General features: G+C 57.1%; 52 protein-coding genes, 2 tRNA genes, 1 other RNA gene and 1 pseudogene (2 of these 56 cut by a window edge). 26 read left to right on the forward strand and 30 right to left on the reverse strand.

Features of this window, described 5'->3' with window-relative positions; all coding sequences use genetic code 11:
- The 5 genes in view from AAC622_RS00915 to AAC622_RS00935 are tightly spaced (at most 10 nt apart) and all read right to left on the reverse strand, a layout consistent with a single transcriptional unit that may run on beyond the window.
- Positions 1-678 carry the 5' portion of a P1 family peptidase gene (locus tag AAC622_RS00915; RefSeq protein ID WP_340259887.1) on the reverse strand. Its footprint begins 309 nt before the window's first position, so the window shows 678 of its 987 coding nt (coding positions 1-678); it begins with the start codon at positions 676-678; its stop codon lies off the left edge, out of view.
- A 10-nt stretch (positions 679-688) separates the two neighbouring features.
- The gene (locus AAC622_RS00920; RefSeq protein ID WP_340259888.1) at positions 689-1,429 is read right to left on the reverse strand and encodes an SDR family oxidoreductase; all 741 of its coding nucleotides are present in this window, start codon (positions 1,427-1,429) and stop codon (positions 689-691) included.
- Entirely contained in the window at positions 1,426-3,024 is a 1,599-nt protein-coding gene (locus AAC622_RS00925; protein WP_340259889.1) for an ABC transporter ATP-binding protein, read from the reverse strand. The genes AAC622_RS00920 and AAC622_RS00925 overlap by 4 nt, the downstream gene beginning before the upstream one ends.
- The gene (locus AAC622_RS00930) at positions 3,021-3,842 is read right to left on the reverse strand and encodes an ABC transporter permease (protein WP_340259890.1); all 822 of its coding nucleotides are present in this window, start codon (positions 3,840-3,842) and stop codon (positions 3,021-3,023) included. Before AAC622_RS00930 ends, AAC622_RS00925 begins: the two co-directional genes overlap by 4 nt.
- The gene (locus AAC622_RS00935; RefSeq protein WP_340259891.1) at positions 3,839-4,777 is read right to left on the reverse strand and encodes an ABC transporter permease; all 939 of its coding nucleotides are present in this window, start codon (positions 4,775-4,777) and stop codon (positions 3,839-3,841) included. The genes AAC622_RS00930 and AAC622_RS00935 overlap by 4 nt, the downstream gene beginning before the upstream one ends.
- A gap of 163 nt (positions 4,778-4,940) precedes the next feature.
- Between AAC622_RS00935 and AAC622_RS00940 the strand changes: the two genes are divergently transcribed.
- The 5 genes and pseudogenes from AAC622_RS00940 to AAC622_RS00960 all read left to right on the forward strand — a co-directional run bounded on the left by AAC622_RS00940 (position 4,941) and on the right by AAC622_RS00960 (position 9,687).
- Positions 4,941-6,146 carry an aminopeptidase P family protein gene (locus tag AAC622_RS00940; protein ID WP_340259892.1) on the forward strand — a complete coding sequence of 402 codons (1,206 nt, stop codon included), beginning with the start codon at positions 4,941-4,943 and terminating at the stop codon, positions 6,144-6,146.
- Between the two features lie 143 nt (positions 6,147-6,289).
- Positions 6,290-6,628, forward strand: a pseudogene (locus AAC622_RS00945) (sugar phosphate nucleotidyltransferase); the annotation flags it as partial.
- Positions 6,629-6,697: 69 nt separating this feature from the next.
- Positions 6,698-9,136: a heavy metal translocating P-type ATPase gene (locus tag AAC622_RS00950; RefSeq protein WP_340259893.1), complete on the forward strand. Its 2,439-nt coding sequence runs from the start codon at positions 6,698-6,700 to the stop codon at positions 9,134-9,136.
- The gene (gene cueR / locus AAC622_RS00955; protein ID WP_340259894.1) at positions 9,136-9,540 is read left to right on the forward strand and encodes a Cu(I)-responsive transcriptional regulator; all 405 of its coding nucleotides are present in this window, start codon (positions 9,136-9,138) and stop codon (positions 9,538-9,540) included. The genes AAC622_RS00950 and cueR overlap by 1 nt, the downstream gene beginning before the upstream one ends.
- Positions 9,541-9,610: 70 nt before the next feature.
- Positions 9,611-9,687 (forward strand) — tRNA-Met (locus tag AAC622_RS00960).
- A 68-nt stretch (positions 9,688-9,755) separates the two neighbouring features.
- Here AAC622_RS00960 and AAC622_RS00965 read toward each other — a convergent pair.
- Positions 9,756-12,659, reverse strand: coding sequence for a valine--tRNA ligase (locus tag AAC622_RS00965; protein ID WP_340259895.1), 2,904 nt, complete (start codon positions 12,657-12,659; stop codon positions 9,756-9,758).
- 210 nt (positions 12,660-12,869) lie between these two features.
- On the opposite strand from AAC622_RS00965, the gene AAC622_RS00970 reads away from it, so the two are divergent.
- Positions 12,870-15,164 carry a xanthine dehydrogenase family protein molybdopterin-binding subunit gene (locus AAC622_RS00970; protein WP_340259896.1) on the forward strand — a complete coding sequence of 765 codons (2,295 nt, stop codon included), beginning with the start codon at positions 12,870-12,872 and terminating at the stop codon, positions 15,162-15,164.
- A gap of 2 nt (positions 15,165-15,166) precedes the next feature.
- Here AAC622_RS00970 and hrpB read toward each other — a convergent pair whose 3' ends face one another.
- Positions 15,167-17,575, reverse strand: coding sequence for an ATP-dependent helicase HrpB (gene hrpB / locus AAC622_RS00975; RefSeq protein ID WP_340259897.1), 2,409 nt, complete (start codon positions 17,573-17,575; stop codon positions 15,167-15,169).
- An 85-nt stretch (positions 17,576-17,660) separates the two neighbouring features.
- Between hrpB and meaB the strand changes: the two genes are divergently transcribed.
- On the forward strand, positions 17,661-18,650 hold the full coding sequence (gene meaB, locus AAC622_RS00980; RefSeq protein ID WP_445322587.1) for a methylmalonyl Co-A mutase-associated GTPase MeaB: 990 nt from the start codon (positions 17,661-17,663) through the stop codon (positions 18,648-18,650).
- Positions 18,651-18,708: 58 nt separating this feature from the next.
- Here meaB and rpoD read toward each other — a convergent pair whose 3' ends face one another.
- From rpoD to AAC622_RS01015, 7 genes are all read right to left on the reverse strand, one after another.
- Complete coding sequence (rpoD, locus tag AAC622_RS00985; RefSeq protein WP_340259898.1) at positions 18,709-20,706, reverse strand: RNA polymerase sigma factor RpoD; 1,998 nt, start codon at positions 20,704-20,706, stop codon at positions 18,709-18,711.
- Between the two features lie 93 nt (positions 20,707-20,799).
- Positions 20,800-22,752, reverse strand: a complete 1,953-nt coding sequence (gene dnaG / locus AAC622_RS00990; protein ID WP_340259899.1) for a DNA primase — start codon at positions 22,750-22,752, stop codon at positions 20,800-20,802.
- A 78-nt stretch (positions 22,753-22,830) separates the two neighbouring features.
- Complete coding sequence (locus tag AAC622_RS00995) at positions 22,831-23,394, reverse strand: sarcosine oxidase subunit gamma (protein ID WP_340259900.1); 564 nt, start codon at positions 23,392-23,394, stop codon at positions 22,831-22,833.
- Positions 23,387-26,326 carry a sarcosine oxidase subunit alpha family protein gene (locus tag AAC622_RS01000; RefSeq protein WP_340259901.1) on the reverse strand — a complete coding sequence of 980 codons (2,940 nt, stop codon included), beginning with the start codon at positions 26,324-26,326 and terminating at the stop codon, positions 23,387-23,389. Before AAC622_RS01000 ends, AAC622_RS00995 begins: the two co-directional genes overlap by 8 nt.
- Positions 26,316-26,591: a sarcosine oxidase subunit delta gene (locus AAC622_RS01005; RefSeq protein ID WP_340254411.1), complete on the reverse strand. Its 276-nt coding sequence runs from the start codon at positions 26,589-26,591 to the stop codon at positions 26,316-26,318. The genes AAC622_RS01000 and AAC622_RS01005 overlap by 11 nt, the downstream gene beginning before the upstream one ends.
- Before the next feature lie 14 nt (positions 26,592-26,605).
- Positions 26,606-27,859 carry a sarcosine oxidase subunit beta family protein gene (locus AAC622_RS01010; protein ID WP_340259902.1) on the reverse strand — a complete coding sequence of 418 codons (1,254 nt, stop codon included), beginning with the start codon at positions 27,857-27,859 and terminating at the stop codon, positions 26,606-26,608.
- 114 nt (positions 27,860-27,973) lie between these two features.
- Positions 27,974-28,483, reverse strand: a complete 510-nt coding sequence (locus AAC622_RS01015; protein WP_340254417.1) for a hypothetical protein — start codon at positions 28,481-28,483, stop codon at positions 27,974-27,976.
- Positions 28,484-28,655: 172 nt separating this feature from the next.
- Here AAC622_RS01015 and AAC622_RS01020 point away from each other — a divergent pair, with 172 nt between their 5' ends.
- Positions 28,656-29,567 (forward strand): pirin family protein, encoded by a 912-nt coding sequence (locus tag AAC622_RS01020; RefSeq protein WP_340254420.1) that lies wholly within the window; start codon positions 28,656-28,658, stop codon positions 29,565-29,567.
- 42 nt (positions 29,568-29,609) lie between these two features.
- Positions 29,610-30,362, forward strand: a complete 753-nt coding sequence (locus AAC622_RS01025; protein WP_340254423.1) for an alpha/beta fold hydrolase — start codon at positions 29,610-29,612, stop codon at positions 30,360-30,362.
- On the opposite strand, the gene AAC622_RS01030 is transcribed toward AAC622_RS01025, so the two are convergent.
- From AAC622_RS01030 to rpmB, 5 genes are all read right to left on the reverse strand, one after another.
- A complete protein-coding gene (locus AAC622_RS01030) occupies positions 30,359-30,847 on the reverse strand; it encodes a cytochrome b (protein WP_340259903.1) in 489 nt (162 codons plus the stop codon). The two genes, AAC622_RS01025 and AAC622_RS01030, sit on opposite strands and share 4 nt — an antisense overlap.
- Before the next feature lie 40 nt (positions 30,848-30,887).
- Positions 30,888-32,687, reverse strand: a complete 1,800-nt coding sequence (gene lepA / locus AAC622_RS01035; protein WP_340259904.1) for a translation elongation factor 4 — start codon at positions 32,685-32,687, stop codon at positions 30,888-30,890.
- A 119-nt stretch (positions 32,688-32,806) separates the two neighbouring features.
- Entirely contained in the window at positions 32,807-33,292 is a 486-nt protein-coding gene (locus AAC622_RS01040) for a copper chaperone PCu(A)C (protein ID WP_340254432.1), read from the reverse strand.
- Positions 33,293-33,325: 33 nt separating this feature from the next.
- Positions 33,326-33,778, reverse strand: coding sequence for a hypothetical protein (locus tag AAC622_RS01045; protein WP_340259905.1), 453 nt, complete (start codon positions 33,776-33,778; stop codon positions 33,326-33,328).
- 85 nt (positions 33,779-33,863) lie between these two features.
- The gene (rpmB, locus tag AAC622_RS01050; protein WP_340254438.1) at positions 33,864-34,154 is read right to left on the reverse strand and encodes a 50S ribosomal protein L28; all 291 of its coding nucleotides are present in this window, start codon (positions 34,152-34,154) and stop codon (positions 33,864-33,866) included.
- 276 nt (positions 34,155-34,430) lie between these two features.
- Here rpmB and nrdR point away from each other — a divergent pair, with 276 nt between their 5' ends.
- The 5 genes from nrdR to AAC622_RS01075 all read left to right on the forward strand — a co-directional run bounded on the left by nrdR (position 34,431) and on the right by AAC622_RS01075 (position 37,807).
- Positions 34,431-34,898 (forward strand): transcriptional regulator NrdR, encoded by a 468-nt coding sequence (gene nrdR, locus AAC622_RS01055; protein WP_317655566.1) that lies wholly within the window; start codon positions 34,431-34,433, stop codon positions 34,896-34,898.
- A gap of 6 nt (positions 34,899-34,904) precedes the next feature.
- Entirely contained in the window at positions 34,905-36,014 is a 1,110-nt protein-coding gene (gene ribD / locus AAC622_RS01060; protein WP_340259906.1) for a bifunctional diaminohydroxyphosphoribosylaminopyrimidine deaminase/5-amino-6-(5-phosphoribosylamino)uracil reductase RibD, read from the forward strand.
- A 175-nt stretch (positions 36,015-36,189) separates the two neighbouring features.
- A complete protein-coding gene (locus AAC622_RS01065; protein WP_340259907.1) occupies positions 36,190-36,780 on the forward strand; it encodes a riboflavin synthase in 591 nt (196 codons plus the stop codon).
- Between the two features lie 106 nt (positions 36,781-36,886).
- Positions 36,887-37,384: a transcription antitermination factor NusB gene (gene nusB / locus AAC622_RS01070; protein WP_317655558.1), complete on the forward strand. Its 498-nt coding sequence runs from the start codon at positions 36,887-36,889 to the stop codon at positions 37,382-37,384.
- Between the two features lie 111 nt (positions 37,385-37,495).
- Positions 37,496-37,807, forward strand: a complete 312-nt coding sequence (locus AAC622_RS01075) for a hypothetical protein (protein WP_340259908.1) — start codon at positions 37,496-37,498, stop codon at positions 37,805-37,807.
- A gap of 15 nt (positions 37,808-37,822) precedes the next feature.
- Here AAC622_RS01075 and ssrS read toward each other — a convergent pair.
- A non-coding RNA gene (gene ssrS, locus AAC622_RS01080) (6S RNA) lies at positions 37,823-37,978 on the reverse strand.
- Between the two features lie 96 nt (positions 37,979-38,074).
- Here ssrS and AAC622_RS01085 point away from each other — a divergent pair.
- Complete coding sequence (locus AAC622_RS01085) at positions 38,075-38,533, forward strand: MmcB family DNA repair protein (RefSeq protein ID WP_340254450.1); 459 nt, start codon at positions 38,075-38,077, stop codon at positions 38,531-38,533.
- On the opposite strand, the gene AAC622_RS01090 is transcribed toward AAC622_RS01085, so the two are convergent.
- Entirely contained in the window at positions 38,534-38,722 is a 189-nt protein-coding gene (locus AAC622_RS01090) for a DUF6324 family protein (protein WP_317655555.1), read from the reverse strand.
- Between the two features lie 140 nt (positions 38,723-38,862).
- On the opposite strand from AAC622_RS01090, the gene AAC622_RS01095 reads away from it, so the two are divergent.
- A tRNA-His gene (locus AAC622_RS01095) sits at positions 38,863-38,939 on the forward strand.
- Positions 38,940-38,960: 21 nt separating this feature from the next.
- On the opposite strand, the gene AAC622_RS01100 is transcribed toward AAC622_RS01095, so the two are convergent.
- Entirely contained in the window at positions 38,961-39,290 is a 330-nt protein-coding gene (locus AAC622_RS01100) for a DUF6476 family protein (RefSeq protein WP_340259909.1), read from the reverse strand.
- On the opposite strand from AAC622_RS01100, the gene AAC622_RS01105 reads away from it, so the two are divergent.
- A complete protein-coding gene (locus AAC622_RS01105; RefSeq protein WP_340254460.1) occupies positions 39,289-40,320 on the forward strand; it encodes an RluA family pseudouridine synthase in 1,032 nt (343 codons plus the stop codon). The genes AAC622_RS01100 and AAC622_RS01105 overlap by 2 nt on opposite strands.
- Here the strand turns inward: AAC622_RS01105 and AAC622_RS01110 are convergent.
- Positions 40,317-41,903 carry a gamma-glutamyltransferase family protein gene (locus AAC622_RS01110; RefSeq protein ID WP_340259910.1) on the reverse strand — a complete coding sequence of 529 codons (1,587 nt, stop codon included), beginning with the start codon at positions 41,901-41,903 and terminating at the stop codon, positions 40,317-40,319. The two genes, AAC622_RS01105 and AAC622_RS01110, sit on opposite strands and share 4 nt — an antisense overlap.
- Before the next feature lie 280 nt (positions 41,904-42,183).
- Here AAC622_RS01110 and rpoH point away from each other — a divergent pair, with 280 nt between their 5' ends.
- Positions 42,184-43,077: an RNA polymerase sigma factor RpoH gene (gene rpoH / locus AAC622_RS01115; protein WP_340259911.1), complete on the forward strand. Its 894-nt coding sequence runs from the start codon at positions 42,184-42,186 to the stop codon at positions 43,075-43,077.
- Between the two features lie 7 nt (positions 43,078-43,084).
- Here the strand turns inward: rpoH and AAC622_RS01120 are convergent, their stop codons facing one another.
- Entirely contained in the window at positions 43,085-43,540 is a 456-nt protein-coding gene (locus tag AAC622_RS01120) for a hypothetical protein (RefSeq protein ID WP_340259912.1), read from the reverse strand.
- A 1-nt stretch (position 43,541) separates the two neighbouring features.
- Here AAC622_RS01120 and AAC622_RS01125 point away from each other — a divergent pair, with 1 nt between their 5' ends.
- Together AAC622_RS01125 and AAC622_RS01130 are read left to right on the forward strand one after the other, a co-directional pair.
- Positions 43,542-44,471, forward strand: coding sequence for a DMT family transporter (locus AAC622_RS01125; protein ID WP_340259913.1), 930 nt, complete (start codon positions 43,542-43,544; stop codon positions 44,469-44,471).
- A gap of 149 nt (positions 44,472-44,620) precedes the next feature.
- Positions 44,621-45,328, forward strand: a complete 708-nt coding sequence (locus AAC622_RS01130; protein ID WP_340259914.1) for an HAD family hydrolase — start codon at positions 44,621-44,623, stop codon at positions 45,326-45,328.
- A 60-nt stretch (positions 45,329-45,388) separates the two neighbouring features.
- On the opposite strand, the gene AAC622_RS01135 is transcribed toward AAC622_RS01130, so the two are convergent.
- The 5 genes from AAC622_RS01135 to AAC622_RS01155 all read right to left on the reverse strand — a co-directional run bounded on the left by AAC622_RS01135 (position 45,389) and on the right by AAC622_RS01155 (position 49,845).
- On the reverse strand, positions 45,389-46,129 hold the full coding sequence (locus AAC622_RS01135; protein ID WP_317655546.1) for a YebC/PmpR family DNA-binding transcriptional regulator: 741 nt from the start codon (positions 46,127-46,129) through the stop codon (positions 45,389-45,391).
- Positions 46,130-46,165: 36 nt separating this feature from the next.
- Positions 46,166-46,396 carry a hypothetical protein gene (locus tag AAC622_RS01140; RefSeq protein ID WP_340259915.1) on the reverse strand — a complete coding sequence of 77 codons (231 nt, stop codon included), beginning with the start codon at positions 46,394-46,396 and terminating at the stop codon, positions 46,166-46,168.
- A 166-nt stretch (positions 46,397-46,562) separates the two neighbouring features.
- A complete protein-coding gene (locus tag AAC622_RS01145) occupies positions 46,563-48,344 on the reverse strand; it encodes an SLC13 family permease (protein WP_340259916.1) in 1,782 nt (593 codons plus the stop codon).
- An 84-nt stretch (positions 48,345-48,428) separates the two neighbouring features.
- The gene (locus AAC622_RS01150; RefSeq protein WP_340259917.1) at positions 48,429-49,241 is read right to left on the reverse strand and encodes a TIGR00282 family metallophosphoesterase; all 813 of its coding nucleotides are present in this window, start codon (positions 49,239-49,241) and stop codon (positions 48,429-48,431) included.
- A gap of 10 nt (positions 49,242-49,251) precedes the next feature.
- Positions 49,252-49,845: a 5-formyltetrahydrofolate cyclo-ligase gene (locus AAC622_RS01155; RefSeq protein WP_340259918.1), complete on the reverse strand. Its 594-nt coding sequence runs from the start codon at positions 49,843-49,845 to the stop codon at positions 49,252-49,254.
- Between the two features lie 111 nt (positions 49,846-49,956).
- Between AAC622_RS01155 and AAC622_RS01160 the strand changes: the two genes are divergently transcribed.
- The 5 genes from AAC622_RS01160 (at position 49,957) to AAC622_RS01180 (ending at position 54,774) form a co-directional block, all read left to right on the forward strand.
- Positions 49,957-50,574, forward strand: a complete 618-nt coding sequence (locus AAC622_RS01160; protein WP_340259919.1) for a VOC family protein — start codon at positions 49,957-49,959, stop codon at positions 50,572-50,574.
- Positions 50,575-50,607: 33 nt separating this feature from the next.
- Complete coding sequence (locus AAC622_RS01165; RefSeq protein ID WP_340259920.1) at positions 50,608-51,087, forward strand: GNAT family N-acetyltransferase; 480 nt, start codon at positions 50,608-50,610, stop codon at positions 51,085-51,087.
- A 60-nt stretch (positions 51,088-51,147) separates the two neighbouring features.
- Positions 51,148-51,840, forward strand: a complete 693-nt coding sequence (locus AAC622_RS01170) for a molecular chaperone DjiA (RefSeq protein WP_340259921.1) — start codon at positions 51,148-51,150, stop codon at positions 51,838-51,840.
- Positions 51,841-52,848 (forward strand): endonuclease/exonuclease/phosphatase family protein, encoded by a 1,008-nt coding sequence (locus tag AAC622_RS01175; protein WP_340259922.1) that lies wholly within the window; start codon positions 51,841-51,843, stop codon positions 52,846-52,848. It abuts the gene before it with no gap.
- Between the two features lie 102 nt (positions 52,849-52,950).
- Entirely contained in the window at positions 52,951-54,774 is a 1,824-nt protein-coding gene (locus AAC622_RS01180) for a M3 family oligoendopeptidase (protein WP_340259923.1), read from the forward strand.
- Positions 54,775-54,832: 58 nt separating this feature from the next.
- On the opposite strand, the gene AAC622_RS01185 is transcribed toward AAC622_RS01180, so the two are convergent.
- Positions 54,833-55,801 (reverse strand): Gfo/Idh/MocA family protein, encoded by a 969-nt coding sequence (locus AAC622_RS01185; protein ID WP_340259924.1) that lies wholly within the window; start codon positions 55,799-55,801, stop codon positions 54,833-54,835.
- A 141-nt stretch (positions 55,802-55,942) separates the two neighbouring features.
- Here AAC622_RS01185 and AAC622_RS01190 point away from each other — a divergent pair, with 141 nt between their 5' ends.
- A protein-coding gene (locus tag AAC622_RS01190; RefSeq protein WP_340259925.1) for a YdcH family protein crosses the window boundary here: on the forward strand, positions 55,943-56,181 show its 5' portion. Its footprint extends 1 nt past the window's final position; 239 of the gene's 240 nt are visible here — the first part of the coding sequence; its start codon is at positions 55,943-55,945; the stop codon is cut by the window's right edge — 2 of its three bases fall inside, at positions 56,180-56,181.

Below are 56,181 nucleotides of genomic sequence, written 5' to 3' on the forward strand. Positions count from 1 at the left end.
CCGATGCCCTTTGACCAAGGGGCGTGCGGATGGATCGAACGCCCCTGTTCCAAGCCCGCCAAATTCTGCACCCATTTCAAATGGGGCTGCCCAGAATTGCGGGCCATCGCCCATAGTCACGCGGCCCAATGCGTTGACAGCGACCAGAGCGCCCACCGTAATCCCGTCAAATGTGACCGAGGCTGAGCCAAGCCCACCCTTGAGGTCAGCGGTCAGCGCCCCAGTTCCTGCGCCCACTGTCCCAAAGTCAAAATCAGCCGATGCCGCCTCAAACGCCGCACGTCCCAAGGCGGCATAGGGGTTCTGACCCCATGCTTTGTCACCGCCATTGATCAGATCAAAGAGAATTGCGGCGGGCACGATTGGCACCTGTTGATCCCCAACGGCGAAGCCGCGCCCTGCGGCCCGCAAGCCATCCATCACACCTGAGGCTGCATCAAGGCCAAAGGCAGACCCGCCCGAAAGAACCAGCGCATCCACCTCCTGCACCAATCGCTCAGGCGACAAGAGCGCTGTTTCTCGCGTGCCCGGCGCACCGCCCATGATATGCACCCCTGCCACAAAGGGGCGCTCGGCTGTTAGAACAGTGACCCCTGTTTTGATCACGTCATCCTGAGCGTGGCCGACATGGAGGCCCGCGACATCGGTGATTAAGTTCTTTGCGCCTTTCTCAAACATCGCAATCCCCCTAGATGCAGCGCCCGCCATCAACCTCCAAGGCGGCACCTGTGATCATTGACGCCTCATCCGAGCACAAGAAGCAGGCAGCATTGCCCATATCCTCGGGCGTGGAAAAGCGGCCCAAAGGGATGGTTGATAGAAATTTTGCCCGCATTTCGGGCGTGTCCTCGCCCATAAAACTGGACAAAAGCGGGGTTTCCCCCGCCACAGGGCATAGCGCGTTGACGCGGATACCTTGCGGGGCCAGTTCCACCGCCATCGCCTTAGTTGCGGTGATCATCCAACCTTTTGAGGCATTATACCAATTCAGCTTTGGTCGTGGGCTGAGGCCCGCGGTTGAGGCGATATTGAGGATGGCGCCCGCTTGTGCAGCTTTCATATGCGGCACGATTTCGCGGGCCATCAGATAAACAGATTTCGCATTCACCGCGAGGACGCGGTCGAACATCTCCTCGGTGACATCTTCCATCATCTGCGGCAGATGGGTGATGCCCGCATTGTTCACAACAATATCAATACGTCCCCATGCGGAGAGGGCAGATTGGGCGAGGGCGGCCACGCTCTCGCCCTTGGCGACATCGGTTTCATGGGCAAGGCTGCCCGTGGCTTGTGCCATGTCATGGGCTGCAGCACCATTGAGATCGGCAATCATCACCTCGGCCCGTTCGGCGCGGAATTTGCGCACGATCCCTGCGCCAAATCCCGATGCGCCGCCCGTTACAATTGCGGTTTTTCCTGCAAGCCTCATGAAACTGTCCCTTTCTGTGGGGCCGCGTCCAAGCGGGGCGCGGTGTTGAGTAAGTTTTGTGTATAAGGATGTCTGGGGGCAGATAGAATTTGGGGCGCTGGCCCCTGTTCGACAATCACCCCATTTTCCATCACCGCAATAGTGTCGGCCATATGGGCCACAACCGCGAGATCGTGGGTGATGAAAATATACGAAAGCTGCAATTCCTGTTGCAGTGATTTTAGCAAATCCAAAACCCGTGCGCGCACTGAGACATCAAGGGCTGAAACCGCCTCATCAAGCACCACGATATCGGGTCGCGTGATCAGCGCGCGGGCAATGGCAATGCGCTGTCTTTGCCCGCCTGAGAATTGGTGCGGGTATTTTTGCGCATCCTGAGGCGAAAGCCCGACCTGCTCAAGTGCAGTCGCAACGCGAGATGTGACCTCATTAGATGGGACATTTTGCAGATCAAGCGGTTCCGCGATCACGCGCCCCACCCGCCAACGGGGGTCAAAGCTGCCATAGGGGTCTTGAAACACAATCGACAGACGCCGCCGATTTTCAAGCGGCATGTTCGGATGCACCTCTGTGCCGTCTAAGACAATCTTCCCTGATTGCGCGGCCTCTAGCCCCAAAATGGCGCGGGCGAGCGTGGATTTTCCGCATCCAGAGCCCCCTACGATCCCCAAACATTTCCCTCGCTTAAGGGTAAGATTTGCATCACGCACCGCAACGAAGGGTTCAGATTTGCGCAAGCCTAGGCGTTTGGGCGGATAGATGCGACTGACCCCTTCCACGGATAAGAGTGTCTCGCCTGCCTCGGGTTGGGGCTCTTTTGGGGTGGGGCGGGCGCCGGATAAGAGCGCCTTGGTGTAAGGGTCGCGCGGGCGGGACAAAAGCCGTTTTGTCTCACCTTTTTCAATGATGCGGCCTTGGTTCATCACCGCCACCTCATCGGCCATCGAGGCCACAACGGCCAGATCATGCGTGATCAGCAAAAGCGCCATGCCATCTTCGGCAACGAGGGTTTTCAAAAGCGCTAAAATCCCCTGTTGTGTGGTGACATCAAGCGCGGTTGTTGCCTCGTCCGCGATTAAAATATCGGGCGCTGCCGCGATTGCGGCGGCAATGGCCACGCGCTGCCTTTGCCCGCCAGACAGCTCATGCGGATAACGATCAAGCGCAATCTGCGCCAAGCCAACCCGATCTAAAACGGCGCGGGCCTGCGCCATTGCGGCCCGCCGATTGGGACTGATGCGATGCACCATAAGGGTTTCGGCAACCTGTGCGCCGATTTGCAGAACGGGGTTCAGCGCGGTCATGGGTTCTTGGAAAATCATCCCAATCCTTCGACCGCGCAACTGGCACATTTTTCGATCTGACAGGCCCAAGAGACTGTCAGTGCCATTGAGAAGAACCGAACCCTGCGCGCTGCATCCTTGGGGCAATAGGCCCATAATCGCCAGCGCCGTCATCGATTTGCCTGATCCAGATTCCCCAACCAAGGCCGTGATCCGATGCGCGGCGAGCGTCAATGACAGATCAGAAACCAATGCACCCCCGTCATGGGTGATTGTCAGGTTCTTCAGTTCAAGGCGGGGCGAAGCGGTCATTTCAGGGCGCGCTCCAGTCTTGGGTCAAGGTGATCGCGCAGCCCATCCCCCGCCAAGTTCAAGCCAAGAACCAAGGCCATGATGCAGGCCCCGGGAAGAATGGCCAGCATCGGATGGGTGTAGATCATGGTTTGCGCCTCGGCCAACATGCGGCCCCAACTGGGGGTTGGCGGTTGTGCCCCAAGCCCGACATAGGAGAGCGCGGCCTCAGCCAGAATCCCTAGGCTGAATTGGATCGTGGCCTGCACGATGATCAGATTCAGAATATTGGGCAAGATATGTTCAAGGCTGATCCGAAACTTGGATTTTCCCGCCACACGCGCGGCAAGGATGTAATCCAATGTCCAAAGTGGCAGCGCCCCTGCACGGGTCACGCGGGCAAAGACGGGGATATTGAAAATACCAATTGCAAGGATCGCGTTAAACGCCGAGGGGCCGTAGGTTGCAGTGATCAGAATGGCGATCACCAGCGCGGGAAAGGCAAAGATCAGATCATTGCCCCGCATAATCAGTTCATCGCCAAAGCGCCCATGCTGTGCTGCCGCCAGCAGACCCAAAGGCACGCCAATGCTTGCCCCAATGCCAATGGCCGCCACCGCCACCGCAATAGAGGTTTGCGCGCCCACCATCAGCAAAGATAGGACATCGCGCCCGAATTGATCCGTGCCAAGCAGATAGGTGGCGCTTGGCCCTTGCAGGCGATTGGCAATCGCAAGGCTTGTGACCTCATGGGGCACCCAGAGGAGGCTAAGGGTGGCGAGGGCAAGGAAAAACAGGCTAATCGCACCGCCAAGGATTAAGGATCGCTGCACCTTCATCTGCGCAGCCTAGGGTCAAGGGCCGCATAGGCCAGATCAACCAAAAAGGTCACGAGGATCACGGCGAACACAAGCAGCATGGTGACCGACTCGACCACGATTAAATCGCGTTGGGTGATGCCCTGAAAGATCAGGCGACCAAGCCCAGGAAGAAAGAAAACATTTTCGATGATAATGGCGCCCGCAAGCAGAAACGAGAATTGAAGGCCTAAAATCGTCATCACGGGAATGCCTGCATTGCGTAAGGCATGACGCCATAGGGTTTGCCTGCGGCTGAGGCCCTTGGCGCGGGCGGTGCGGATATAGTCTTGCTCTAATGTCTCTAAGAGGGCTGAACGCAAAACCCGCGCTAAAATGGCCGCCTGCGGCAGGGCCAAGGCGAAGGCGGGCAGCGTGAGCGAGGCGAGCCCCGCCCCAAAGCTGTCCCATCCCGCAAATCCGCCCGCCGACACCAATTGTAATTGTATCGCGAACAGCAGCACCAACAGCATCGCAAACCAGAAATTGGGAATTGCAATGCCGATTTGCGCGGCCGCCATAACCCCAAGATCGGGCCATGCGCCGCGCTTGGCCGCGGCCAAGACCCCCACGGGGATTGCGAGGGCCGTTGACAGGATCAGCGCGTAAATGGCCAAGGGCAGTGAAACGGCAAGCCTATCTTGGATCAACTCGGCCACGGGCACACGATAGGTGTAGGATAGGCCAAAATCTCCCTGCACCATGCCCCCGACCCATGCCAGATATCGGGGCAGAAGCCCCCCATCGAGGTCCAGTTCCGCCCGTAGGTTTGCAACCGCCTCGTCTGTGGCGTTTAGGCCAAGCATGAAACTGGCAGGATCACCAGGGATCACCTCAATGAGGCAAAAGATAACCACGCTTGCCACGGCAAGGCTAAGGATCATCGCAAGCGCCCGATTGAGAAAATAGCTCAACATGGCAAAACCTTAGACCGAAGGCGTGCTAGGCCGCTAGAGGGGACTTGCGCGACTCAAGGCCTTCGCGGCAGATAGTGCCACGAGGTTGGGGACGATGGCGTCGTCCTATGGCAGACCTTAACCGCCCTGAACGCCGGGGTCTTCTGTCAAAGGAGGGTCGGCGATGCAGCGACCTGAATTCTTCCGTTTCCACAATGGCGAAAAAGCCATTCTTCCGTTTTCTCAAGCTGAGTATGACGCCCGTCTGATGGGGCTGCGCGCAATTATGGATGCGCAAGGCCTAGATGCGGTTGTGCTCAGTTCGATGCATAATATCGCCTATTATTCGGGTTTTCTCTACTGTGCCTTTGGCCGCCCCTATGCGTTGGTTGTGACCGCATCTGAGGCGGTCGTGATCTCTGCGGGTATTGATGCGGGGCAGCCATGGCGGCGCTGTGCCTGTGATGGGATCACCTATACCGATTGGCAGCGCAACAATTACTGGCGCTCCGTGGCCCATGTGGCGGGGCAGGGCAAGGCAGTTGGTTACGAAGCCGATCATCTCGTCTTGAGCCAATTTGCGCTTCTCAATGAGTTCTTGGCGCCAAAATCCACCGCCGATGTCGCGGCCGCCACGATGCGCCAGCGCATGGTGAAATCTGTCGCTGAGCGCGAGTTGATCCGCGCAGGCGCGCAAGTTGCCGATGTGGGCGGTTATGCCATTCGGGACGCCGTGAAGGCGGGGGTGCGTGAGATTGATGTCGCCATGGCGGGGCGTGATGCGATGGAGCTGGAAATCGCCAAACGCTTTCCCGATGCCGAATATCGGGACACTTGGGTATGGTTCCAATCGGGGCTTAACACCGATGGCGCGCATAACCCTGTCACGGGGCGGGTTTTGCAGCGCGGCGATATCCTGAGCCTCAATACCTTCCCAATGATCTCGGGCTATTACACCGCGCTTGAGCGCACGATGTTTGTGGGCGAAGTGGATGCGGCAAGCCTTGGTTATTGGCAGGCGAATATCGAGGCGCACGAATTGGGTATGAGCCGGATGAAGCCCGGTGTCAGCTGTGCTGAGATCACCCATGCGATCAATGATTTCTTCGCGGAACGCGATTTGCTGCAATATCGCAGTTTTGGCTATGGCCATTCATTTGGGGTGTTGAGCCATTATTACGGCCGCGAAGCAGGTCTTGAGCTGCGCGAGGATATCGACACTGTTCTCGAAGAAGGCATGGTGATTTCCATGGAGCCGATGCTGACAATCCCCGAGGGAATGGCAGGCGCGGGGGGCTATCGCGAACATGATATTTTGATCATCACCAAGGATGGGGCCGAGGATATTACGGGCTATCCATACGGCCCTGCCAAAAACGTGGTGGGGTAATTTATCGGAAGGGGCGGTCAAGTGACTGCCCCGTTCCGTTAAAGTTTCTGCTTCAACCTTGCCCCCTGCATAGCATAAGCTGACATCAGGCTTGCGGAACGCACGGGGAATCTATGGCACGCAAAGGCATCATTTTGGCGGGTGGCACGGCGCCTGCGCGCGCCTGATCGGTGACCCCATCGGCGCGGGGAGAGTTGGAGATCACCTCGCTTTTGCAAAGCTATCTTGACGATGGGCAGTTGGATGTTTGCCAAATGGGGCGCGGGTATGCGTGGCTTGACACAGGCACTCATGCCAGTCTGCTCGAGGCTTCGGAATTCGTCTATACATTGCAAAAACGTCAAGGTTTGCAGACAGGCAGCTCCGATGAGATCGCCTATCACAAAGGTTGGATTTCGGCGGCCGATCTTGCCGCGCGGGCCCAGTTGTTTGGCAAGAATGAATATGGGCAATATTTGCAGGCACTCATCAAAGGGGGTTGACCTTCCAGTAACTGGAACCCTTATCTGAAGGGGGAAATACCCCAACTGATTGATAAGTGACCCTTTAGAATGCTAGACCACCAAGCGCAGCGCGTGATCCCTTTGACTGTTGAGAACCTCTCTTGTGGGGGCTGTGCTGCGCGGGCGGAAAAGGCGCTTGCGGCCTTGCCGCATGTTCGTTCTGCTCAGGTCAATTTGACCACCAAAACCGCCCGAGTGACAGCCACGCCAGAGTTTGATCTGTCAGCGATGGATGCAGCGATGCGCAAGGCGGGGTATCCCGTTGCGCTTGACCCTGCGCAGACCAATCACTGGCGTTTTGCCGTGGAAAATCTCAGTTGCGGGGGCTGTGCCTCCCGCGCTGAAAAAGCCTTAAATGCCCATCCCGCCGTGATCAAAGCCGAAGTCAATCTGGCCATGAAAGAGGCCTATGTCACCGCGACCCCCGATTTGGCCCTTTCCGATTTAACCGATGTGATGCTCCAAGCAGGCTATCCAATCCTGTCTGCGCCCGCCGCGGCAGAGGTGCAGCCCGAGCGCGGCGCAGAGGATGAAGGGCACCTGCTGAAGCGACAGTTGATCTTGGCGGCGCTCCTAACCTTGCCTGTCTTTATCATGGAGATGGGCGGGCATCTTATCCCCGCATTTCATCACTGGCAGGTTGCGACCTTTGGGGAATTTACAACCCGTCTGGTGCAATTCGCCCTGACCACCTTGGTCTTATTTGGCCCAGGTGCTGTGTTTTTCCGCCTAGGGGTGCCTGCATTGCTGCGCGGCGCGCCAGAGATGAATTCCTTGGTTGCCTTGGGGGCCACGGCGGCATGGGCCTTTTCCACTGTGGTCACATTTGCACCAGATTTGATCCCAGAAGCCAGCCGCTTCATCTATTTCGAGGCCGCTGCGGTCATCGTCACCTTGATCCTCTTGGGGCGTTTTTTGGAATTTCGCGCGCGTGGTCAGGCGGGCGCAGCCATTCGCAGCCTCATGGAACTGCGCCCTGACACAGCCACCCTCTTGCAAGATGGGGCCGAGCGGCAGGTGGCAGCGTCTGAATTGCGGATCGGGGATCTGATCCGCGTCAAACCAGGTGAGAAAATTGCCACCGATGGCATCGTGACCGAGGGCGAGGCCTTGGTTGAGGAAAGCATGATCACAGGCGAGCATGTTCCAGTTACGAAATCTGCGGGTGATCGTGTTGTGGGCGGCACGATGAACCGCGCGGGTAGCGCCATTTACCGCGTGACTGCAACAGGTGGGCAAACGGTTCTCGCGCAGATCGTGGATATGGTCACAAAGGCGCAGATGACGCGCCTGCCTATCCAATCTTTGATCAATCGCGTTGCGGCGGTTTTTGTGCCTGTCGTGATCGCTGTGGCGTTTGTGACCACGGCGCTTTGGTGGGTCTTTGGCCCATCCCCCGTGCAGGCTATGGTGATTGGCGTGTCTGTTCTCATTATTGCCTGCCCCTGCGCCATGGGTCTGGCGACACCTGTGTCCGTTATGGCGGGAACGGGGCGCGCTGCGGAATTGGGGGTGCATTTCCGCGAGGGGCGCGCATTGCAAGATTTGCGGCAAGCCGACATTGTGGCCTTTGACAAAACAGGCACCCTCAGCACGGGCGCGCCTGCGCTTGTGGCGTGTTACAACGCGCAAGACGAAGATCGCCTGATTGCCTTGGCCGCAAGTGTTGAGCGCGGATCAGAACATCCCTTCGCCCAAGCAATTGTGGCCGAGGCCGAGGCGCGTGGGCTGACCATCGCGGCGATGCAAGGGTTCCAGAACAGCATCGCTGGCGGCGTCCGCGCTACTGTCGGGGGCGCGGAGATCTCCTTAGGCACAGAGGCCTATTTGGCAGAGGTGGGTGTCACTGTCCCAGACATTCCCCCTCAGGGCGCAAGCCCGATCCACTTGGCGCAGGATGGTGCCTATGCCGGCAGTCTGGCCTTTCGTGATCCTGCTAAGAAAGATGCCCGCGACACGATTGACGCGTTGAAAAACATGGGTCTGAAGATCGCGCTTCTTTCAGGTGATGCTGCGCCTGCGGTTGATGCGCTTGCCGCAGAATTGGACATCACAGAAGCCCATGCTCGCCTCAAGCCCGAAGATAAATTGGCACTTGTGGCGGCGTGGCAAAAGGCGGGGCAGCGCGTTGTTTTTGTCGGTGATGGGATCAATGACGCCCCTGTTTTGGCGCAGGCAGATGTGGGCATCGCGCTTGGCAGTGGCACCGATATCGCGATGCAGGCGGCAGATGTGGTTCTGGTGTCTGGCGCGCCATGGGGTGTTGTGGATGCCATGACCCTGTCGCGGGCCACTTTGCGTAATATTTGGCAGAATCTATTTTGGGCTTTTGGCTATAATGTGGCGTTGATCCCTGTCGCAGCAGGGGCATTGGCCCTGATCGGAGGGCCGCTTTTGAACCCGATGTTGGCGGCGGGCGCGATGGCGGCAAGCTCGGTCTTTGTGGTGATGAACGCGCTACGCCTGCGTCATGTGGGGGGGCATTGATGAATATATCGCAAACGGCCATGGCCACGGGCCTGCCCGCCAAAACCATCCGCTATTACGAGGAAATTGGTTTGATTGCGCCTGCGCGCGGTGGAAACGGATACCGCAGTTTTTCGCAACAAGATGTGCATAAGCTGGGCTTTCTTGGGCGCGCTCGTGAATTGGGGTTTTCCATCGAGGAGTGCCGCGCGCTTTTGGCCCTTTACGAGGATCGCGGGCGCGCAAGCGCCGATGTGAAAGAGATCGCGCAACAACATTTGCAGGAAATTGATGCGAAAATGGCCAAATTGGCCGCGATGCGGGCGGCCTTGGCCGATCTTGTGTCGCGCTGTTCGGGGGATCACCGCCCCGATTGTCCAATCTTGGAGGATCTTGCGATTGAGCCAAGCGGGCGGGTGGATTGAAAAACTGCGCGGGCGCTTCGATTTTGAGGTTGACGCTTGCCCCCGCTTGTCCTACTTCCGCGATGCTTCTGGCGGAGTAGCTCAGTTGGTTAGAGCAGCGGAATCATAATCCGCGTGTCGGGGGTTCAAGTCCCTCCTCCGCTACCAAGCCTTTCCTTGCACATTTTGCACCGTGATTGACGCAGCAGCGGCGCTCGTGCGCCGCCGCGTTCATCTTAGCCCAATTCCGCCAAACGCGCGAAGGCGGTTTTAATCTTGGCTTCTTCTTCCTCACGGGCCGCAAGGTTTTCGCGGGCCTCCGCGACCACATCTTCGGGGGCGCTTGCCACGAATTTGGGGTTGTTCACGCGGCCCTTCAGCCCGCCGATTTCTTTGGCTAACTTATCCAGCAGCTTTTGCAAGCGCGCCTTTTCCTCGGCCACATCAATCAGATCAGCCACGGGCAGGCCGAACGTGCCGCCCTCAACCGCAACTGTGACCGCCCCTTTGGGAATGGTCTGGGTAAGGGTCAGCTCCGAGATGCGGGCAAGCCGTTCGATCATCGCTGCGTTATTGTCCCACGCGGCCTGACCGCGCGCATCGAGATCAAGCTGAAGCAATTGCACCTTAAGCCCCACAGGCACATGCATTTGCGCGCGCACGGAGCGGATTTCTTCGATCAGCGAAATCACCCAAGTCATCTCGCGTGCGGCCTCGGCATCGACCAGTTTCGCGCCATAGTCGGGCCAATCTGTATGCACCAGCATCTTGGGGCGATCTGCAATCTCGCCCCACAGGTCTTCGGTGATGAAGGGCATTGTGGGGTGCAAAAGGATCAGACATTGGTCGATCACCCATGCCATGGTCGCGCGGGTTTCGGCGATGACAGCCGCGTCATCAGAGGCAAAAAGCGGCTTGGCGAACTCGACATACCAATCGCATACCTTGCCCCAGACAAAGGCATAAAGCCCGTTTGCCGCATCGTTGAACCGATATTGCGACAGCGCCTCGTCATGGGCCAAACGCGCCTGCGCGGTTTCGCCGATAATCCATTTGTTTACAGTTTGACTGACCGATTTTGGATCAAACCCTGCAAGAGGTTTGCAATCGCTCATTTCCGCAAACCGCGCGGCGTTCCACAGTTTCGTGCCGAAATTGCGATAGCCTGCGATGCGGTCTTTCGACAGTTTCAAATCGCGCCCCATCGCGGCCATGGAGGTCAGCGTAAAGCGCAGCGCATCCGCGCCAAATTCGTCAATCAATTCGAGGGGATCAAGCACGTTGCCGATAGATTTCGACATCTTGCGCCCCTTTTCATCGCGCACCAGCGCGTGGACGTAAACGTCACGGAAGGGGATATCATCGACCACAGCCAATTGCATCATCATCATCCGCGCAACCCAGAAGAAGATGATGTCAAAGCCCGACACAAGCGTTGAGGTCGGGAAATAGCGTTCCAATTCAGGTGTCTTTTCAGGCCAGCCAAGCGTGCCAATGGGCCAAAGGCCAGAGGAGAACCAAGTGTCGAGAACATCGGGGTCGCGGGTCAGGGATTTGTCGCCTGCCATCGCCTGCGCTTCCGCCTCTGTTGGGGCGCAATACATTCCGCCTTCGTCATCATACCACACAGGAATCTGATGCCCCCACCAAAGTTGCCGCGAGATCGTCCATGGCTCGATATTCTCAAGCCAGTGGAAATAAACCTTGCGGTGTTGTTCGGGCATGATCCGCGTGCGGCCCGTGCGAACGGCCTCTAGCGCGGGTTCCACGATTTTGGCGGTGTCAACAAACCATTGGTCGGTCAGCATCGGTTCGATCACGATCTTTGAGCGATCCCCGAAGGGCTGCGTGATGGTCTTTTCTTCGACCAAAGGCACCAAGGCATCAGCGCCCTCTGCATCCGCTTTCAGCGCGGCTTTGCCAAGGCGGGGGTCATCGGCGCGTGTCATCACGGCCAGACCTTCGGCGGTGATTTCGGCCACAACCGCATCACGGGCGGCGTAACGCTCCATCCCGCGCAGATGGTCGGGAACAAGGTTCAGCGCGTCCACTTCGGCCTCGGTTAGGGTCTTGTCCCCATTGGCCACTTCTTGCGCAATCTTCGCGGCCTCGGCATAGGCTACGCCACCGGCGCGCAGATGCGCGCGTGTGTCCATCAGGCGATAGCAGGGGATATTGCCCCGCTTGGCCACGGCGTAATCGTTGAAATCATGCGCGCCCGTGATCTTGACCGCGCCCGAGCCGAAATTGGGGTCCGGATATTCATCCGTGATGATCGGGATCAGGCGGCGATGTTCCTTTGGCCCGACAGGAATTTCGCAGAGCATCCCCACGATGGGCTTGTAGCGTTCGTCATCGGGATGGACGGCCACCGCGCCATCACCAAGCATGGTTTCAGGCCGTGTGGTGGCAATCGAGATATAATCGCGCGTCTCGCGCAAGGTGACGTTTCCGTCCTCATCCTTCTCGACATATTCATAGGTGGCCCCACCCGCGAGCGGATATTTGAAGTGCCACATGTGGCCTGTCTGGTCGATATTCTCGACCTCAAGATCGGAAATCGCAGTCTCGAAATGCGGGTCCCAGTTCACCAACCGCTTGCCGCGATAGATGTAGCCTTTGTTATACATATCGACAAAGACCTTGATCACCGCATCATGGAAATTGCCCTCTTCGCCTGCGGGCGCATTGGGTGCCCCTGACATGGTGAAGGCCTCGCGTGACCAGTCGCAAGAGGCGCCAAGGCGCTTGAGCTGTTCGATGATCGTGCCGCCAGATTTCTTTTTCCACGCCCAAACATGGGAGAGGAATTCCTCGCGGCTCATATCGCGGCGCGCTTTGCCCTCCTTGGCCAATTCGCGCTCGACCACCATTTGCGTGGCGATGCCCGCGTGATCGGTGCCCGGTTGCCACAGCGTGTCAAAGCCGCGCATCCGATGCCACCGCACAAGCACATCTTGCAGCGTGTTGTTGAACGCATGGCCCACATGCAGCACGCCCGTCACATTGGGGGGTGGGATCATGATGCTAAACGCCTCAGAACCTGCTTTGGCATTGGCCCCTGCCTTAAAGCATTCCCCTGCTTCCCATTTCGCGGAAATCCGCGCTTCGGCTGATTTTGCGTCGAATGTCTTTTCCATTTGATCTGCCTTCGGGCTGCATCTGCGTGTGGGTTCTCAGTGCCTCCCTTACCCAATGGGGCGGGTGAGGCCAAGGGGCAAGGGGGCGCTTCTCTACGGGAAATCGTGAGAAAGCGGCGGGCGAGACTGGACAGATCGATCTGGCCCGCTACTGTGCGACATAAGCGAAGGCGCGTTTCGCAGGTCAGCGCCATGCCAGTAGGAGGGATCATGAAAAAGTTTGGATCAAGCCAATCGGTGAAACGCCTTGAAGATGCTCGTCTTTTGACGGGGCAGGGGCGCTATATTGATGATATTGCGCCAAAGGATGCCTTGGTGGGGTTCGTGCTGCGCAGCCCTGTTGCACATGGCACTATCACCACCCTTGTTCTTGATGCCGCGCGTGCCGCGGATGGGGTGCATATGGTCATCACGGGCGCTGATATCGAGGCGGCGGGGTATCTGAATGCGATGCGCTATGTCACCGTGAAAAACGGCGATGGCAGCGATGCGGTTGCCCCGCGCCGCCCCGTCCTGACCACCTCGCGGGTGCGGTTCGTGGGCGAGGCCGTGGCCTTTATCGTGGCAGATAGCCTTGCGCAGGCGCGCGATGCGGCTGAACTGATCGAATTGGATATTGATGATCTGCCCGTGAAATTAGATCTTTCTGCAGGCGGCGCGGCGCTGCATGACGAAGCGCCCGATAACGTGGCCTATAATTGGGAACATGGCGATGAGGCGGTTGTCAAAACTGCGATGGCACAGGCTAAACATCGTGTCAGTCTGCGCATCGAAGACAACCGGATCATCGTTAATTCAATCGAGCCGCGTGGGTGCTTCGCGGAACCGCAGGGTGAGCGTATCCATCTGGGCGTAAATGGTCAGGGGGTCTGGGGCACCAAAGGTGATCTATCCAAATTCTTTGGCATTGATCCTTCGCACGTCCGTGTGACCACGCCCGATGTAGGTGGCGGGTTCGGGATGAAGACCATGGGCTATCCCGAATATTTCCTAACCGCGATGGCCGCCCGCCATCTGGGCCGCCCTGTGCGGTGGATGTCCGATCGCACCGAGGCCATGTTGGCCGATAACGCGGGCCGCGATTTGGTCACAGTGAGTGAGCTTGGCTTTGACGAGAATTATCGCCTCGTGGCCTATCATTTGGACAGTTGGTCAAATCTTGGGGCCTATGTCTCGCAATATGGGCAGCTGATCCAATCAAACCTATTCGCCCGCGTTTTGACGGGCACCTATGACATTCAAAATGTGTTTTTCCGCAACCGTGCGGTATTTACCAACACCGCGCAGGTCGATGCCTATCGTGGGGCGGGGCGCCCTGAGGCGATTTTCTGCCTTGAGCGCAGCATGGATCACGCTGCCCGCGTCTTGGGGGTGGATCCCGCCGAATTGCGCAGGCGCAATTTCATTCGCCCCGATCAGATGCCCTATCGCACTGCAACGGGGGAGCTATACGATGTGGGCGAGTTTGGGGCGCTTTTGGATCGTGCTTTGGAAAAAGCGGATCTGTCGGGCTTTGACGCACGCCGTGCGGCCAGCGCCGCCAAGGGCAAACTGCGCGGCGCGGGGATTTGTTACTATATCGAGTCAATCCTAGGCGACCCCGATGAGCGGGCCAAGATCGAACTCACTGATGCCGGCGCGCGCGTTTATGTCGGGACGCAATCAAACGGGCAAGGCCACGAAACGGTCTATCCGCAGCTTGTCCATGATCAAACGGGCCTTCCGCTTGAGGCGATTGAGATCGTGCAGGGTGATAGTGATTTGATCGAAATGGGTGGCGGCACGGGTGGATCGCGCTCGGTCACTGTGCAGGGCATGGCGCTGCGCGCCGCAGGTGATAGCCTCATCGGTGGCTTGCGCGATTTCATGGCGGATCATCTCGATGCGGATGATGTCAATTTCGATGCCGATGAAGGTGTCTTCCGTGCGCCTGGCTCAAATGTGGTGGTTACGCTCCTAGAGGCTGCAGAGGCCGCGCGCGGTGCGGGCCGTGCTGATCTGTGTGTGGTGCAGGAATATGTCAAACTGCCCGGGCGTTCCTATCCCAATGGGTGCCATATTGCTGAGGTCGAGATTGACCCCGAAACGGGTGTGATGGCCGTGGATCGCTACACTGTGGTAGATGATTTCGGAAATATGATGAACCCAATGCTGGCCGAGGGCCAAGTGCATGGTGGCGTTGCGCAGGGGATTGGTCAGGCGGTTTGCGAGCGCGTGGTTTATGACGCAGATGGTCAGCTGTTGACAGCAACCTTCATGGATTACGCGATGCCGCGTGCCGATAATATACCCTTTATCGGCTTCTCCATTCGCCCTGTTCCTTCAACCGCGAACCCATTGGGGATGAAGGGCTGCGGCGAGGCAGGCACAGTGGGTGCGTTGGCGGCAGTTTCGAATGCGGTCAATGATGCGCTTGCGGATATGGGGGCCAAGGTTGAGATGCCCTTTACCCCCGCCCGCCTGTGGGAGGCCATCGAAGCCACCCGCGCGATTGCGGCGGAATAGGGTTATGTCCCGCGTGGTTTGGCCCGCAGGGTTGGGTCAGCCGCGCGTGGATCTTCGGGCCAAGGGTGGCGGGGATATTGCGCACGCATATCCTTGCGCACATCCGCATAAGAGCCTTCCCAAAATTGCGGCAGATCTTGCGTCACCTGAATAGGGCGCTGCGCAGGAGAGAGCAGCGTGAATTTAATGGGCAAGCGATCTGGCCCTATGCGCGGATGCTCGGTCACGCCAAAGACCTCTTGGATGCGCAGTGCAATGCCGGGTTGGGCATCTCCGTAGTCAATCGCGACTTGCCGCCCCAAGGGGGTTGTCCAATGCGCAGGTGCAAGACGATCAAGCTCGGCCAAGGCCTCATATCCCACCAACAGCTTTAGCCCCTCGCTTGGATCGAACCGCCCCAGATCATCCGCAGTGCGCGCTGTGCCGAGGAAGGGCAAAGCCCAATCTTCAAGCCGTGCCAAAAGCGCCTCATCGCTGACATCGGTCAAGCCCGCGAATGCAATGCGCGCCCGCAGAAATGTTGCGCCGCGTGTCCACCCTAACGCGTTTAGGCCAAGGTCGCGAATACCCGCGCAGAGGGCTTTTGTAACCTCCTCGGGGTTTGGCTTGGGGTCATGCCTCTCGTCTAGGATGAGTGCGCCAAAGCGTTCTTGCAGCTTGGTTTCAACGCGCCGCAGGCGCGGGTTCCAGTCGCAAATCTTCTGCCATGCAATTTGATCGCCATAGATGTCGCGCAACTCGGCTTCGGTCAGGGCAAGCGCGCCCCTGATCCGGGCTCCGCGCGGGTTGCCATCAAGGTCACTGGCAACAATCAAGCGCGCGCCTGCCAATTCATCGCCTGCGTCAAAGATGGCACCTTTTCCACCTGACAGAATGTATCGCGGGGCATCTCCCTTGCGGCGCATCCCGATACGGTCGGGATAGGCCAAAGCCAGATATTGGGCGTCACTTAACGCGCGACCTGTGGCCAAGGGTTTGAGGCGCGCCATTTCCTGACGGATACGCGCAAGGGGAGGGGATTTTCCTGCAGGGCCGTCCAAAAGGCGCAGACGCAGCTTCAGATCACTTTGCGAAGTTTGCCCCTGCAGGGGGTCACGCTCGCCCAAAAGGGCCGCAATTCGGGCGGCGCGCGCATCCCCAGACAACAGCATATGCGCGAGACGCGGGTGCAAGGGCATTGCAGCCATCGCGCGCCCGTGAGCCGTGATCCGCCCTTCGGCGTCCAAACCCCCAAGCCCCTGCAACAAGGCCCGCGCCTCGGCCAGAGCGCCCAGAGGGGGCTGTGTGAGAAAAGCCAAGCCATCCGCGCTGCCCCAAAGGGCCAATTCCAATGCCAAACCTGTCAAATCGGCGGCCTCGATTTCGGCGGGGGGGAAAGCGGGTAGCGCGCCTTCGCTGCCCTTCGTCCAATTTCGATAACAAATGCCTGCCGAGACACGACCCGCGCGGCCACGGCGTTGATTCGCCTCAGCGCGGCTGACGGGTTCGGTTACAAGCCGTGTCATGCCTGAGGCGGGGTCAAACCGCGCGCGCCTTGCGCGGCCACTGTCGATGACCACGGATATATCCGTAATGGTCAGTGAGGTTTCTGCGATGGATGTGGCAAGCACCAATTTTCGCGCACCATCTGCCTCGGGGGTAATGGCCGCGCGTTGCGCGGCTAAGGGCATTGCCCCATAAAGTTGATGAAGGCGAATATCGCGGGGTAAATCAAGCAGGGCTGCGGTGCGTGCAATCTCGCCGTGACCCGGCAAAAAGGCCAAGATGCCCCCCTCCGTTTCGTGCAGGGCCTGCAGGATCAGATCGGCCATCGCGCGCTCAAGCCGCGTCTCCTTGGGCAGAGGGGCGGGCAGATGATGGGTCACCACCTCAAAGGCTTGGCCCGCTGATGTGACAAGGGGCGCGTCATCAAGGAGTGCCGCCACAGGGGTCGCATCCAATGTGGCCGACATGACCAAGATCTTTAGATCTGGCCTAAGTGCGCCGCGTAATTCCCAACTCAAGGCAAGCCCAAGATCAGCATTGAGCGACCGCTCGTGGAATTCATCAAAGATGATCGCACCAATTTCAGGCAGGTCAGGCGCGTCTTGGATCATGCGGGTGAGAATGCCTTCGGTCACAACCTCAATCCGCGTGGAAGGGCCTGTTTTGCTGTCGCCGCGCATGCGGTAGCCGATGGTCTGCCCCACCCCCTCGCCCAAGGTTTGCGCCATGCGTTCGGCAGCGGCACGCGCGGCCAAACGGCGGGGTTCAAGCATGAGGATACGACCCTGCACCGCCCCCGCCTGAAGCAGGGCAAGGGGCACACGGGTGGTTTTGCCCGCGCCAGGCGGGGCCTGCAAAACGGTGCGGCCTGCGCGCGCAAGGGCGGCGATCAACTCGGGCAGTATATCATCAATCGGCAGGCGCATGGGGCGGCAAAAGTCTTTCGGGGTGGACGTAGCTTGGCCGAACAGGCAGAAAAGCCCTTGTAAGGTCAAGGAGTAATCAGCCCCGATGACGGCAGAATTGGATATTCTCGATCTCAAGGATCGGATTTTTGCGGGTGAACGCCGTGCGCTTGCCCGTGCCGTGACCTTGGTCGAAAGCAGCCGCGCTGATCATCGTGCGCAGGCGGCCGCACTTTTGGACGCGCTGCGCGGCCATGGGCGTGAGGCGCTGCGCATCGGCCTCTCGGGCACGCCCGGTGTAGGGAAATCCACCTTTATCGAGGCCTTTGGGATGATGCTGACCGATGCAGGGCTGCGCGTGGCAGTTTTGGCGGTTGATCCAAGCTCTGCGCGCTCAGGCGGGTCAATCTTGGGCGATAAGACACGGATGGAGCAGCTCTCGCGCGTGCCTTCGGCCTTTATCCGCCCCTCCCCCAGCCAGGCAAGCCTCGGCGGTGTGGCGCGCCGCACCCGCGCGGCGGTGTCGCTGTGCGAGGCGGCGGGGTTTGATGTGGTCTTGATCGAGACAGTGGGTGTGGGCCAATCCGAAACGATGGTGGCCGAGATGTGCGATCTTTTCGTGCTGCTTTTGGCGCCCGCGGGCGGGGATGAATTGCAAGGGGTCAAGCGCGGGATCATGGAAATCGCCGATCTGATCTTGGTGAACAAGGCTGATGGTGATTTGCGCGCCACCGCCACCCGCACAGTTGCCGATTACGCAGGCGCGCTGCGGCTGTTGCGCAAACGCCCGCAAGACCCCGAAGGGTTCCCCAAGGCACTGGCCGTTTCAGCCGCGGAAGGGGCAGGGATTGAGACAGCATGGGCCGAGATGCAGAACTTGGCGCAGTGGCGAAGGGAGGCGGGCATCTGGGAAGAAACCCGCGCCACGCAAGCGGCTCATTGGTTCGAGACAGAATTGCGTGAGGGGTTATTGGCGCGGCTGCGCGAGGATCAAACGATCCGCGCCGCCATCGAGACCCGCGTGCGTGATGTGGCAGAGGGCAAAATCAGCCCCGATGCGGCGGCGGCGGAGATTTTGGGAAAAATGGCCCCTTAGGCCGTTTTCCGCATGAGCGCGTCTTTGGCGATCAACAAAAGCCAAGGCAGGCCGTGCATCACTGATCCAAGAAACTCCGCAGCTTCCTGCTCCGCGAGGGGTGCTTCAGCTTCCGCAGGGCTTTCGCCTCGATCTGCCTGATCCGCTCGCGGGTCACGGAAAACTGCTGTCCCACTTCCTCGAGCGTATGGTCGGTATTCATCCCGATGCCGAAGCGCATCCGCAGCACGCGTTCCTCACGCGGCGTGAGCGAGGCCAGAACGCGGGTCGTGGTTTCCTTCAAATTTTCCTGAATGGCGCTGTCCAACGGTAGCACGGCGTTCTTGTCTTCGATGAAATCGCCAAGCTGGCTGTCTTCTTCATCGCCAATCGGGGTTTCCAAGGAAATAGGTTCCTTGGCGATTTTCATGACCTTGCGCACTTTCTCAAGCGGCATTTGCAGCTTTTCGGCCAATTCCTCGGGCGTGGGTTCGCGGCCGATTTCGTGCAACATCTGACGGCCTGTGCGCACCAGTTTGTTGATCGTTTCAATCATATGCACAGGGATACGGATCGTGCGGGCCTGATCCGCAATCGAACGCGTGATCGCCTGCCTGATCCACCATGTCGCATAGGTCGAGAATTTATAGCCGCGGCGATATTCGAATTTATCCACCGCCTTCATCAGGCCGATATTGCCCTCTTGAATCAAATCCAAGAATTGCAGGCCGCGATTGGTATATTTCTTGGCGATGGAGATCACGAGGCGCAAATTCGCCTCGACCATTTCTTTCTTCGCCTGACGCGCTTCTTTCTCGCCCTTTTGAACTTGGTTCACGATGCGGCGGAATTCGCTGATATCAAGGCCGACATATTGGCCAACTTGGGCCATATCGGCGCGCAAGTCTTCGACCTTATCGCGGGAGCGTTCCATCAGGGCTTGCCACCCACGGCCAGGTTTTTCGGCCATGCGATCCACCCATGTGGGGTCAAGTTCATAGCCGCGATAGGCCTCGATGAATTCATGGCGATTGATACGGGCCTGATCGGCCAGTTTCACCATGGCGCTATCGATCGACATGATGCGGCGGTTGATGCCGTAAAGCTGGTCAATCAGCGCCTCGATACGGTTGTTGTGCAGGTGCAGTTCATTCACCAATTCCACAATCTCGCCGCGCAGTTTTTGATAGGTGGCCTCATCGCCCGAATCAAAGCTCGAATCTTCATTCAGCGTGGCCGAGATACGCTTGTCCTGCATTTCGGCCAGATAGATGTAATCATTGGCGATACGATCTAGGGTTTCCAAAACGCGTGGCTTAAGCGCGGCCTCCATCGCGGCCAAGCTCATATTGGCTTGATCGTCCTCGTCCTCGTCATCATCGCGGGCGATTGGGTTCCCATCCGCGTCCAATTCTGGTTCGTCACTCTGGTTCGATGCAGCACTGCCGCTGTCGCGGTTGTCGCCATCCAAACCACCAACCACGGGCGCTTCATCATCTTCTTCACCGATTGAGCGGCCAAATGTGGCGTCTAGGTCAATTACATCGCGCAGAAGAATATCTTCTTCTAGCAATTCGTCCCGCCAGATGGTGATCGCCTGAAAGGTCAGGGGGCTTTCACAAAGCCCTGCGATCATGGTGTTGCGGCCCGCTTCAATGCGCTTGGCAATCGCAATTTCACCTTCACGCGAGAGCAACTCAACGCTGCCCATCTCGCGCAGATACATCCGCACAGGGTCATCTGTGCGATCCAGTTTTTCGGTCTCGCTGCTGGCCAAGGCCACTTCGCGCGAGGTGGAGGTTTCCACCAACTCACCGCCTGAGGATTTGTTTTCCTCGTCCTCGACTTCATCATCTTCGATGATATTCACGCCCATCTCAGACAGCATCGACATGACATCTTCGATCTGTTCAGAGGAGACCTGTTCAGGCGGCAAGACAGCGTTCAATTGATCATAGGTGATAAAGCCACGCGCGCGGGCCTCGGCGATCATTTTTTTGACGGCAGCTTGGCTCATATCTAGACCGATTTCGGTCTCTTCGCCTTCGGGTTTGCCGTCATCGCTGTCTTTGGCCATCGGCGATTATCCTTTTCGTTCAAGCTCGGCCAAGGTCGGCTGACGCTTGCACCTGAAATCATTGTAGTGCGAATCAGTGATTCGCAAAGCGGATTAGCGTTTTTTCTTCTCCCACACGCGCTCCTCTATCAAGTGGCGCAGGCGGTTTGAATATGCAGATGTGTCTTCACTGGCATCCGCTTGGTCGTTTCTTTTCGGCTTTGTGGCTTGTTGTAACGTCTTTAGGGCCTGAGTTAAACGCCATGACAGGTGCGGATCGTCTTCGGTGCGATCCAACCCCTCAAGGGCTTCGGCCATTTCATGGTCGATCCCATGCCACGCGGCCAGTTTCGCGAATTCCTCCGTGAGGCAGTCTCGTGCTTTGTCTTCCGCGCCCTGCGATAAAATGGGCGGTGTGATGCGCACATGGCCCATTGAGAGCAGATTTTCAAGAAGGGGAGATAACCCAAAAGCCTCTAATTCTTGGTTAAGGCTTTCTTTGTCACGGCATCGCGTCCCCAAAAGATGCGCACTCAGGCGGCGATATTCCTCCAGCTCAGGGTGTAGTCGGTCAAGCTGCGGCTCAAAATGATCGAGCAAGGCGGGGTAAAGACACAACAACGCCAAGATGACCGACCAACGCAGATCTTTTTCGCTAATTGCCCCTGATGCGAGGGCCGAGGCAAGGGTTTCCGCCAAAGGTTCGAGAGGGAGGTCAGGGCGCATAAACCCAGCCTTGCGGGGGCTGCGGGCTGTTTTAGGTGCTGCCGAACTCTGCCGTTTTTGGCGGAACAGCTGCCATTTGAGGTCTTTGAATGCTGTATCGTAGTGGTGGCGTAAATCAGGATCTTGGATCTGTGCCGAGGCGCGGCGCAGCGATTTGTCCAATTCGGCGCGCCGTTCGGGGCTGTCAAAAACACGGCCTTCGGTTTCGCGCTGCCACAAGAGGTTGACCAAAGGCTGCGCCCCGTCAATCAGGGTTTGCATTGCGCCGCGCCCTTTGGCACGGATCAGATCATCAGGGTCTTGGCCCTCAGGAAGGATGCAAAACCGCAGGGATTTTTGCGCACCCAACATGGGCAGGGCTAGATCAATCAGGCGCATTGCGGCGCGCAAGCCCGCCTTATCCCCGTCAAGGGCGATGATCGGCTCGGGCGAAATGCGCCACATGAGGTGCAATTGATCGGCGGTGATGGCGGTGCCAAGCGGGGCCACCGCCGCCTCAAACCCTGCACGCCATAGCGCGATGACATCCATATAGCCTTCTGCCACGATCAAAGGCTGGCCCTTGCCCGCGGCTTCGCGGGCGGGGCCGTGATTGAACAAGGCGCGCCCCTTATCGAACAGAGGTGTCTCGCGACTGTTGAGATATTTGGCGCGTGCGTTCGGATCCATCGCGCGCCCACCAAAGCCGATGCAGCGCCCGCGCGGATCACGGATGGGAAACATGATCCGATCTCGAAACGCATCATAGGGCGCGCCACCGTCATCGGGTTTGCTGGCAATCCCTGCAGTGATGATATCCTCGGCAGCGATACCTTTGGCCTGCAATGCCTCAAAGGCCCCGCGCCGTGCTGATGGGGCAAAGCCGATTTCAAATCGCGCAAGCGTGGCTTCATCTATGCCCCGCTTTTCAAGATAATCCCGTGCGTCACGGGCCGCAGACGATTTCAACTGTAGCTTATAGAATTGCACCGCCGCCTCGGTGGCCTGTGCCAATTTCTCGCGCGCGTCTGATTTTTCCTGTGCGCGTGGATCTCGTTCTGGCATGGGCATACCTGCCTCACGCGCAAGGATTTCAATCGCCTCTATGAAGCTGACATTTTCAGTATCTTTCACAAAGCTGATTGCATCGCCTTTGGCCTGACAGCCGAAACAATAATAAAACCCCTTGCGATCATCGACATGGAAGGATGCGGTTTTCTCTTGGTGAAAGGGGCAAGGGGCCCACATATCCCCCTTGGCCGCATTGGATTTGCGGTTGTCCCACATGACTTTGCGCCCGACCACCTGCGACAGCGAGATGCGGGTGCGCAATTCATCCAAAAATCCAGGCGGTAAACTCATGGGGCGAGTATCTGCGCGAACGCAGGCGCTGTCCAGATGCCGCCGCGCGATCCTCTGTGGAGAACCCTGTGGGCAAATTCACAGCGCGGCTGATCTGCGCGCGGCCACCCCTTGCATTGCATGGGTCAGTTCGGTCAGGGCTGATTGTGCCATGGATCGCATCACAAATATCTCGATGTGATCTCCGTCATCGGCTGTCACAAATAGCGCATCAATATGGCCCAATAAACTGCGCTCAGAACGCCGTGGCCCGAAGGCGGTCGGGCGCAGATCCAAAGGACAAAGCCGCGCCAAAACCTCGGCCAGATCAGGCCCTGTCAGCGTGAACCGCGCCAAAGCCCCGCTTTGATCTGCCAAAAGCGCGTAAGGTGCCAAGGGGGCAAGGGGGGCTGAAGCCCCCAAAAGAAGCGCATGATCTAGCCCGTTCCAAATCAGCCGCAGTGTGTCGTTTGTGACGACCTCACTAGGCGCAGGAAATTTTAGGCCCAAATCAGATTTCAGGATCGTGTTCACCGCATCAAGGCAGTTTGGATGGGGCAAGAGTGCCGTGATGTTTTGGGGGGCATCGATGCTGAGCTGAATCGTGCCATGAGAGATTTCACTGGGGCCCGTTATAACTGGGGCTAGGGAAAGATCAGTCACGCATCCGCCCTCCGTCAGGGTCAAAGAAGACAGGCGGGCAAATCTCGCAAAGGGTTTCTTGCCCGCGTAGATGATCAACCATTTTCACCTGATCCCCATGTCGTGCGCGCCCATCCACAAAGAAGCCAAGTGCGATTGGATGGCCCAAGGTTGGCGAGAAACAGGCGGAAGATACGTAGCCTTTTGAGGTTTCCCGACTGGGTTTTGCATCGGCCTCGAACAAATGCCCACCTGCAAGAATTTTTGATTGGCCATCAACAGGGCGCAACCCGATTAATGCGGGGCGCGCAGGGTCAAGCAACCCTTCGCGCGCCGCGCCTGCACGGCCGATGAAATCACTTTTCTTCTTGGACAATAGCCCCGCCATGTCCAAGTCACCCGCGGTCACGCGGCCATTGATTTCGGCATGGGTGATAAAGCCCTTTTCAAGACGCAAGACATTGAGGGCCTCGACCCCATAAGGCCCGCCCCCCATCGCTTCGGCGCGGGGCATAAGCGCGTCATAAAGGCTTGCGCCATAGCCCACGGGAACCGCGATTTCATACCCTTCCTCGCCTGAGAAAGAGATGCGGAAAATGCGGGCAGGCACGCCCAAAACATCCCGCGCGACCCATCCCATAAAGGGCAATTCATCGCGGCGCAGGTCTGTGGTCAGACCCGCCACAAGGTCAAACGCCTTTGGCCCTGCCACCGCGAATTGCGCCCAAGCCTCTGTTGTAGAGGTCAGGCTGAGTTTCCAATTAGGGCAAAAGACCTGCGCCACAAATTCCAGATGCGCCATGACCTCGGCTGCGGCGGCAGTGGTCGTGGTGATCACATAGTCATAGGGGCCTACCCGCGCGCAGGTTCCGTCATCCATAACAAACCCATCTTCGCGCAGCATCAAACCATAGCGCACACGCCCCTCTGGCAGGGTCGACATCGTATTGCTGTAGACAAAATCAAGAAACCGCGCGGCATCAGGGCCACACACGGCGATTTTGCCCAAAGTAGAAACATCGACAACACCGACCGCATTGCGCACATAGCCCACCTCGCGGTTGCAGGATTGCAGCCATGTTGTCTCGCCATTTTGTGGGAAATAGGATGCACGATACCACAGGCCCGTGGCCACCATTGGGGCATTGCGGGCAACACTTGCTGCATGGCTGGTGGTCAGGCGTTCGGGTGCAAACCCTTTGCCTTGCGCGCCCGCGCCAATCGCACCAAGGGACACGGGCACAAAGGGCGGGCGATAGGTTGTCGTGCCAGTCTCGGAAATTCCACGACCCGTGGCATCTGCCAAAACCGCAATCGCGGTCGTGTTTGAACTGCGTCCTTGATCGGGCGCCATTCCTTGGGTCGTGTAGCGCTTCATATGTTCGACCGATCGATACCCTTCTTGCGCGGCAAGGCGGATATCTTTGGTGGTCACATCATTGGCAAAATCAATCCATGCCCGCTTTTTGCCAGAAACCACCCAATGGGGCCTCGCTGTCTCGCGCGAAGCGGGGGCGATTGGGCAGGGCGTATGAGGGGCCGTCAGGCCCAATTCGGACAGGGCATTGATCGCCGCTGCAAACCCCGAGGTGAAACACTCGGCAGTGCTGAAATATCCTGCAGCACTGCCTGCGTAATGCAGGGCAGGCACCGCGCCCTCAGGGGCAAGAAAACAGGATTTCTCCGCGTTCCAAATTGCGCGGGCGCCCATATGGCAGGCAAGGTGAATATTGGGGTTCCATCCCCCAGACATTCCCAAAGCGCCTATGTCCATATCGGTGGTTTTTCCCGCGGCATCACGAATGGTTATGCCCGAGATACGCGTGCGGCCGCGTGTCGCCACGACCTCCGCACCACTATAAAGTGGATAATCGCCAAGCGCAGGCGCATCGCTGCGCGGATCGATGACGGCGGCAAGGGTTGCCCCCGCGGCCTGCAAGGCAAGCGCGTCGCGATGTCCTTGATCCGTGCTGACAAACAGCGCGATTTTGCGCGCTGGCAAGACGCCGTAGCGGTCGAGATAGGATCGCATTGCGCCTGCCATCATAATGGCGGGGCGGTCATTGTCTGCAAATGCGATGGGCCGTTCAACAGCGCCTGTGGCCAAAATCGCAGCGCGCGCAGTGATGCGCCAGAAACATTCGCGTGGCACAGTGCCATTCGGGGCGTGCTCAAGTCCCACGCGCTCGATCATGCCATAGGTGCCACCATCATAGGCCCCCGTGACTGTGCAACGCGGCATGATCCGCACATTGGGCATGGCAGAAAGCTTGGCCGATATCTGCGCGAGCCAAGTTTGCGCAGGCATATCGTCAATTGCAGCATCCTCAAGCCAAAGCCTGCCGCCGAGTTCTGTGTTCTCGTCAACAAGGATCACATCCGCGCCCGCCTCAGCCGCGACAAGGGCGGCAGTCAGGCCCGAAGGGCCAGCGCCAATGACCAGAAGATCACAATGCCCAAAGGCCTTTTCAGATGGTTCTGCCTGCATCTCGCGGGACAAGCGGCCCAAACCCGCTGCGCGGCGGATCAGGGGTTCGTAAACCGCTTCCCAAAAGCGGCGCGGCCACATGAATGTTTTGTAGTAAAACCCCGCGCTTAAGAAGGGCGCGGCCAGATCATTCACGGCCAAAAGATCAAACCCAAGCGGCCCAAGATGGTTTTGACTGTTCGCAACAAGCCCCTCATAGAGGGATTGCATTGTGGCGCGTGTGTTCGGGATTGCGGCCCCATATGGCCCGCGTGACAGTTCAACCAAGCCGTTTGGATCATCCGAGCCTGCCGTCACGATCCCGCGGGGGCGGTGATATTTGAAACTGCGCCCGACTAATGCGACATCATTGGCCAGAAGGGCAGAGGCAAGGCTATCGCCCTCGAACCCCTGATAGGTTTTGACGTCAAAGGTAAAATTGAGCGGCTTGTCGCGATTGATCCGTCCTTTGCCCTCAACCCGCATGATCTTGCCCTCGATCGCGTAGCAACTGTGCCCCTAGGATGGCGTGGCTGACTGTGTTTCGAGTTACAGATATCCACGCCCCGCAGCCGTGTGCATGGCGCCAAATCTCAACGATTTGGCCCGGTTGATTGTCTCGCAAATGCAGATAGCTGTGCCACGCCGCCACGCCCGCCTCAGCCGCAGGGCGATCTGCATATGTAATATCGCCTTTGGGACGAAATTCGCGGCTGTCTCTTTCGCCGCAAATGGGGCAGGGGATACGCATAACCGTCTCGATCTCTAATGCAAATTATGTTGGCTGCCGCGGCCTTCTTCATCCATGAGGCCACGCCCCGTCTCAAACCGGTCGAGGCGAAAGCGCTCGGCGCTTTGATGCGGCTGATCTGTGGCCATAAGATGCGCGAAGGCATAACCCGATCCCGGCACAGCCTTAAAGCCGCCATAACACCACCCACAATTCAAATATAGGCCCTCTATCGGGCTTTTGTCGATAATGGGGCTGCCATCCGAGGACATATCCATAATCCCGCCCCAAGAGCGCAGCATTTTGGCCTGTCCGATCATCGGCATGAGCGTCATGCCTGTTTCCACCACATGCTCTGCGGTGGGCAGGTTCCCGCGCGAGGCATAGGATGGATAAAAATCAAGGTCACCGCCAAAGACCAGTCCGCCCTTGTCAGACTGGCTGATATAGAAATGCCCCATGCCATAAGTGATCACATGGTCAATTGCAGGCTTTAGCCCTTCGGTGACAAAGGCCTGCAACACATGGCTCTCAATGGGCAAGCGCAGGCCTGCCATTGCGGCCACCTGAGAACTGCGTCCCGCCACCACAACGCCAATCTTGCGTGCGCTAATTGCACCCCGCGTGGTTTGGACACCCGTGACGCGGCCCTGATGCACATCAATCCCTGTAACTTCGCAATTCTGGATGAGGTCTACACCGCGTTGATCCGCCGCGCGGGCATAGCCCCAAGCCACCGCATCATGCCGCGCTGTGCCGCCGCGTTTGTGGTAGAGCCCGCCAAAAATTGGGAAACGTGTTTGATCATAATCGAGATAGGGGATCATGCGCCGCAATTCATCGCGATCCAACAAGATCGCATCATCGCCTTGATTGATCATCGCATTCCCGCGCCGCGCAAAGGCATCACGTTGCCCGTCTGAATGGAACAGGTTGATGATGCCGCGCTGGCTGTGCATGACATTGTAATTCAGGTCTTGCTCTAGCCCTTCCCACAGTTTCAGGGAATGGCTGTAAAATTGAGAATTGCCTTCAAGTAGGTAATTTGCGCGCACAATGGTGGTATTACGACCGATATTGCCACCGCCCAAATAGCCCTTCTCAAGCACGGCAATATTTGTGATGCCATGATTTTTGGCGAGGTAATAGGCGGTTGCCAGACCGTGGCCGCCACCGCCAATGATAATCATGTCATACTGCGCTTTTGGAGCAGGATCGCGCCACGCGCGCGTCCATGATTTTTGCCCTCGCAATCCTTCGCTGATCACACGAAGGCCTGAATAGCGCATCTGACCTCTCCCTTTGTCCCTAGGCTCACCCTAGGACAGCAGCGCAGAAGGGTTTCGTCAAGTTGCGACAAACTCAGGTATTTTGCCGACCTCTTTCGGGGGCGGCCTCGCGCTTTAGGATTCCGCCTCCAAATCCCGCTCCGCCAATATGATTTTGATCAAATCGGCCACAGCTTTGGCTTCGCCTGCCGAAGTGACGCCGCCAACGGCAACAGATTTCCCCCAACGCCGCCAAAGACCAGGGGCATAAACGCGTCCCCCTTCCTCGGGTTTGTGCAAAAATACGATAAAGCCCCCCGCCGGCTTCATCGCTAGAAACCCACGATCCACGCTTTCTACATTGTCGATATGGAACAACACGCGGCCATTTTCTTCGCGCAGACATTCGCGGGTCAGGATCAGCTTATGCGATGAGGCTTTCCACAATTTATAGGCCATCCCCAATGACCCCACGCCAAACACAATTAATAGCAAGAGCCAGAAGAGATGTTGGGGCGGGTTTGTGGCCGCAATCATGATCAGCAGAAACCCCAGGCCACCCAAACAAAACACCGCAAAGCTGCGGCGGGCAATATTGGGGGCGATATAACCGATAATCTCGTGTGGGGCGCGTTTCTTGGCCACGAAGCATTCCTTTCGCTGAAATCTGCTCCTTGCTCATACATGGAATATTGGCCCTCGCAAAGATGCACATCTTTTTGCGGATTTGTGCAGATTGTCATGGTGGGGGCTGCGCACTAGTTTGATCCACAACGCGACCCTGCAGACCGTGTGGGGCATAAGAAGGAGAAAGCTCATGTCGATCCGTCCTGTTGTAGAAGAGCGCAGCGCAAAGCCCACTTTGGAAGGGGCAGGGGTGCATTTGCACCGTGCCTTTGGCTTTCACGATCCAACCGAACTTGACCCGTTCTTGTTGTTTGACGATTTTCGCAACGAAGACCCCGCGTATTTCCAGAAAGGGTTCCCGTGGCATCCCCATCGTGGGATCGAGACCATCACCTATGTGCTGGCAGGCACGGTTGAGCACTCAGACAGCCTTGGCAATACTGGCAAATTGGGGGCAGGATCGGTGCAATGGATGACTGCAGGGCGGGGTATCTTGCACCAAGAAATGCCGCTCGGAAACGCCAAAGGACAAATGCACGGGTTTCAGCTGTGGGGTAATCTGCCATCATCTATGAAAATGACGGATCCGCGCTATCAAGACGTAGCCGCGCAAGAAATTCCAGAGGTGATTGATGACGATGGCACCCGTGTCAAAGTGATCGTTGGAGAATTTTGGGGCAAGAAAGGCCCCGTTGATGGCATTGCTGCTGATCCCCAATATTTGGATGTTTCGATCCCTGCGGGCGTGAAGAAAAACTTCCGCATCGACACCTATCGCCGCGCCTTTGCCTATGTCTTCGAAGGCCAAGCCGCGTTCGCAGATGCAAGTCAACCCACAGGCGTGCTTTTGGAAAAAGAGGTCATGGGGCAAGAAGTGAACATTCGCGATATGTCTGGCGATCGCACGTTGATCCGATTTGGCACAGGCGATGAGATCACCGTGCAGGCGGGGCCTAAAGGTGTGCGGTTCCTTCTGATCTCAGGCGCACCGATCGAAGAGCCTGTCGCGTGGCATGGGCCAATTGTGATGAACACCCAAGACGAAATCCGCCAAGCAATTGCGGACTTGCGCAATGGCACCTTTGTGGCGCCCGCACATTAAGTCACCTTTCCAAGGGGCGGGGGATCCCCTAAAAAGCGGCCTATGTTGAACATTGTCGAACATGGCACGCCGCAGGATCGCCCGCCTCTTTTGATCGCACATGGTCTTTATGGATCAGCGCGCAATTGGGGTGTGATTGCAAAACGGGTCGAACGACATTGCCTCACCGTTGATATGCGCAACCATGGCGCAAGCCCATGGTATGACAGTCACAGCTACCCTGATCTGGCCAATGATCTGGCCCAAGTGATCGAGGCGCATGGCGCCTGTGCCGATGTGGTTGGCCATTCGATGGGTGGCAAAGCCGTGATGATGTTGGCACTGAAGCGGCCCGAATTGATCCGCCGCGCCGTGATCGCGGATATTTCCCCAGTGACCTATGGCCATTCGCAACAACCTATGATTGATGCCATGCGCGCGATCGATCTCGGCGCGGTTGCGACGCGCGGGGATGCAGATCGCCAATTGCAGGCCCATGTGGACGATGCAGGGGTTCGCGCGTTTTTGCTGCAATCTCTGGACGCTAAGGGACAGGCTTGGCGTCTAAATTTAGATGTTCTCTCGCGCGAAATGGCGAAGATCACAGGCTGGCCGGAGGGGGATCTTACTCCCTTTGACGGTGATATCTTGTTCCTATCGGGCGGGCGTTCCGATTATGTTCTACCCGAGCATCGCCCCTCCATTAAGGCACTATTTCCCAATGCGAAATTCGCCAAAATTCCGCAAGCTGGGCATTGGCTCCATGCTGACACTCCGCGGGAATTTGTGGAAAGCCTTAAGGTGTTCTTGGGCTAACCTGCGCGTTTCATGCGCTGCATGATATTGGTCTTCCAGACAAATTGATGCATTAATACCGCGCCCACATGCACCAAGGCCAAAAGCATGAGAAACGACTTGAGAACCTCATGCACCTCGGCGCTCGCCTTAATCTGACCACCCCATGCCAGTATCCCTGTGATCGGCAAGGCCAGCATCAGCGCATAAAATGCCCAATGGGCGGTATGCGACAGCCGCGCGAAAATCGTGGGTTCTTCGGCGGGGGCATCAGGCGCGCCGCACCGCAGGCGCAGAACAAGCCGCCAGATCACCAAAAGCAGCACTATAATCCCCGGAATGGCGTGGCTCGCCCATCCCAAGGATTGCGCGTAAACGCCTGTTTCAAGCGCCTGCTCATAGGCCTCTTCAATGCCTTCGTGGTAGACGAATTGATAAATGATGAGGGCGGCTATCCCCCAATGCAGCGCAATCTGCGTGCCGCTATAGCCCAGTGGTTTTGACATCTCTTTTCTGTTCCGATCAGGTTGATGCCTTGCTGCGCCCTCAATCATCCATCTTCAACGCGTTGATAAAGGCGCTTTGCGGGATTTCGACCCTACCGAATTGGCGCATCTTCTTCTTGCCCGCTTTCTGCTTATCCAAAAGTTTCCGCTTGCGGGTTGCATCCCCACCGTAACATTTTGCAGTCACGTCCTTGCGCAGCGCGGCCAAGGTTTCGCGTGCGATGATGCGCCCACCAATCGCGGCTTGGATCGGGATTTTGAACATATGGCGGGGGATCAGCTCCTTGAGTTTTTCGCACATCATACGGCCCCGTTGTTCGGCCCGATCACGATGCACCATGGTCGATAGGGCATCAACTGGCTCATCGTTCACCAGGATCTGCATTTTGACCAAGTAATCCTGTTGATAGCCCGTCATCTGATAGTCAAAGCTTGCGTAGCCCTTTGTCACTGATTTCAGGCGGTCGTAGAAGTCAAATACCACTTCGTTCAGTGGCAAATCATAGACCACCATCGCGCGGTTGCCCGCATAGGTTAGGTCAAGCTGCACCCCGCGGCGGTCTTGGCACAGTTTTAAAACGTCGCCCAAGAAATCATCAGGCACAAGGATCGTGGCCTTGATCCGCGGCTCTTCGATATGATCGACATAGGTCAGGTCGGGCATATCCGCGGGATTGTGCAATTCTACCATCGATCCATCACGCATGTGCACATGATAAATCACCGAAGGCGCGGTGGTGATTAGGTCGATATCATATTCACGTTCGAGACGATCGCGGATGACCTCAAGGTGCAAAAGACCCAAGAACCCGCAGCGGAAGCCGAACCCAAGCGCGGCTGACGTTTCCATCTCATAGGTAAAGCTTGCGTCATTGAGGGCCAATTTCTCAATCGCATCGCGCAGGTCTTCGAAATCATTGGCATCCACAGGGAAAAGGCCGCAGAACACCACAGGGATCGAGGGCTTGAACCCGGGAAGCGCTGCCGCACAGCCGCCTTTATCATGGGTGATGGTGTCGCCCACACGGGTGTCGCGCACCTGTTTGATGGAGGCGGTCAAAAACCCGATCTCGCCTGGCCCGAGGTCTGCAATATTTTCCATCTGGGGGCGGAACACGCCGAGGCGGTCAATTTGATACAGCCCGCCCGTTTTCATCATACGGACGCGGTCGCCCTTTTTGATCTTGCCGTCCACCACGCGGATCAGAACGACCACGCCGAGATAAGGGTCGTAATAGCTGTCGATCAGCATGGCCTTGAGTGGTGCATTCGCGTCACCTGTGGGTGCAGGCAGGCGGGTGACGATTGCCTCTAGAACGTCAGGGATGCCCAAACCCGTTTTCGCGGAAATCATGACCGCGTCTGAGGCATCAATCCCGATCACATCTTCGATCTGTTCGCAAACCCGCTCAGGTTCGGCGGCAGGCAGGTCAATCTTATTGAGAACGGGAACAATCTCATGATCCGCTTCAATCGCCTGATACACATTGGCCAAGGTCTGCGCTTCAACGCCTTGGCTGGCATCCACAACCAATAGCGACCCTTCCACCGCCCGCATCGAGCGGCTGACCTCATAGGCGAAATCGACATGGCCGGGCGTATCGATCAGGTTCAGAACGTAGGTCTGGCCGTCCTTGGCAGGGTATTCAATCCGCACAGTATTGGCCTTGATGGTGATCCCGCGTTCGCGCTCGATATCCATCGCGTCAAGCAATTGCTCTTTCATATCCCGCTCGGCCACAGTGCCGGTCAGTTGGATCAGCCGATCCGCCAAGGTGGATTTGCCGTGGTCGATATGCGCCACGATGGAGAAGTTACGAATGCGAGAAAGCTCGGTCATGTTGGCCCTAGGCTATGCGTGCAGTAGGCGGTCAGATAGCGCAAGGCGGGCCAATAGGAAAGAGGGCTCAGATGATAAACCCGCGCAAGCACATGCCCTGCCTGCGCGGGTTTGCGGGATCAGTTGTTATGGCCTTCGCCCATCGACCCGTGGCCGCTCATGGAATGGCCTTCGGGCATGCGATCAAGATCAACGGGGATGGTCACTGTCAGCGGGCTTGCCGTCTCGAAGGTGAACGTCACTTCGATCTCAGCGCCGTTTTCCATCGGTGCATTCAGCCCCATGAACATCACGTGCTTGCCGCCACGTTCAAGCAAGATGGTTTCGCCTGCTGCAATGGGAAACCCCGCTTCGACATGCACCATACGCATCACCCCATCCCCATCGGCGATATGAGTGTGTAGTTCAACTTTGGCAGCCGCATCTGACATCACGCCTGTGATGACGTCATCTTGGCCCGTATCGTTGGTGATTTGCATAAAGGCCGCACCTGTGGGGGCCGAGGGGCCTGTGCTGCGGGCATAGGCATCGCTGACGACCATATCGGCCAACGCAAAAGAGGGCAGCGCGCAGAGGGCTGCCGCGACGAAAAACTGTTTTTTCATTTTGGATATCTCCATCCAGATCTGTGTTGAAATTCAAATAGGGTTGAACTCACAGAACGATGGGGGGGCTCGGGCCTGTTTGTGGCGGAGGAGAGAGGCCCCAATTAGGGTAGGGGCTTCACGTGTCTGGTCAAATTTATGATAGCTTGCATTCGCCTGCCAAGCGGGGCTGAGGATCAACGGGGCAGCATGGGCCAGATGGCAATCAAGGCAGGCGTGTTTGTGCGCGACAGGCGCCCCGTTTTGATCCAGAAGTGGCAAGCCCTGCGCATCGGTAACGATCCAGACCTGCTCGGCCCCGAGGCATAATGTGGTTAAGTCGCCCCAAACCATTTGACCGCGCGCCATGGCGTGGGCGCTGCTCGTTACCACCATCAGCGCAATCAGCGCTGTCATCAGCCAATTGGAAGCCTTGCGTGTCATGGCGCCAATCAAAACCACAAAAGATAATGTCTGGCCCTGCGCGATGGTGTCGCGCTGCCGCATAAAACGAAACACCCCGCAACCAAGGGTCGGGGGCGTTTCTTGCAGCATCCTCACCCGCGAAGGTCAGGATCTCGATAAGCGATGATTAGGCTTGCGCAGCTTGCGCTTTGGCAATCTCGCGCTTGATCTTCAAGGCGCGGGGCGACAAGACGTCATCCTTCGCGCGCAGAAGAACAGCATCCAAACCGCCGCGCGCATCTACGGTGCGCAAAGCAGAGTTGGAAATACGCAGTTTGAAGCTGCGATCAAGAATTTCAGAGCCCAAGTTCACTTCCGTCAGGTTTGGCAGGAAGCGGCGCTTGGTTTTGTTGTTGGCATGGCTGACATTGTTGCCAGACATCGGCCCCTTGCCAGTCAATTCGCAGACGCGTGACATTGGATCATCCTCGTCATAAGAACGGTATGTAACTATAAAAGGGCGCTGAAGGCTCCACGCCCCTTAATCTCGCGAGGGGATACGGGCCTTCGCCGCAGGTGTCAAGCGATTCATCGGCAAGATTTCTGCATCCGTCCGAGATCGTGGAAAGCGTAGTTTTGTCGCAAAATGCAGTAGTTTGAACCTGCCTCTACCCAATCCCTATTGATTCCCCTAGACTGGCTGTGGATAACTAACATCCAGATGCAGGATATTGAGCAGGGATAAGGAACCACCATGCGTTGCCCCTTTTGCGGAAATGTTGACACCCAAGTCAAAGACAGCCGCCCCGCCGAAGACCATGTCGCCATCCGCCGCCGTAGGCTCTGCCCAGGCTGTGGGGGACGGTTCACCACTTATGAAAGGGTGCAACTGCGCGATTTGGTGGTCGTGAAAACCAATGGTAAGCGCGAAGATTTCGACCGCGATAAGCTTGAACGCTCCATTCGTATTTCTATGCAGAAGCGTCCGGTCGAGCCTGAGCGAATTGATCAAATGATCTCTGGCATTGTACGGCGTTTGGAAAGCATCGGCGACACGGATATTCCATCGAAAACCATCGGTGAGATCGTGATGGAAAGCCTCGCGCGGATTGATACAGTCGCCTATGTGCGCTTTGCGAGCGTGTATAAGAATTTCCAAGCTGCGGATGATTTCGAAGATTTCGTTGCTGAATTGCGCCCGCCGATCCCCCCTGAGGGGTAAGCCGCAATGATCGCGGCATCGCAGGAAGAAGATTTACGCTTCATGCGGGCCGCGCTGACACTCGGACAGCGCGGGCAAGGTCGCACTTGGCCAAACCCTGCTGTTGGCTGTTTGATTGTTAAAGATGGCTTGGTAATCGGGCGGGGCGTGACCGCACCTTCGGGCCGGCCACATGCTGAAACGCAAGCCTTGGCTCAAGCGGGGGAGGGCGCGCGGGGGGCGACTGCCTATGTTACGCTTGAGCCGTGCAATCATCACGGCCAAACCCCGCCTTGCAGCATGGCCTTGATCGAGGCGGGGGTGGCCCGTGTGGTCATCGCCCAAGATGATCCCGACCCACGCACCGCGGGGCAGGGCATCGCGCGGCTGCGTGACGCGGGTATATCTGTGACGACCAATATTGCTGCGCCCGAAGCTGCGCAGGCCCATGCAGGGTTTTTCATGCGTGTGACACGCGGCAGGCCCTTGGTGCATTTGAAATTGGCAACAACGCTTGATGGCCGCATCGCAACGGCCAGTGGCGAAAGCCGCTGGATCACGGGCCCTGAGGCGCGGCGTATGACCCATGTCATGCGTGGCTGCCATGATGCTGTGATGATCGGTGCCGCCACAGCGCGGGCCGATGACCCTGACCTCACGTTGCGCGATATTGGCAGCCCGCATCAGCCGTTGCGTGTTATCCTTTCGCGCAGGTTAGATTTGCCGCGTGGGGGGCGCTTGCAAGCCTCTATCGTGAAGGCGCCGCTTTGGCTTGTCCATGGCCAAGACGCCCCGCATGAGGCCTGTGCCTATTGGGGCGAGGCAGGGGCGCATTTGATCTCGCTTGCCCAGTCCCAAGGGGGGCATCTTGAGTTGAACGCCGCATTGCAGGCGTTGGGGGATGTAGGTCTGACCTCCGTTTTCTGCGAGGGCGGGGGGGCTTTGGCCGCAGGTCTATTATCGGCGGATTTGGTGGATCGTCTTAGCGTATTTTCCGCAGGCAGCCTGATTGGTGCCGAGGGGAAGCCCGCGCTTGGTGCTTTAGGGATTTCTGAACTTGCCGCTGCACCACGGTTCTCGCGCCTTACCCATCGTGCGGTTGGGGCGGATATTATCAGCCAATGGTCGCGCGTCTAAAACGCTTTGCGCAGACGATTGAGGCGATCCCACAAAAATCATACGCTCAGATGTTGGTTGCAGTAGGGCTAAATTGTGGCACAAATTTGGCGCAGCTTTTGGGCACGCTCTTGCTCTAACTTAGGGTCGGCGCTAGGCAGAGGGACAAAGAGGGTCTCAAACGAAAGGCAGGCCGATGTTCACTGGCATCATCACAGATATCGGAACGGTCACGGCATTAGAGCCGCGCGGGGATTTGCGTGCGCGCATTTCTACACATTATGACACGACACGCATTGATATTGGGGCTTCGATTTCCTGTGACGGCGTTTGTTTGACGGTTGTGTCATTGGGTGAGGATTGGTTCGCGGTCGATATCTCGGCCGAGACCGTATCGAAAACCACGATTTCGGACTGGGTCGAGGGGCATCACATCAACCTTGAGCGGGCCTTGCGCTTGGGTGATGAGATGGGAGGCCATATCGTTTCGGGCCATGTGGATGGCGTGGCCGAACTGATTGAAATGTATGACGAAGGCCAATCCACCCGTATGCGGTTTCGCGCGCCACGCGATTTGGCCGGATTTATCGCGCCAAAAGGATCGGTCGCGCTGAATGGCACATCGTTGACGGTGAACGAAGTGGAAGGCGATGTGTTCGGTGTGAATGTGATCCCCCACACGAAATCCGTCACTACATGGGGGGCAATGGCGGTGGGCGCGCGCCTGAATATAGAGATTGATATGCTCGCGCGCTACGTCGCCCGATTGCAGGATTGGAAAGGTTAACACCTCTCTGCGTTGACGCGCCGCGCCAAGCACCTTAGATGCGGCGCGACCTATGACAGATGATGCGCGCGCGAGATGCCGCGCCCCAAGGATTGATACAAGCCCGATGAGCACCCCGTCAGATGACACCCCCAGCCGAGAGACTGCCCCACAAAATGCGCGGCAGATGAAATCGGCAGCCCGTCTATACGCGGTGCAAGCCCTATTCCAGATGGAGCATTCTGGCCAAAGCGTGGACGCCGTGCGCCGCGAATTCGAGGCGCATCGCTTTGGTGCGGTTCTGGATGGCGAAGAAATGGCTGAGGGCAATATCGACCTCTTCACCCAGCTTCTTGAGGATGCTGTGGCGCGTCAGGCCAAGATTGACCAAATGACCGATCGTGCCTTGGTTGCAAAATGGCCGATTGACCGCATTGATCCCACCTTGCGCGCTTTGTTTCGCGCGGCTGGGGCGGAATTGGTTGGGTCTGATACACCGCCCAAGGTCATCATTACGGAATTTGTTGATATTGCGCGGGCGTTCTTTCCCGAAGGGCGCGAACCAAAATTCGTGAACGCCGTGCTAGATCATATCGCCCGCGAAGCACGCCCCGAAGCGTTTTAACCGCCAAAGCCATGCGGCCGATCTGTCGCAGGAATCGCCGTTGCACTGGCGTTTCTTTGCGCTAACCTCTTTTTAGGGATTCCCAAATTATCCTGCAAAGGGAGGTGCGAGATGCCAGAACATATCCGTTTCATTCTACGCCATGCGGCCATTGGTGCCGTGATCGCCTTTGCCTTTGTTGCGATGCTGTTGGGTTTCAACCTTGCCAATCTGCGTCATCTGGTTCCGAACAGCGCCTATGGGGTTCTTGCCGTTGTGATGCTTTATATCTTTTGCACCATTACCTTCGGTTCGGCGCAAATCGGGTATCGCATTATGACCCTATCAGATGATGACAAAGGCGATCAGGGTCGCCGTGATCGGGCCCTTACCCCCGAGATGCAGCCAATTCCCGTTCGTATCCGTGAGGATAAGCGCGGCTAAGTTTAAGGCTGAAGTGACGGAACCGCATCCACCGTAGAGGCGTAATTCCCGAGAGCCTGCATATACAGGTGGGTGCCAGGTAACGCGACCAGGGCCGTGACAGAGCCAGCTCCCTCGGAAATGATTAAGGCCACCGGAATGTTGCCACAGATACGAATGGCGCAGAACCGTCACCGCTTCACTTAGGTCTTTCCGTGGCTTTCGACAAGTGGGGCGGGATCAACCCAAGCCTTGCTTTTGTTCCGTATTTGTTCCAATCATATGGCTATGACTGCCTCTGATCCGCACCCGTCCGATTTAATGACCGCAGGCCAACGTCTTGCACGGGGGGTGTGTCGGCATTTTGCGCGGCTTGGTTTCACCACATTGGAGGAGTTTTGCCCCAAACGGGGCAAGCGCGTTGATGTAATCGCACTTGGGCCCAAAGGTGAAATTTGGATTATCGAGTGCAAATCAGGCGTGGCTGATTTTCGCAGTGACGGCAAATGGGACGGCTACCTCGAATGGTGTGACCGCTATTTCTGGGCGGTTGATGCCGATTTCCCAACCGAAATTCTGCCCGAGGATACTGGGCTGATCTTTGCGGATGATTACGATGCCGAAGTGATCCGCATGGGGCCAGAGGTGAAACTGGCCCCCGCGCGGCGCAAAAAGATCACGCATGATCTGGCGCAGACTGCCGCGCGGCGCTTGGCGCGGATGCGCGACCCGATGGGGCGTTATTGATTATTTGCGCGATTTGCGTGCGGCTTCGGCGGCGAGGCGCAATTCTTCGGCGATCTCATCTGCCTCGTCAGGATCGAAATCAAGCGGAAGGTCGACACCTTCGGCCTCGACATAGATGCGCACCATCCCAAGGCTTGTTGGCCCGATCTGTAGATTCGCGGCGATATCGCTTTCGCTATTGATACTCATCTCTTCCTCTCCAGATGACAAAAGGCACGGATGCATTGCCCCTCGCGGCAAAGGCCCTAATCCTTTGCGCCATGAATGACAATATCCGCGTCATCCACCCCTTGCAATCGCGGCGCGAGGGGGCTATTTCCGCCGACAGTGCCGCCTTAGCTCAGTTGGTTAGAGCGCTGGATTGTGGATCCAGAGGTCCCCCGTTCAAGCCGGGGAGGCGGTACCATCTCTCTCTCCCAGTCTGTCGTTAGTCCGCGGTTGTTATTTCCAACCGTCCGATTTCGGCCATGGTGGTCGCGTCAAACACAATGATCTGCGCGCCCTGATCGACCACCGCAATCCACCCATCGCCAAAGGTCACGGCCGTTGCTGTGATCCCTTCGGGCAGGGTAAGGTCGGTTGGGAGGGTGATTTCATTTTGCGCGGGCTTTGGGAAACGGGTGACAAAAACCGAAACCACCGTTATCAGGCCCAAGATCATCACAAGGGTCAAAACCCAAACTATACGCTGCAGCCAGACCAGATGGGATGGCAGCGCGGCAGATTGGGGATCGTCACCTGAGGAAGGCGTGTTCATGGCGGAACTCCGCATCATTAGTTTCGAGATTGGGCCAGAGCCTGCACCTCGTCTTGATAAGGCACTTGGCCGCGATGTGCCAGAAGAAGCCGCGCTCAGCCGATCCCGCCTTGCCCGGTTGATTGCGGCAGGGGATGTCGCGATCAATGGCGCAACAATCACAGATGCCCGCGCGCGTGTTGTTGAGGGCGATCAGGTCACCATTCGTGTGGCCGAGGCGTCAGAGGTGGAAACCCGTCCTCAGGATATCCCGCTTGATATTTGCTACGAGGATGACGATCTGATTGTGGTGAATAAGCCCGCAGGTTTGGTTGTCCACCCCGCACCAGGCAGTCCTGACCACACGCTTGTGAATGCGCTGCTGCATCATTTTGGCGGCAATTTATCTGGGGTGGGCGGCGAAAAGCGGCCAGGCATCGTGCATCGCATCGATAAGGACACATCGGGCCTTCTGGTCATTGCGAAATCAGATCGTGCGCATCATGGGCTGGCCGACCAATTCGCCGCCCATAGTGCCGAGCGGCATTACATCGCGCTATGCCATGGCAGCCCTGACCCCGCTGATCCCCGCCTGCGCGGTGTGCGTGGCACAAGTTTTGAGGATGGTAATATCCTAAAGATCACCACCCAATTGGCGCGCCATAAAACTGACCGTCAACGTCAAGCGGTTCTGTTCCAAGGGGGGCGTCACGCCGTGACGCGGGTCAAACCCTTGCAAAGCTATCACGATGCCTTGGCCTTGATTGAATGCAGGCTAGAGACGGGTCGCACGCATCAAATTCGCGTGCATCTTTCCCATGCAGGTCACGCGCTTGTGGGGGACCCCGTCTATGGCGGGCGGCGTAGGGTTTCGGAAAAGCTGTTTGGGCCCGAGCTTGCGGGTGCCGTGAACCAATTTCCGCGTCAGGCGCTACACGCTGCCTCGCTTGGCTTTGCACACCCTGCCAGTGGCGAATGGATGCGCTTTGAGGCGGGTTTGCCCGAGGATATGGCAACCCTCGTCACCCGCCTTGAGGCAACCTTAGCTTAGCGCGCCAAGGCCAAACCATTTGCGCGGGGGTCGGTCGCGGCCTCAACCAAGCCGTCCACATGGGTGACAACAGCGCCCGCATGACCAACCAAATCGCTGTAATCGGGTAAGATTTCTGTCTCATGCCCCATATCGGAGAGGGCCGTGATCCAGTCAGGGTCAAACCGCGCCTCGAGTTTCAGAGAGGTCGTTGCATCGCCCCATGTTCGCCCCAACAGCCATCGCGGCGCGGTAACCGCCTGCTGCAACTCCTGACCCAGATAGGCATAGCGCGCAAAAATCGCCGCTTGGGTTTGTGGCTGCCCTTCGCCGCCCATCGTGCCATAGGCCATGACCCGCCCGTCTTCGAACACGGCCATTGCGGGGTTGAGGGTATGGAATGGCACTTTGCGCGGCGCGATTTGGTTCGGGCCATCGCCCATACCAAAGCCTGCACCACGGTTTTGGAAAAACACGCCCGTGTCGGGGCAGGTCAGGCCTGATCCAAATTCCCAGTAGACGCTTTGGATGAAGCTCACTGATGTGCCTTCAGAATCGCTGGCCCCCATCCAGATTGTATCACCGTTCTTTGGCTCATAGGGCCATGGCAATGCGCGCTTGTGGTCAATTTTCCCTGCCAGATCGTCTAGCACCTGATCTTGTAAGAACGTCTCCGGCGGTTGCCGCATGGCGCTGAGGTCACCCAATTCACGATTGCGCAGAATAAAGGCCTGCTTCGTGGCTTCGATCAGGGCGTGAATAGGCGCGACCCCTTCTTTGGCCCATGTTTGGATGCGATCATAAATCCCCAAAATCATCAGTGATGACATCCCTTGGGTGGGTGGGATCATGTTGTAAAGCATGGCTTTTGATGTCTTGACCGACAGCGGTGTCACAGCACGGGCGCTATATGCGGTGAAATCTTCAAAACGCAAAGGGCTGCCTTGAGCCTCAAGAAAGGCCGCGTGGGTTTTGGCCAAATCGCCGTGATAATAATCTTTAATGCCCTTTTGTGCGATCTGGCGCAGCGTTGCCGCCAAAGCAGGTTGTGTAAACCGCGCACCTGCAACAGGGATTGCGCCGCCAAACAGATAGGTATCCGCAAATCCAGGCACATCTTTCAGCCCGTCAATCTTATCTGCGATGCACTGGGATTGGTTGTTGCTGACAGGAAAGCCTGCTTCTGCGTGATAGATCGCATGCTCAAGAAGGCGAGACAGGGGCAGGGGGGTAGCGCTTGGAGCGGCTTCGAGCGCGGCGCGCCACCCATCCACTGATCCTGGAACAGTCAACGCGGCCTTGGCGCCGCGGGTGGGGATTGCATCGGTGAAACCTGCCGCCTCATACCATGCTTGGCTTGCCAACGCAGCAGAGTGGCCCCCTGCAAAAATCGCCTGCACAGGGGCATCCTTGCGTTTGATCAGCCAAAACCCATCGCCGCCGATCCCGTTCATATGCGGATAGGTCACGGCGATTGTTGCGGCCATGGCCACCATCGCTTCAACGGCGCTGCCGCCCTCGGCGAGAATATCCTGACCTGCCTGTGCGGCCAAATGATGGGGGGCTGTCACGGCGCCCCGAAATCCTTGTGTGGTGTTAAGCATGGTTTGTCCCTCGTCACGCGTTGAGCCTTAGCTTATGTCGCGGCTGCCTCGTGACAAGGGGTGGGGCGCATTGCGATCATATCCGCGTGAGCTTTGCTATAAATAACGGCAGTATGCCTTGTTTGCTGCTCGTTGCGGGGGTAGGCCTAGGGTCTTTGTGCACGCTTCCCCTTGAATGGGGGATAAAAATTCCCATCTGAGGTGAAGTTAATCATCGTTACATTCACGGTTTCTTAAAAAAATCGTGCAAATTAAGACGAACATCAGGGATCACATGCTTATGAGCAACTATGCAAATCTTCCAGCACCTTCCCCCGAACAGGGGTTGAACCGCTATTTGCAGGAAATTCGCAAATTCCCCCTGCTTGAGCCCGAACAAGAATACATGTTGGCCAAGCGTTGGGTGGAAGATCAAGATACCGAAGCGGCCCATCAATTGGTCACATCGCATCTGCGTTTGGCGGCTAAAATTGCGATGGGGTATCGTGGGTATGGCTTGCCGCAGGCCGAGGTGATCTCTGAGGCCAATGTGGGCCTGATGCAGGCAGTCAAACGTTTTGATCCCGAAAAAGGGTTTCGTCTCGCCACCTACGCGATGTGGTGGATCCGCGCGGCGATCCAAGAATACGTCCTGCGCTCTTGGAGTCTTGTAAAACTTGGCACGACATCAGCACAGAAAAAGCTGTTCTTCAATCTGCGTAAGGCGAAGGCCCGTATCGGCGTGTTGGAGGAGGGCGATTTGCGCCCCGAGAATGTCGCCAAAATCGCCACAGATTTGGGTGTGACTGAGGATGAAGTGATCTCAATGAACCGCCGCCTGTCGGGCGGGGATGCCTCGCTCAATGCGGTGATTGGCAGCGATGGCGAGGGTGCCACGCAATGGCAAGACTGGCTTGAAGATGAGGATGCTAACCAAGCCGAAGATTACGCCGAGCGGGATGAGTATCAAAGCCGTATGGCCTTGATGGAGCAGGCCATGGAAGTTTTGAATGAGCGCGAGCGTGAGATTCTCGCGCAGCGCCGCCTACAAGATGTGCCTGTCACCCTTGAGGAACTGTCTGGAAAATACAATGTCAGCCGCGAACGCGTGCGCCAGATCGAGGTGCGTGCCTTTGAAAAGCTGCAAAAGAAAATGCGTGAACTGGCCGTTAAGGGCGGGATCATTCCCGCCTAACCTGCGTTCAGGCGGGTTCTGCGTTCAGGGCTGTGATGAGGGAGGTAAACGCCTCTTCAAGTCGCTGTTGAAGATGCCAGTAAAATGGTTTTTCGGCCCGCGCTCTGCCGCTGCCTATTTGCACCAAACTGCCGGTTTCAAGGGGGCCTTTGAGCATGTCATGTGGGGCCGCGACCCAGCCAAGGCCCGATTGTGCGCCAATCACGCAATCCCCAAGCGAGGGCATGATCCGCGCAGGGCCAAACGCATCATGCTTATTACCAAAATGTGCCTTGGCCCAAATATCGGGCAGAGATGATTTTGGCGCGGTGACCAGACGGGGGGCCTTTAGGATGGCTGCCTCTGGATAATTGCGCACCATTGCGGGGCTTGCGCAGGCGACAATTTCCATCGGGGGCAAACTATAGCTTGCTACACCTGAAATCGACAAAGGGCGGCTTGTGGTTTTTTGAGATTGGCGCATCATGCGCGCTATGACGACCACCCCACGCCTCAAAAAAGAAACAGCCACGCGCCCCGTGATTGGGATGGCGTGGATGCTGTTGACGGGCCTCTGTTTCGTTCTAGTGACGGCCTTGGTCAAACATGTTGGCAGTGATGTCCCGCCCGCACAATCCGCCTTTTTGCGCTATATTTTAGGCTTGGGTTTCTTGATCCCGATGATCCGCCCCATTTTGCGCGCGCGCCTGACGCGGGGGGATCTGGCGCTGTTTTCTTTGCGGGGCGTGTTGCACAGTTTGGGCGTGATTTGTTGGTTCTATGCGATGACGCAAATCCCCATCGCTGAAGTGACGGCGATGAACTATCTGAACCCTGTTTATGTCACTGTTATGGCAGTGCTTTTCTTGGGCGAGCGTATGGCGCTGCGCCGCGCGCTTGCGGTGCTTTTGGCCTTTGTTGGGGCGCTTGTGATCTTGCGCCCGGGCTTTCGCGAATTATCGATGGGGCATTTCGCGATGATTTTCACGGCCCTGTTTTTTGCAGGCGGCTATTTGGTCGCCAAGATCATGGCAGATCGGGTTGATGCAGCAGTGGTGGTTGGGATGCTGTCGGTCACAGTGACCATCGGCCTTGCCCCCTTTGCTTTTGCGGTTTGGATCACACCCACATGGGAACAGATTTTTTGGCTGTTCCTTGTGGCCTGTTTCGCCACGGCGGGACATTACACAATGACCTTGGCCTTTGCAGCTGCACCTTTGACTGTCACGCAGCCTATGACCTTCCTTCAACTTGTATGGGCGACCACGATGGGGGCGGTCGTGTTTGGCGAGGCGGCCGATCCCTATGTGATTTTCGGTGGGGCGATTATCATTGGCTCTATTTCCTTTATCACATGGCGCGAAGCGGTCTTGAATCGCCGTCAAATCACGCCAGCGGTGCCGCAAACAAAGTAGGTGAATTTTGGATTGCCTGTTTCTTGGGCATCGCGCTTGTTTTTTGCACAAGCGCGCACCAGCCTGCCACGCTGCAATGCAGAAAGCGCGGCCATTTCATTGTTCCTTTACGTTGATCTGCTTCAGTCAAACCAAAGGAGTTGCGGTGAATGTCTGACAGGTTGCAGGGCTATGATGCGGTGATTTTTGGTGGGCTTGGCACATTGGCCGATTGTGCAGAGCTTGACCTTGCCGCGTGGAACGCGGCCTTTCGTATCCATGGGTTAGATTGGTTCTGGTCATGGGAAACATATGCGTCCCTGACCCATGAGGTAGGGCATCGTCATTTGGCGGCGGCCTATGCGGCGCTGCATGGTGAAGATCATCGTGCTGATGCACTTGATGCGACCCACCAGAAAATCTTTGCAGCGAAACTGGCTCAGAACATTCACTTGCGTTCGGGTGTGCGCGATGTGCTGCGTGCTGCGGCCCATGGGGGGCGGGGTCTTGGCTTTGTCTCGCGCTCGGATTTGATGCCTGTGCGCGCGCTTTTGGGGGCAACGGCCCGTGCCCGCGAAGGAATTTCCTTTGACGCTGTGATCCTGCGCGGCGATGTCACCCGCCACGCCCCCCATCCTGAGGCCATGCAAAGCTGCATCAGGGCGCTAGAGGTTCCAGCAAACAAGGTTTTGGTAATCGTTGATCGCGGTGCCGCGGCCTATGCCGCGCAAGATGCGGGGTGCCATGTGGTGGGCTTTCCCAGCCGTTTGGCAGAAGAGGGCGAATTTCCTGCTGACCTGCCCTTGCTGCATGTTTTGGATATTAAAAAATTGGTCAGACCCAGCGCTGACGGGCAGGGCCAACACGCCGCTGAATAAGGTGCAAAAAAGGCTGGCCACATGGCCAGCCTTTTTTAATTCTCATGCGGGCAGGTCAGATCACAGTTGATCCATGATCTCGTCAGGAATTTCAAAATTCGCTGTGACGGTTTGCACATCGTCATCATCTTCAAGCGCATCAATCAGCTTCATCAGCTTCTGCGCCCCGTCAAGATCAAGCGGTGTTGTCGTCTGGGGGCGCCAGACCAATTTGGTGCTTTCCGATTCCCCCAATTGATCTTCAAGGGCGGTCGAAACATCCGACAGGTCGGTGTCGGCGCACCAGATGATATGACCATCTTCGCTGCTTTCGACATCCTCGGCCCCGGCCTCAATCGCGGCCATCATGACGCTATCCGCATCCCCTGCAGAGGCGGGATAGCTGACCTGACCTTTGCGGTCGAACATAAAGGAAACCGACCCTGTTTCGCCCAAATTCCCGCCATTCTTGCTAAAGGTCGAACGCACATTTGATGCGGTGCGATTGCGGTTGTCTGTCATGGCTTCTACGATGACCGCAACGCCATTGGGGCCATAGCCTTCGTAACGGATTTCTTCGTAATTCTCCGCATCGCCGCCTTGCGATTTCTTGATCGCGCGCTCAATCACGTCTTTCGGCACCGAGCTTGACTTCGCTTCTTTCACGGCAAGGCGCAAACGTGGGTTTTTATCAGGATCGGGGTCGCCCATCTTCGCGGCAACGGTGATTTCCTTTGCCAGCTTAGAAAACAGCTTAGAGCGCAGCTTGTCCTGCCGCCCTTTGCGATGCTGAATATTCGCCCATTTTGAATGGCCTGCCATGGCATGCGTCCTTGTGTTTGAAACTCGCGCGGGGTTTTAGCCCTGCGGCCCAGATTGCGCAAGCGCGGCTTTCGGCACAAATTCGTAGGTCTGGCCCCGCGCATCGGTGATGGTCACGCTTGCCACCGGGGGAAGCTTAGCTTCGGGTGCCACGGATTTGACCACCAATTCGACCACGCGGCGCAAGATATTGCTGCGCGGGTCAATCTCAACCACATAGCCAAAGCCATCAGGGCAGCCCTCAAGCGCCCCTTGCCACAGCGTCACATCCCCTTCGGGCGCGGTTACGGTGCAGGTCGTTCCGCACCTCTAGGTCACCACGCGAAAGGCGGATGTTCGTAGGGTTTGGGTTCACTTGGGAAAGCGCGCAAGCACAGAGCGCAAAAACGAAAGGCACAAGTGCAAAATTGCGTGTCATCAAGAACCATCCTTTTCACAGTGGCCAAAGCAGAGGAATGGTCAAACAGACCACGACACCTAAGGATATATTCAAAGGGATACCCACTTTGAGATAGTCGGTAAAGCGATAGCCCCCAGGCCCGTAAACAAGCATATTGGTCTGGTATCCAATCGGTGTCGCAAAACAGGCAGAGGCTGCAATCATCACCGCCACGACCAAGGGGCGCGGATCCACCCCGATCGTCTGCCCAAGTGCGATGGCAATCGGGGCCATAATCACGGCGATTGCGTTATTGGACACCAGTTCCGTCAGAAGTGTTGTGATGAAATAGATTGTCCAAATCAGAACCACGGGCGGCACATTTTCAAGCCAAGGGGCAAGACTGCCAACCAAAAGCTCGATGGCGCCCGTGTGTTCAAGCGCTGCGCCAACAGCCAGCATGGCGAAAATCAAAGCCAAAAGCCGCCCTTCGACAAAAGAGAACGCTTCCTCTGCGTCAATGCAGCGTGCAATCAGAACCACGGCCATGGCTAAGACGGCCAAGGGCAAAATAGGGGCCAAATTCAGCGCGGCCAAAACCACGATGCCTGCCATAGCCAACAGCGCGATTGGAGCTTTCTCGCGGCGATAGGGGCGTTCGGACGGGGTTGAGACATCGACCATGTCCATGTCAGCTGCAAGGCGTTGGATGTCGGCGGGATCGCCCTCCAACAACAGGGTGTCGCCCACTTGCACGACCAAATCATCTAATTGCCGACCGATATTTTGGTTCCGCCGATGCGCTGCCAATGGGTAAACGCCATAGCGCCGCCGCAGGCGCATAGACCCGAGGGATCGGCCCACCATGCGGCACCCAGGTGTAATCAGAACCTCAACAGTGGTGGTTTCCACCGAAGACAGCTTATCAATCGTGCGCAGGTCTTTTGAGCTTTGCATCCCCAACAGCTCGGCCATCTCGGTGCGCAAAACCACGCGATCGCCCAACTGTAACGTGACCCCGTCCATGTTGCGCCGCAGCGAGGCATCCCCGCGCAAAACGTCAATCAAACGCACCCCGTCTCGGGTAAACAGCTCGACCTCGGTGACATTTTGCCCGATCAGCGCACTGTCTTCTGGAATGGCCACTTCGGTAAAGAATTTCATTTTGGCCCGATTGCCGCCCAAAAGCGTGGCCATAGAGGCGCGATCAGGCAGCAGATGCCGCCCGATTAAGGCAAGGTAAATCATGCCCCATGCGACCACGACAAGGCCAAGCGGGGTTACCTCAAAAATCGTGAAAGGCTCTAATCCCTGACTGCGCGCCACCCCATCGACCAAAAGATTGGTTGATGTGCCGATCAATGTCAGCGTGCCCCCCATGATTGCGGCATATGAAAGCGGGATCAAAAGTTTAGACGCAGATTGTTTGAGGATTTTCGCGACCTGCACGAAAATCGGGATCATGATGACCACAATGGGCGTGTTGTTGATAAAGGCCGAGGCCAAAGCCGCAAAACCAAGCAACAGCGTCACCGCCAATTTCGGATGCGTTTTGGCCGTGCTTTCCGCCAAACGCGTCACCCGATCAAGCGACCCTGTTCGCACCAAAGCCCCCATGACAATGAACATGGCCGCAATTGTCCATGGTGCGGGGTTCGACAAAACCGCCAAACCATCACTATAGGGCAAAAGACCCGTGATCAGGAGCAGGCCAACGACACCAATGGCCACCACCTCGGTCGGGTAGGTCTCGCGCAGGAATAGGATGAACATCCCAACCAAAATGATCAGGGTTGTAATCGCCTCACCCGTTGGTGTCAGTCCCAAGTCTAGCATTGGCACCCTCGCTTGTGCGGGCCAAGGTCAGCCCGCCCACAGCCCCATCTTCCCCATCTGATCAGGAGAGCGCAAGCACCCTATTCACGCAGTTGCCTGAGACAGCTTGCCGCCGACCCGCACCGCGCGCGCGACAGTGGCGCGGCCTGTGCGGTCATCGGTTTCAATGTATATCCCTGATAGGGTCGCCTCACCGAGGGCGGGGCTAAAACGCTCTTTTGGGATATGGGTCAAGAAACGGCGCAGCGGTTCGGCCTTATCCATCCCGATCACGCTGTCATAATCGCCGCACATCCCCGCATCTGTTTGATAGGCGGTGCCATTTGACAAGATCATCGTGTCTGCGGTCGGCACATGGGTGTGGGTGCCTACAACAAGGCTCGCGCGGCCATTGCAGTAATGGCCCATGGCCATCTTCTCGGATGTCGCTTCAGCGTGGAAATCCACAATGACCGCCTGCACCATGCCGCCCAAAGGATGCGACTTTAGGATCGGATCAAGGGCTGAGAATGGATCATCATAGGGGTGTTTCATGAACACCTGACCCAAGGCCTGCGCAACCAATACTTTGCGCCCACCCGGTGCTGTGAAAATACGCGCGCCCTGTCCAGGCGCCGCTTTCGAGATATTCAGGGGCCGTATCACGCGCGGCTCATTTTCGATAAAGCCAAACATATCCTTTTGATCAAACGCATGATCGCCCAAAGTTATGCAATCAACCCCAGCCGCCAGAATATCTTTCGCATGCCCACCCGACAGTCCCATGCCCGAAGTGGCGTTCTCGCCATTCACAACAACGAAATCAAGTTTCCAGTCTTCGCGCAGACGCGGCAGATGGGTGGTGATGGCGGCGCGCCCCGCGCGGCCCATCACATCTCCTAAGAAAAGGCATTTCATGGGGAAACCCCTAGTCCCCTTTGGTGTTTTGCGCAAGCGCAGCATGGTGGAGGCCGCTTTCGGTGACGATCACATCCAAGGGTTGATCTGTTGGCTCAACGGGCAAGCCGCCAAATCGTTGGGCACTATAGGCAAAGCCAATCGCGCGCAAATTAGGCTTTGCTGCGCGCAGACCTTTTAGGCTGCGGTCGTAAAACCCGCCTCCATACCCAAGGCGCTGGCCATGATCGTCAAAACCGACCAAAGGAACAATGACGATATCAGGGATCAGGCTTGCCCCTTCTGGCGGGATTTCTGCGCCAAATTCCCCCGTGATCAACGGGCCATCATAAGCCCATTCTCGAAACATCAGCGCCGCATCCTTGGCCACGATTACGGGAAGGCAGAGGCGATTTTTCTGCCCCAAACGTGCCATTGCAGGGCGGGGGTCTATTTCCGTGCGGATGGGCATGTAGGCGGCGATGATTGCCCCCTCGACTGGCCCGGTTTCAGCCAAAAGTCGCGCGGTCGCGGCCTCAGGCGCAGGCCCTAATTCGGTATGGGCCAATTTACGCGCGGCGAAGGCAGATTTGCGCAAGAGCGCCTTGTCATTCGGGGTTGTCATTTTTGCCTCTTGCCTTTGCGCCGAAATCTTCATTCAACACGATCATAAGGTCGTGCAAGAGCGCAAGGATGTTTGCGCGCGACCATAACCCTGCATAAAGGCGACTTGAAGATGATGATGGTATTAGATCACGTGGCAATCGCCGCAGAAGACTTGGCTAGCGCTGAGGCAGAATTGACCGCGGCCCATGGCCTGACCTTTCAAGGCGGCGGTCAGCATATGGATATGGGCACTCATAATCGCCTGATCGGGCTTGGGCCTTCGGAATATTTGGAACTGATTACCCCGTGCCCAGACATTCCCGCACCTTCGCAACCGCGTTGGTTTGATTTGGATCGGTTCTCTGGCGCGCCGCGGGCGCGGTCTTGGGTCTGCGCAGTGACAGATTTGGACGCTGTTTTAGCGCAAATTCCCTTTCCTGTGGGCAAGGTCTGGAATTTGGGCCGTGGTGATCTGCGGTGGCGCATGACGATCCCTGAAGATGGGATTTTGCCGTTTGATGGCCTGTTCCCTGCGCTGATCGAATGGCAATCGGGCGGCCATCCTGCAACGCGCCTGAATGAGGTTGGGGTGCGGCTTGAGGCGCTCGCGCTAGAAACGCCACAGGCAGAGGCGCTTCGGGCCGCGCTTGCGCCTCTTTTCGCGGATACCCGCCTGTCTATCGCCAAGGCGGACGCGCCTAAGATTGCCGTAACGCTTGCGACCGAAACTGGCACTGTGGTTCTTTAAATTGTGGTTCTCTCAACAATCGACACCTTCAAAATGACCCCAGAAATTTGTCCCGCCCGTGCCGCACATATTCCTTCGATCCTTGAGATCTGGAACCATGTGATCCGTGACACGGCCTATACATTCACAATCACGCTCAAGACGGTTGAAGATGTGGAACATATTCTCACCGATCAATGCGCGCTTGTGATGGTCGAAGGGGCGCGGGTCATTGGGTTCGCGCGCTTTGGCCCGTTTCGTGGGGGGGATGGTTATAGGTTTATCGCAGAACATACGATCTTAATGACCCCATCGGCGCGCGCACGCGGGCTTGGCCCCCGCCTCCTATCGGCGCTTGAGGACGAAGGGCGAAAGGCAGGCATCGCGCGTTTCGTTGCGGGTATTGGTGGCGAAAATGACATCGCGCAGAAATTCCATAAATCGATGGGATATACCGAAACGGGGCGGATGCCGCGCATGGGGTGGAAATTTGAACGCTGGCACGATCTGGTCTTGATGCAGAAAGATCTTTGAGTGGCGGCAAAAGCCCAAAAAACTCTGACAAGCTCTGCCAAACAAGCTATGGCTAGGCCCATGTCGATCTGGGCCAAAATAACGGATGCCATATCCGCCCTCGCCCGTGGTGAAAGCCTCTCGGTTCTGTTCGAGCGCCTGCGCCGTCCGCCCGAGCGCAGTGTGGCCTTTACCATCGCAGTCATCGCGCTTGGGGCAAAAATGGCCAAGGCGGATGGTCATGTCACCCGTGATGAGGTCGCAGCCTTTCGGCAAGTGTTCCATATTCCTGCGGCCGATACTGCCGCCGCTGCGCGTGTTTTCAACCTAGCGCGCGAGGATGTAGCAGGATTTCAGGATTACGCGCGCCGCATTGCACGGATGTTTGAGCCCGCCGCGCCAATTTTAGAGGATCTGCTTTCAGGTCTGTTTCATATCGCCCAAGCCGATGGTCACTATCACCCCGCTGAAGATGAATTTTTGGCGCGAGTGGCCGAGATTTTTGGAATTTCGCCTGCGCGGTTTTCGGCCCTGCGCGCAACATTTATCCCAGATGCGCCGCAAGACCCTTTCGCCATTTTGGGCATATCCCCTGAGGCCAGTGCAGAGGATATTCGCAGCCGTTATCGCGCGCTTGTGCGGGAAAACCACCCAGACCAGATGCAGGCCCGTGGCGTGCCACCCGAAGCGGTTAACCTTGCTGCTCATAAAATGGCGGCGATCAACCGCGCCTATGACGAGATTGTAAAATCCCAGACCCGACAGGGGGGATAGATGCGCTTCGCCAGCTACAATGTCGAATGGTTTGATGCGCTGTTTTCGGATGATGGCAGCTTGCTTGAAGATGGCACATGGTCATCGCGCTATAAAATCACCCGCGCGGATCAAGTGCGGGCCTTGGGGCGGGTTTTCATCGAGCTAGATGCCAATGCGGTGATGATTATCGAAGCCCCAGACACCAAGAAATCCCGCGACACAGTGCGTGCCCTTGAAAATTTTGCGGCCCGATTTGAGTTGCGCTGCCGTAAGGCTATCAAAGGGTTTGATAACGACACACAACAGCAAATTGCGCTTTTGTATGATCCTGATCAGATGGATGTGCACCATGATCCCGTGGCAAGCGAGGCCGCGCCGCGGTTTGACGGAAAATTCCGAATTGATCTCGATATTGATGTGCGCGCCGATGTGATTGGCTTTTCCAAGCCGCCGCTTGAGGTCGCAGTAACAACCGCCAAAGGCGCAATGCGCATGATCGGTGTTCATGTGAAATCCAAAGCCCCGCATGGGGCCCGTAGCCCCGAGGAGGTGATGCGCCTCGCCATCGCCAATCGGCGCAAACAACTGGCCCAAGCGATCTGGTTGCGTGCCCGTGTTGATGACCATTTGGCCGCAGGTGATCCCTTGATTGTGATGGGCGATTTCAATGACGGGCCAGGTTTGGATGAATATGAAAAACTGTTTGGGCGCTCCTCGCTTGAGATTGTTTTGGGCTGCGATCTGCCGCGGGCGCAACAATTGTTTGATCCGCATGCCGCGCGCGCGTTGCAAAGCCTGACTGCGGCAACACAAACCAGCGCGCGGTTTTATATCCCAGAGGAAAAGCGCTATCTGTCAGCGCTGCTAGATTACATCATGGTTAGCCCCGATTTGCGCGCAAAACGGGGGCAGTGGCGCATCTGGCATCCGTTCGAGGATGCCGCCTGCTATGCGGGTATTGATCTGCGCACGGCGCTGTTGGTGGCATCCGATCACTTCCCTGTTGTGGTCGATCTTGACCTTTAACTTGGCGCCCTGAGAGGAAATCTGCGCCTTAGGGGTTGAGGGCGCGGGGTTTGCACCGCATATCTTGGGAAAGATATTTCGCAGTTTATCAAAGGCAGTTACATGACCCATCATACCGATCCCCGCCAATTCGATGCCCAGTCCGAGACAGGTGGCGGGGCATGGGCGGATTTGCCCGAATGGGATTTGAGCGACCTTTACCCATCGGTTGATGCGCCCGAACTCAAACGCGACATGGAATTTTTGACCAAAGAATGCGCGGCATTTGCCACGGATTACGAGGGCAAATTGGCCAATCTCGATGCCAAGGCCATGCTGGATTGCGTGCTGCGCTATGAAAAGATCGACATGGTGGCAGGGCGGATCATGTCCTTTGCAGGTTTGCGCTATTACCAAAAAACCACCGATGCAGGCCGCGCGAAATTCATGTCCGATTGTCAGGACAAGATCACCAACGCGACCACTGCGCTGGTATTCTTTAGCCTTGAATTTAACCGTTTAGACGAAGCCCATCTTGAGGCGTTGTTGGCTGCGAATGCCGAACTGGCGCGGTATCGCCCCGTCTTTGATCGGATGCGCGCGATGAAGCCCTATCAGCTATCTGACGAGATGGAGAAATTTCTGCATGACCAATCGGTCGTGGGGGCGGCTGCATGGAACCGTCTTTTTGACGAAACGATCGCAGGCATGAGCTTTGAGGTGGATGGCGAAGTGATGGGGATTGAGGCCACGCTCAATTGCCTATCTGAGCAGAACCGCGCCAAGCGCGAGGCGGGTGCGCGCGCATTGGTAAAGGGGTTCGCTGCGCAATTGCCCCTCTTTGCGCGGGTGCATAACACTTTGGCCAAAGAAAAAGAGATCGAGGATCGGTGGCGCAAATTGCCCTCCGCGCAGGCGGCACGGCATTTGGCCAACCATGTCGAGCCCGAGGTGGTCGAGGCGCTGCGCAACGCGGTCGTGGCGGCCTATCCGCGCCTTTCGCACCGCTATTACGCGCTTAAGGCCAAGTGGCTGGGCCTTGAAACCTTGGAGGTCTGGGATCGCAACGCGCCGCTGCCGATGGAGGATGAGCGCATCGTGCCATGGATCGAGGCGCGCCGTATTGTGACCGAGGCTTATTCAGCCTTTGATCCGCGCATGGCCGAATTGGCCGAGCCGTTTTTCACCGATGGTTGGATTGACGCGGCGGTGAAAGAGGGCAAAGCGCCCGGTGCCTTTGCGCATCCCACTGTGGCCGATGCCCATCCTTATGTGATGCTCAACTATCTGGGGAAACCGCGCGATGTGATGACCTTGGCGCATGAATTGGGCCACGGGGTGCATCAGCGTCTGGCGGCAGGGCAGGGCGAATTGTTGTCCTCCACGCCTTTGACTTTGGCGGAGACGGCAAGCGTTTTTGGCGAGATGCTGACCTTCCGCAGAATGTTGTCTGAGGCCAAAAATCAAGCTGCGCGCAAGGTTATGTTGGCGGGCAAGGTTGAGGATATGATCAACACAGTCGTGCGGCAAATTGCGTTTTATGATTTTGAATGCAAACTCCATGCGGCGCGGCGCGAGGGGGAGTTGACCCCTGACGATATCAACGCGCTTTGGATGAGCGTCCAGGCCGAAAGCCTTGGGCCTGTGTTTAACTTCATGGAAGGCTATGAAACCTTCTGGGCCTATATCCCGCATTTCGTGCATTCGCCCTTCTACGTATATGCCTATGCCTTTGGCGATGGGCTGGTGAACGCACTTTATGCGGCCTTTGAAGAGGGCCAAGACGGGTTCGAGGAGAAGTATTTTGATATGCTAAAGGCAGGCGGATCAAAGCATCACAAAGAACTGCTTGCGCCCTTTGGGCTTGACGCCTCTGACCCTGCGTTTTGGGATAAGGGCCTGTCGATGATTGAAAGCATGATTGATGAGCTAGAGGCGATGGAATAACCCCGCGCCACCACAGCCAAAGAAAAAGGGGCCGCGCGGATGCGTGGCCCCTTTTTTCTTACCCCGACTTGACGCGGATTGCGTCAATCGTTGCTTGGGTTTCTACCGCATCCTCAAGTCGCCATTTGAGCGCGGCACCATCCAAAATGGCCGCATTCAGATTTTCCACCTGCAACACATATTGATTGACCTTGGGGAAGCGGATTTCGCGGCGCTCCATCCCTGTTTCAATCACGAGGCGGGCCTGGTCGAACACGCCCGCATTATAAGGGGTTGGGACGCGCAAAACCCCATCGCTGCCGTGGAAGGTGACCTCTTGGAACGGGTGCATCCGCATTGAGGTGAGCCATTGCGCATCAAACCCATCAAAGCCTGCACGCGCCTCTGCGGTAACTTCACAATCGCCCTCATATTCGATTTTCGCGTCATAAATCTCGCGTAAGGTTCCACCTGTTGCAAAACGGGTCGAGCCGATGGTGTAAACCCCGATATCGGGCAATGATCCCCCACCCATGGCCGCCTTATTGCGGATGTTCTGGGTATCGGCCGCATTGTTATAGGTAAAGGCTGCACGCGCGCGCTGCAGCTGCCCCAATTGGCCCGATGCAATAATCTCTCGGGCCATTTGCCATTGCGGGTGATGCACGATCATAAAGGCCTCGCTTGCAACCAGACCTGATTTATCTCGGGCTTCGATCAAAGGTTGGATTTCGGGCGCGGTCATTGCGGTTGGTTTTTCAACCAAAACATGCTTGCCCGCTTGGAGGGCTTTGATCCCCCATTCAACATGCATCGTATGGGGCAGCGGAATATAGACCGCATCAATCATCGGATCCGCCAAGAGCGCGTCATAGCTGTCATGCACGTTCAGGTCAGGGGCGATCTGAGTAAAGGGCGCGGCCTTGTCGACATCGCGCGTGGCAATTCCCGCCAAACGCCCACGCCCCGCCAGATGCAGCGCAGGTGCCATCTCGTTTAGTGCAAAATTGGATGCGCCCAAAATGCCCCAATTGACGTAATGTTCCATTCTGTCCCTCCCTTATATGCCGAAACCCTAGCGCCAAGCTGTGGCGCATGCAAAGTGCAATCATTTGATTTAGCGCAAAGACCGCTGCCTGTCTGGGGATTTAGATGGGGCGTGACTGTAATGGTAAAAGGACGCGAACCGATGTCGAACACCCCGCATGAACTGGCCGAAGATTTTCCGCAGGATGCTGAGAAAATCCATGAGCTGAAAACCCAAAACGCGCATTTTGCAAAACTGGCGGCTGACTATCACGAGGTGAACCGCGCCGTGCATCGTGCCGAGACAGGTGTTGAGCCGTTGGAAGAATTGGCTGAAATGGCGCTACACAAGGAGCGGATGCGTCTCAAAGACGAAATCGCCGCCATGTTGGCGGCGGCGTA

Origin of the sequence: Roseobacter sp. HKCCA0882 (assembly GCF_037805225.1) — a bacterium.
In the GTDB taxonomy this organism is placed as follows: Bacteria; Pseudomonadota; Alphaproteobacteria; order Rhodobacterales; family Rhodobacteraceae; genus M30B80.

What these genes read in the sequence shown, in the direction of transcription:
- AAC622_RS01000 (WP_340259901.1), bottom strand. Translation starts at nt 26,326, where the DNA reads ATGCGGGTTGAGGGCAAAGGACGGATCAATCGCGACAAGCCGCTCAAT.
- AAC622_RS01010 (WP_340259902.1), bottom strand. Translation starts at nt 27,859, where the DNA reads ATGCGCTATTCAGGCCTTCGTGTGATCAGCGAAGGATTGCGAGGGCAA.
- AAC622_RS01100 (WP_340259909.1), bottom strand. Translation starts at nt 39,290, where the DNA reads ATGAACACGCCTTCCTCAGGTGACGATCCCCAATCTGCCGCGCTGCCA.
- AAC622_RS01040 (WP_340254432.1), bottom strand. Translation starts at nt 33,292, where the DNA reads ATGAAAAAACAGTTTTTCGTCGCGGCAGCCCTCTGCGCGCTGCCCTCT.
- rpmB (WP_340254438.1), bottom strand. Translation starts at nt 34,154, where the DNA reads ATGTCACGCGTCTGCGAATTGACTGGCAAGGGGCCGATGTCTGGCAAC.
- AAC622_RS01180 (WP_340259923.1), top strand. Translation starts at nt 52,951, where the DNA reads ATGACCCATCATACCGATCCCCGCCAATTCGATGCCCAGTCCGAGACA.
- AAC622_RS01165 (WP_340259920.1), top strand. Translation starts at nt 50,608, where the DNA reads ATGACCCCAGAAATTTGTCCCGCCCGTGCCGCACATATTCCTTCGATC.
- AAC622_RS01065 (WP_340259907.1), top strand. Translation starts at nt 36,190, where the DNA reads ATGTTCACTGGCATCATCACAGATATCGGAACGGTCACGGCATTAGAG.
- AAC622_RS01125 (WP_340259913.1), top strand. Translation starts at nt 43,542, where the DNA reads ATGCGCGCTATGACGACCACCCCACGCCTCAAAAAAGAAACAGCCACG.
- AAC622_RS01020 (WP_340254420.1), top strand. Translation starts at nt 28,656, where the DNA reads ATGTCGATCCGTCCTGTTGTAGAAGAGCGCAGCGCAAAGCCCACTTTG.
- AAC622_RS01120 (WP_340259912.1), bottom strand. Translation starts at nt 43,540, where the DNA reads ATGCGCCAATCTCAAAAAACCACAAGCCGCCCTTTGTCGATTTCAGGT.
- AAC622_RS00950 (WP_340259893.1), top strand. Translation starts at nt 6,698, where the DNA reads ATGCTAGACCACCAAGCGCAGCGCGTGATCCCTTTGACTGTTGAGAAC.
- AAC622_RS01185 (WP_340259924.1), bottom strand. Translation starts at nt 55,801, where the DNA reads ATGGAACATTACGTCAATTGGGGCATTTTGGGCGCATCCAATTTTGCA.
- cueR (WP_340259894.1), top strand. Translation starts at nt 9,136, where the DNA reads ATGAATATATCGCAAACGGCCATGGCCACGGGCCTGCCCGCCAAAACC.
- nusB (WP_317655558.1), top strand. Translation starts at nt 36,887, where the DNA reads ATGAGCACCCCGTCAGATGACACCCCCAGCCGAGAGACTGCCCCACAA.
- AAC622_RS00935 (WP_340259891.1), bottom strand. Translation starts at nt 4,777, where the DNA reads ATGTTGAGCTATTTTCTCAATCGGGCGCTTGCGATGATCCTTAGCCTT.
- AAC622_RS01130 (WP_340259914.1), top strand. Translation starts at nt 44,621, where the DNA reads ATGTCTGACAGGTTGCAGGGCTATGATGCGGTGATTTTTGGTGGGCTT.
- AAC622_RS01085 (WP_340254450.1), top strand. Translation starts at nt 38,075, where the DNA reads ATGACTGCCTCTGATCCGCACCCGTCCGATTTAATGACCGCAGGCCAA.
- AAC622_RS00965 (WP_340259895.1), bottom strand. Translation starts at nt 12,659, where the DNA reads ATGGAAAAGACATTCGACGCAAAATCAGCCGAAGCGCGGATTTCCGCG.
- AAC622_RS00920 (WP_340259888.1), bottom strand. Translation starts at nt 1,429, where the DNA reads ATGAGGCTTGCAGGAAAAACCGCAATTGTAACGGGCGGCGCATCGGGA.
- AAC622_RS00925 (WP_340259889.1), bottom strand. Translation starts at nt 3,024, where the DNA reads ATGACCGCTTCGCCCCGCCTTGAACTGAAGAACCTGACAATCACCCAT.
- AAC622_RS01075 (WP_340259908.1), top strand. Translation starts at nt 37,496, where the DNA reads ATGCCAGAACATATCCGTTTCATTCTACGCCATGCGGCCATTGGTGCC.
- rpoH (WP_340259911.1), top strand. Translation starts at nt 42,184, where the DNA reads ATGAGCAACTATGCAAATCTTCCAGCACCTTCCCCCGAACAGGGGTTG.
- AAC622_RS00940 (WP_340259892.1), top strand. Translation starts at nt 4,941, where the DNA reads ATGCAGCGACCTGAATTCTTCCGTTTCCACAATGGCGAAAAAGCCATT.
- AAC622_RS01025 (WP_340254423.1), top strand. Translation starts at nt 29,610, where the DNA reads ATGTTGAACATTGTCGAACATGGCACGCCGCAGGATCGCCCGCCTCTT.
- AAC622_RS01090 (WP_317655555.1), bottom strand. Translation starts at nt 38,722, where the DNA reads ATGAGTATCAATAGCGAAAGCGATATCGCCGCGAATCTACAGATCGGG.
- hrpB (WP_340259897.1), bottom strand. Translation starts at nt 17,575, where the DNA reads ATGCGCCTGCCGATTGATGATATACTGCCCGAGTTGATCGCCGCCCTT.
- dnaG (WP_340259899.1), bottom strand. Translation starts at nt 22,752, where the DNA reads ATGAGTTTACCGCCTGGATTTTTGGATGAATTGCGCACCCGCATCTCG.
- AAC622_RS01150 (WP_340259917.1), bottom strand. Translation starts at nt 49,241, where the DNA reads ATGAAATGCCTTTTCTTAGGAGATGTGATGGGCCGCGCGGGGCGCGCC.
- AAC622_RS01160 (WP_340259919.1), top strand. Translation starts at nt 49,957, where the DNA reads ATGATGATGGTATTAGATCACGTGGCAATCGCCGCAGAAGACTTGGCT.
- AAC622_RS01155 (WP_340259918.1), bottom strand. Translation starts at nt 49,845, where the DNA reads ATGACAACCCCGAATGACAAGGCGCTCTTGCGCAAATCTGCCTTCGCC.
- AAC622_RS01135 (WP_317655546.1), bottom strand. Translation starts at nt 46,129, where the DNA reads ATGGCAGGCCATTCAAAATGGGCGAATATTCAGCATCGCAAAGGGCGG.
- AAC622_RS01170 (WP_340259921.1), top strand. Translation starts at nt 51,148, where the DNA reads ATGTCGATCTGGGCCAAAATAACGGATGCCATATCCGCCCTCGCCCGT.
- AAC622_RS01105 (WP_340254460.1), top strand. Translation starts at nt 39,289, where the DNA reads ATGGCGGAACTCCGCATCATTAGTTTCGAGATTGGGCCAGAGCCTGCA.
- AAC622_RS01045 (WP_340259905.1), bottom strand. Translation starts at nt 33,778, where the DNA reads ATGCGGCAGCGCGACACCATCGCGCAGGGCCAGACATTATCTTTTGTG.
- AAC622_RS01005 (WP_340254411.1), bottom strand. Translation starts at nt 26,591, where the DNA reads ATGCGTATCCCCTGCCCCATTTGCGGCGAAAGAGACAGCCGCGAATTT.
- nrdR (WP_317655566.1), top strand. Translation starts at nt 34,431, where the DNA reads ATGCGTTGCCCCTTTTGCGGAAATGTTGACACCCAAGTCAAAGACAGC.
- ribD (WP_340259906.1), top strand. Translation starts at nt 34,905, where the DNA reads ATGATCGCGGCATCGCAGGAAGAAGATTTACGCTTCATGCGGGCCGCG.
- AAC622_RS01110 (WP_340259910.1), bottom strand. Translation starts at nt 41,903, where the DNA reads ATGCTTAACACCACACAAGGATTTCGGGGCGCCGTGACAGCCCCCCAT.
- lepA (WP_340259904.1), bottom strand. Translation starts at nt 32,687, where the DNA reads ATGACCGAGCTTTCTCGCATTCGTAACTTCTCCATCGTGGCGCATATC.
- AAC622_RS00930 (WP_340259890.1), bottom strand. Translation starts at nt 3,842, where the DNA reads ATGAAGGTGCAGCGATCCTTAATCCTTGGCGGTGCGATTAGCCTGTTT.
- AAC622_RS01030 (WP_340259903.1), bottom strand. Translation starts at nt 30,847, where the DNA reads ATGTCAAAACCACTGGGCTATAGCGGCACGCAGATTGCGCTGCATTGG.
- AAC622_RS01145 (WP_340259916.1), bottom strand. Translation starts at nt 48,344, where the DNA reads ATGCTAGACTTGGGACTGACACCAACGGGTGAGGCGATTACAACCCTG.
- rpoD (WP_340259898.1), bottom strand. Translation starts at nt 20,706, where the DNA reads ATGGCCAAAGACAGCGATGACGGCAAACCCGAAGGCGAAGAGACCGAA.
- meaB (WP_445322587.1), top strand. Translation starts at nt 17,661, where the DNA reads ATGACGGCAGAATTGGATATTCTCGATCTCAAGGATCGGATTTTTGCG.
- AAC622_RS01175 (WP_340259922.1), top strand. Translation starts at nt 51,841, where the DNA reads ATGCGCTTCGCCAGCTACAATGTCGAATGGTTTGATGCGCTGTTTTCG.
- AAC622_RS00970 (WP_340259896.1), top strand. Translation starts at nt 12,870, where the DNA reads ATGAAAAAGTTTGGATCAAGCCAATCGGTGAAACGCCTTGAAGATGCT.